At 60.5% G+C, this 55,387-nt stretch carries 52 protein-coding genes, 2 tRNA genes, 1 rRNA gene and 9 pseudogenes (1 of these 64 cut by a window edge); 33 read left to right on the forward strand and 31 right to left on the reverse strand.

The features are described from left to right. Positions 1-55: 55 nt before the first annotated feature. From rrf to ACTJKE_RS26230, 6 genes and pseudogenes are all read left to right on the forward strand, one after another. Positions 56-170: ribosomal RNA gene (gene rrf, locus ACTJKE_RS26205) — 5S ribosomal RNA — on the forward strand. Positions 171-524: 354 nt separating this feature from the next. Further along, positions 525-601 (forward strand) — tRNA-Met (locus ACTJKE_RS26210). A gap of 281 nt (positions 602-882) precedes the next feature. Then, positions 883-954: pseudogene (locus ACTJKE_RS26215) on the forward strand (transposase); the annotation flags it as partial. A 129-nt stretch (positions 955-1,083) separates the two neighbouring features. After that, positions 1,084-1,414: pseudogene (locus tag ACTJKE_RS26220) on the forward strand (IS66 family transposase); the annotation flags it as partial. A gap of 380 nt (positions 1,415-1,794) precedes the next feature. After that, entirely contained in the window at positions 1,795-2,001 is a 207-nt protein-coding gene (locus tag ACTJKE_RS26225) for a cold-shock protein (protein ID WP_440638508.1), read from the forward strand. A gap of 213 nt (positions 2,002-2,214) precedes the next feature. After that, positions 2,215-2,550 carry a hypothetical protein gene (locus tag ACTJKE_RS26230; protein WP_440638506.1) on the forward strand — a complete coding sequence of 112 codons (336 nt, stop codon included), beginning with the start codon at positions 2,215-2,217 and terminating at the stop codon, positions 2,548-2,550. Between the two features lie 6 nt (positions 2,551-2,556). Here ACTJKE_RS26230 and ACTJKE_RS26235 read toward each other — a convergent pair whose 3' ends face one another. From ACTJKE_RS26235 to ACTJKE_RS26250, 4 genes are read right to left on the reverse strand one after another with little or no spacing between them, the layout of a single operon-like run. Next, entirely contained in the window at positions 2,557-3,738 is a 1,182-nt protein-coding gene (locus tag ACTJKE_RS26235) for a site-specific integrase (protein ID WP_058321955.1), read from the reverse strand. Beyond that, on the reverse strand, positions 3,731-4,015 hold the full coding sequence (locus ACTJKE_RS26240; protein ID WP_440638504.1) for a DUF7673 family protein: 285 nt from the start codon (positions 4,013-4,015) through the stop codon (positions 3,731-3,733). Before ACTJKE_RS26240 ends, ACTJKE_RS26235 begins: the two co-directional genes overlap by 8 nt. Positions 4,016-4,048: 33 nt before the next feature. Next, entirely contained in the window at positions 4,049-4,450 is a 402-nt protein-coding gene (locus ACTJKE_RS26245; RefSeq protein ID WP_057252923.1) for a type II toxin-antitoxin system VapC family toxin, read from the reverse strand. Then, entirely contained in the window at positions 4,447-4,704 is a 258-nt protein-coding gene (locus ACTJKE_RS26250; protein WP_057252921.1) for a type II toxin-antitoxin system VapB family antitoxin, read from the reverse strand. The genes ACTJKE_RS26245 and ACTJKE_RS26250 overlap by 4 nt, the downstream gene beginning before the upstream one ends. 503 nt (positions 4,705-5,207) lie before the next feature. Between ACTJKE_RS26250 and ACTJKE_RS26255 the strand changes: the two are divergent. Continuing rightward, positions 5,208-5,574: pseudogene (locus ACTJKE_RS26255) on the forward strand (hypothetical protein); the annotation flags it as partial. Between the two features lie 143 nt (positions 5,575-5,717). On the opposite strand, the pseudogene ACTJKE_RS26260 reads toward ACTJKE_RS26255, so the two are convergent. Together ACTJKE_RS26260 and ACTJKE_RS26265 are read right to left on the reverse strand one after the other, a co-directional pair. Beyond that, positions 5,718-6,665, reverse strand: a pseudogene (locus ACTJKE_RS26260) (ATP-binding protein). A gap of 313 nt (positions 6,666-6,978) precedes the next feature. Then, complete coding sequence (locus tag ACTJKE_RS26265; protein WP_440638501.1) at positions 6,979-7,269, reverse strand: hypothetical protein; 291 nt, start codon at positions 7,267-7,269, stop codon at positions 6,979-6,981. Between the two features lie 580 nt (positions 7,270-7,849). On the opposite strand from ACTJKE_RS26265, the gene ACTJKE_RS26270 reads away from it, so the two are divergent. Together ACTJKE_RS26270 and ACTJKE_RS26275 are read left to right on the forward strand one after the other, a co-directional pair. Then, positions 7,850-10,030 carry an OmpA family protein gene (locus ACTJKE_RS26270; RefSeq protein ID WP_440692956.1) on the forward strand — a complete coding sequence of 727 codons (2,181 nt, stop codon included), beginning with the start codon at positions 7,850-7,852 and terminating at the stop codon, positions 10,028-10,030. Positions 10,031-10,193: 163 nt separating this feature from the next. Then, a complete protein-coding gene (locus ACTJKE_RS26275) occupies positions 10,194-11,957 on the forward strand; it encodes an adenylate/guanylate cyclase domain-containing protein (RefSeq protein WP_440638499.1) in 1,764 nt (587 codons plus the stop codon). Between the two features lie 159 nt (positions 11,958-12,116). Here the strand turns inward: ACTJKE_RS26275 and ACTJKE_RS26280 are convergent, their stop codons facing one another. The 4 genes and pseudogenes from ACTJKE_RS26280 to ACTJKE_RS26295 form a co-directional block, all read right to left on the reverse strand. After that, a complete protein-coding gene (locus tag ACTJKE_RS26280) occupies positions 12,117-12,422 on the reverse strand; it encodes a hypothetical protein (protein WP_058327245.1) in 306 nt (101 codons plus the stop codon). Positions 12,423-12,579: 157 nt separating this feature from the next. Beyond that, positions 12,580-12,714, reverse strand: a pseudogene (locus ACTJKE_RS26285) (LacI family DNA-binding transcriptional regulator); the annotation flags it as partial. A 38-nt stretch (positions 12,715-12,752) separates the two neighbouring features. After that, positions 12,753-13,391: a LysE family translocator gene (locus tag ACTJKE_RS26290; protein WP_058321952.1), complete on the reverse strand. Its 639-nt coding sequence runs from the start codon at positions 13,389-13,391 to the stop codon at positions 12,753-12,755. Positions 13,392-14,004: 613 nt separating this feature from the next. Beyond that, positions 14,005-14,208 (reverse strand): annotated as a pseudogene (locus ACTJKE_RS26295) (MBL fold metallo-hydrolase); the annotation flags it as partial. 225 nt (positions 14,209-14,433) lie between these two features. Between ACTJKE_RS26295 and ACTJKE_RS26300 the strand changes: the two are divergent. Then, positions 14,434-14,758: pseudogene (locus ACTJKE_RS26300) on the forward strand (TetR/AcrR family transcriptional regulator); the annotation flags it as partial. A 111-nt stretch (positions 14,759-14,869) separates the two neighbouring features. On the opposite strand, the gene ACTJKE_RS26305 reads toward ACTJKE_RS26300, so the two are convergent. Continuing rightward, positions 14,870-16,027, reverse strand: coding sequence for a DUF882 domain-containing protein (locus tag ACTJKE_RS26305; RefSeq protein WP_440638511.1), 1,158 nt, complete (start codon positions 16,025-16,027; stop codon positions 14,870-14,872). Between the two features lie 405 nt (positions 16,028-16,432). Here ACTJKE_RS26305 and ACTJKE_RS26310 point away from each other — a divergent pair, with 405 nt between their 5' ends. Further along, on the forward strand, positions 16,433-16,762 hold the full coding sequence (locus ACTJKE_RS26310; RefSeq protein WP_440638496.1) for a hypothetical protein: 330 nt from the start codon (positions 16,433-16,435) through the stop codon (positions 16,760-16,762). 92 nt (positions 16,763-16,854) lie between these two features. Here ACTJKE_RS26310 and ACTJKE_RS26315 read toward each other — a convergent pair whose 3' ends face one another. Then, a complete protein-coding gene (locus ACTJKE_RS26315; RefSeq protein WP_440638494.1) occupies positions 16,855-17,103 on the reverse strand; it encodes a DUF982 domain-containing protein in 249 nt (82 codons plus the stop codon). A gap of 205 nt (positions 17,104-17,308) precedes the next feature. On the opposite strand from ACTJKE_RS26315, the gene ACTJKE_RS26320 reads away from it, so the two are divergent. Then, the gene (locus ACTJKE_RS26320; RefSeq protein ID WP_197423440.1) at positions 17,309-17,953 is read left to right on the forward strand and encodes a glutathione S-transferase family protein; all 645 of its coding nucleotides are present in this window, start codon (positions 17,309-17,311) and stop codon (positions 17,951-17,953) included. Positions 17,954-18,008: 55 nt separating this feature from the next. Here ACTJKE_RS26320 and ACTJKE_RS26325 read toward each other — a convergent pair whose 3' ends face one another. Continuing rightward, on the reverse strand, positions 18,009-18,491 hold the full coding sequence (locus tag ACTJKE_RS26325; RefSeq protein ID WP_440638492.1) for an Lrp/AsnC family transcriptional regulator: 483 nt from the start codon (positions 18,489-18,491) through the stop codon (positions 18,009-18,011). 32 nt (positions 18,492-18,523) lie between these two features. After that, the gene (locus ACTJKE_RS26330; RefSeq protein WP_113399618.1) at positions 18,524-19,129 is read right to left on the reverse strand and encodes an amino acid synthesis family protein; all 606 of its coding nucleotides are present in this window, start codon (positions 19,127-19,129) and stop codon (positions 18,524-18,526) included. A gap of 170 nt (positions 19,130-19,299) precedes the next feature. Here ACTJKE_RS26330 and ACTJKE_RS26335 point away from each other — a divergent pair, with 170 nt between their 5' ends. The 10 genes from ACTJKE_RS26335 (at position 19,300) to ACTJKE_RS26380 (ending at position 29,613) form a co-directional block, all read left to right on the forward strand. Then, the gene (locus tag ACTJKE_RS26335; RefSeq protein ID WP_440638490.1) at positions 19,300-21,102 is read left to right on the forward strand and encodes a helix-turn-helix domain-containing protein; all 1,803 of its coding nucleotides are present in this window, start codon (positions 19,300-19,302) and stop codon (positions 21,100-21,102) included. 180 nt (positions 21,103-21,282) lie between these two features. Further along, positions 21,283-22,278: a flavin reductase gene (locus ACTJKE_RS26340; protein ID WP_058327217.1), complete on the forward strand. Its 996-nt coding sequence runs from the start codon at positions 21,283-21,285 to the stop codon at positions 22,276-22,278. 1 nt (position 22,279) lies between these two features. Then, entirely contained in the window at positions 22,280-23,794 is a 1,515-nt protein-coding gene (locus ACTJKE_RS26345) for an aldehyde dehydrogenase (RefSeq protein ID WP_058327216.1), read from the forward strand. Between the two features lie 34 nt (positions 23,795-23,828). Then, positions 23,829-24,905, forward strand: coding sequence for an LLM class flavin-dependent oxidoreductase (locus ACTJKE_RS26350; protein ID WP_058327215.1), 1,077 nt, complete (start codon positions 23,829-23,831; stop codon positions 24,903-24,905). 2 nt (positions 24,906-24,907) lie between these two features. Continuing rightward, on the forward strand, positions 24,908-25,717 hold the full coding sequence (locus ACTJKE_RS26355; protein WP_440638487.1) for an alpha/beta fold hydrolase: 810 nt from the start codon (positions 24,908-24,910) through the stop codon (positions 25,715-25,717). After that, on the forward strand, positions 25,710-26,099 hold the full coding sequence (locus ACTJKE_RS26360; protein WP_058327213.1) for a carboxymuconolactone decarboxylase family protein: 390 nt from the start codon (positions 25,710-25,712) through the stop codon (positions 26,097-26,099). The genes ACTJKE_RS26355 and ACTJKE_RS26360 overlap by 8 nt, the downstream gene beginning before the upstream one ends. Positions 26,100-26,238: 139 nt before the next feature. Beyond that, positions 26,239-27,069 (forward strand): transporter substrate-binding domain-containing protein, encoded by an 831-nt coding sequence (locus ACTJKE_RS26365; protein ID WP_440638485.1) that lies wholly within the window; start codon positions 26,239-26,241, stop codon positions 27,067-27,069. A 59-nt stretch (positions 27,070-27,128) separates the two neighbouring features. Further along, positions 27,129-28,103 (forward strand): amino acid ABC transporter permease, encoded by a 975-nt coding sequence (locus ACTJKE_RS26370; RefSeq protein ID WP_057249870.1) that lies wholly within the window; start codon positions 27,129-27,131, stop codon positions 28,101-28,103. Next, entirely contained in the window at positions 28,100-28,843 is a 744-nt protein-coding gene (locus ACTJKE_RS26375; protein WP_057249868.1) for an amino acid ABC transporter ATP-binding protein, read from the forward strand. Before ACTJKE_RS26370 ends, ACTJKE_RS26375 begins: the two co-directional genes overlap by 4 nt. A 239-nt stretch (positions 28,844-29,082) precedes the next feature. Further along, complete coding sequence (locus tag ACTJKE_RS26380; RefSeq protein ID WP_245296091.1) at positions 29,083-29,613, forward strand: isochorismatase family protein; 531 nt, start codon at positions 29,083-29,085, stop codon at positions 29,611-29,613. Positions 29,614-29,753: 140 nt separating this feature from the next. Here ACTJKE_RS26380 and ACTJKE_RS26385 read toward each other — a convergent pair whose 3' ends face one another. Together ACTJKE_RS26385 and ACTJKE_RS26390 are read right to left on the reverse strand one after the other, a co-directional pair. Beyond that, the gene (locus tag ACTJKE_RS26385; protein WP_058327211.1) at positions 29,754-30,980 is read right to left on the reverse strand and encodes a bifunctional alpha/beta hydrolase/OsmC family protein; all 1,227 of its coding nucleotides are present in this window, start codon (positions 30,978-30,980) and stop codon (positions 29,754-29,756) included. Between the two features lie 42 nt (positions 30,981-31,022). Further along, positions 31,023-31,127, reverse strand: coding sequence for an AraC family transcriptional regulator (locus tag ACTJKE_RS26390; RefSeq protein ID WP_082663505.1), 105 nt, complete (start codon positions 31,125-31,127; stop codon positions 31,023-31,025). 393 nt (positions 31,128-31,520) lie between these two features. Here ACTJKE_RS26390 and ACTJKE_RS26395 point away from each other — a divergent pair, with 393 nt between their 5' ends. Together ACTJKE_RS26395 and ACTJKE_RS26400 are read left to right on the forward strand one after the other, a co-directional pair. Further along, positions 31,521-31,691, forward strand: coding sequence for a hypothetical protein (locus ACTJKE_RS26395; RefSeq protein ID WP_192495308.1), 171 nt, complete (start codon positions 31,521-31,523; stop codon positions 31,689-31,691). Positions 31,692-31,829: 138 nt separating this feature from the next. Beyond that, positions 31,830-31,982, forward strand: a pseudogene (locus ACTJKE_RS26400) (LysR substrate-binding domain-containing protein); the annotation flags it as partial. 186 nt (positions 31,983-32,168) lie between these two features. Here ACTJKE_RS26400 and ACTJKE_RS26405 read toward each other — a convergent pair. The 4 genes from ACTJKE_RS26405 to ACTJKE_RS26420 all read right to left on the reverse strand — a co-directional run bounded on the left by ACTJKE_RS26405 (position 32,169) and on the right by ACTJKE_RS26420 (position 35,740). Then, positions 32,169-32,579, reverse strand: coding sequence for a GFA family protein (locus ACTJKE_RS26405; RefSeq protein WP_440638481.1), 411 nt, complete (start codon positions 32,577-32,579; stop codon positions 32,169-32,171). Positions 32,580-32,947: 368 nt separating this feature from the next. Then, the gene (locus ACTJKE_RS26410) at positions 32,948-35,041 is read right to left on the reverse strand and encodes an oxidoreductase (protein ID WP_113511264.1); all 2,094 of its coding nucleotides are present in this window, start codon (positions 35,039-35,041) and stop codon (positions 32,948-32,950) included. A 232-nt stretch (positions 35,042-35,273) separates the two neighbouring features. Continuing rightward, positions 35,274-35,369: transfer RNA gene (locus ACTJKE_RS26415), tRNA-Sec, on the reverse strand. Between the two features lie 68 nt (positions 35,370-35,437). Next, positions 35,438-35,740: a tyrosine-type recombinase/integrase gene (locus ACTJKE_RS26420; protein WP_440638477.1), complete on the reverse strand. Its 303-nt coding sequence runs from the start codon at positions 35,738-35,740 to the stop codon at positions 35,438-35,440. Between the two features lie 511 nt (positions 35,741-36,251). Here ACTJKE_RS26420 and ACTJKE_RS26425 point away from each other — a divergent pair. Continuing rightward, positions 36,252-36,461: a cold-shock protein gene (locus ACTJKE_RS26425; protein WP_058321929.1), complete on the forward strand. Its 210-nt coding sequence runs from the start codon at positions 36,252-36,254 to the stop codon at positions 36,459-36,461. Positions 36,462-36,905: 444 nt separating this feature from the next. On the opposite strand, the gene ACTJKE_RS26430 is transcribed toward ACTJKE_RS26425, so the two are convergent. The 4 genes from ACTJKE_RS26430 to ACTJKE_RS26445 form a co-directional block, all read right to left on the reverse strand. Next, entirely contained in the window at positions 36,906-37,142 is a 237-nt protein-coding gene (locus ACTJKE_RS26430; RefSeq protein WP_058327206.1) for a hypothetical protein, read from the reverse strand. 350 nt (positions 37,143-37,492) lie between these two features. Next, a complete protein-coding gene (locus ACTJKE_RS26435; RefSeq protein ID WP_440638474.1) occupies positions 37,493-37,777 on the reverse strand; it encodes a hypothetical protein in 285 nt (94 codons plus the stop codon). 244 nt (positions 37,778-38,021) lie between these two features. After that, on the reverse strand, positions 38,022-38,516 hold the full coding sequence (locus tag ACTJKE_RS26440) for a hypothetical protein (RefSeq protein WP_440638472.1): 495 nt from the start codon (positions 38,514-38,516) through the stop codon (positions 38,022-38,024). A gap of 294 nt (positions 38,517-38,810) precedes the next feature. Beyond that, positions 38,811-39,110, reverse strand: a complete 300-nt coding sequence (locus ACTJKE_RS26445) for a hypothetical protein (protein ID WP_113511285.1) — start codon at positions 39,108-39,110, stop codon at positions 38,811-38,813. A gap of 478 nt (positions 39,111-39,588) precedes the next feature. Here ACTJKE_RS26445 and ACTJKE_RS26450 point away from each other — a divergent pair, with 478 nt between their 5' ends. From ACTJKE_RS26450 to ACTJKE_RS26460, 3 genes are all read left to right on the forward strand, one after another. Then, positions 39,589-39,831 (forward strand): type II toxin-antitoxin system Phd/YefM family antitoxin, encoded by a 243-nt coding sequence (locus ACTJKE_RS26450; RefSeq protein WP_113511260.1) that lies wholly within the window; start codon positions 39,589-39,591, stop codon positions 39,829-39,831. Next, positions 39,831-40,223, forward strand: coding sequence for a type II toxin-antitoxin system VapC family toxin (locus ACTJKE_RS26455; protein WP_440638469.1), 393 nt, complete (start codon positions 39,831-39,833; stop codon positions 40,221-40,223). The genes ACTJKE_RS26450 and ACTJKE_RS26455 overlap by 1 nt, the downstream gene beginning before the upstream one ends. 388 nt (positions 40,224-40,611) lie before the next feature. Continuing rightward, positions 40,612-40,857, forward strand: a complete 246-nt coding sequence (locus tag ACTJKE_RS26460) for an AIR synthase-related protein (RefSeq protein ID WP_210179059.1) — start codon at positions 40,612-40,614, stop codon at positions 40,855-40,857. Positions 40,858-40,893: 36 nt separating this feature from the next. Here the strand turns inward: ACTJKE_RS26460 and ACTJKE_RS26465 are convergent, their stop codons facing one another. After that, positions 40,894-42,267: an enoyl ACP reductase FabMG family protein gene (locus ACTJKE_RS26465; RefSeq protein ID WP_440638467.1), complete on the reverse strand. Its 1,374-nt coding sequence runs from the start codon at positions 42,265-42,267 to the stop codon at positions 40,894-40,896. Positions 42,268-42,752: 485 nt separating this feature from the next. Then, positions 42,753-43,346, reverse strand: coding sequence for a GNAT family N-acetyltransferase (locus ACTJKE_RS26470; protein WP_058327242.1), 594 nt, complete (start codon positions 43,344-43,346; stop codon positions 42,753-42,755). 220 nt (positions 43,347-43,566) lie between these two features. Between ACTJKE_RS26470 and ACTJKE_RS26475 the strand changes: the two genes are divergently transcribed. The 5 genes from ACTJKE_RS26475 (at position 43,567) to ACTJKE_RS26495 (ending at position 49,796) form a co-directional block, all read left to right on the forward strand. Continuing rightward, positions 43,567-45,642 carry a carboxy terminal-processing peptidase gene (locus ACTJKE_RS26475; protein WP_113511258.1) on the forward strand — a complete coding sequence of 692 codons (2,076 nt, stop codon included), beginning with the start codon at positions 43,567-43,569 and terminating at the stop codon, positions 45,640-45,642. A gap of 364 nt (positions 45,643-46,006) precedes the next feature. Further along, on the forward strand, positions 46,007-46,993 hold the full coding sequence (gene cysP / locus ACTJKE_RS26480; RefSeq protein ID WP_440638464.1) for a thiosulfate ABC transporter substrate-binding protein CysP: 987 nt from the start codon (positions 46,007-46,009) through the stop codon (positions 46,991-46,993). An 84-nt stretch (positions 46,994-47,077) separates the two neighbouring features. Beyond that, positions 47,078-47,899: a sulfate ABC transporter permease subunit CysT gene (cysT, locus tag ACTJKE_RS26485; protein ID WP_112994878.1), complete on the forward strand. Its 822-nt coding sequence runs from the start codon at positions 47,078-47,080 to the stop codon at positions 47,897-47,899. A gap of 2 nt (positions 47,900-47,901) precedes the next feature. Continuing rightward, positions 47,902-48,780: a sulfate ABC transporter permease subunit CysW gene (cysW, locus tag ACTJKE_RS26490; RefSeq protein WP_058327199.1), complete on the forward strand. Its 879-nt coding sequence runs from the start codon at positions 47,902-47,904 to the stop codon at positions 48,778-48,780. After that, complete coding sequence (locus ACTJKE_RS26495) at positions 48,777-49,796, forward strand: sulfate/molybdate ABC transporter ATP-binding protein (RefSeq protein ID WP_058327198.1); 1,020 nt, start codon at positions 48,777-48,779, stop codon at positions 49,794-49,796. Before cysW ends, ACTJKE_RS26495 begins: the two co-directional genes overlap by 4 nt. 191 nt (positions 49,797-49,987) lie before the next feature. On the opposite strand, the gene msrA is transcribed toward ACTJKE_RS26495, so the two are convergent. The 5 genes and pseudogenes from msrA to ACTJKE_RS26520 form a co-directional block, all read right to left on the reverse strand. Continuing rightward, entirely contained in the window at positions 49,988-50,494 is a 507-nt protein-coding gene (gene msrA, locus ACTJKE_RS26500) for a peptide-methionine (S)-S-oxide reductase MsrA (RefSeq protein ID WP_058327197.1), read from the reverse strand. Positions 50,495-50,702: 208 nt separating this feature from the next. Further along, on the reverse strand, positions 50,703-50,900 hold the full coding sequence (locus tag ACTJKE_RS26505; protein WP_245296090.1) for a hypothetical protein: 198 nt from the start codon (positions 50,898-50,900) through the stop codon (positions 50,703-50,705). Between the two features lie 253 nt (positions 50,901-51,153). Then, on the reverse strand, positions 51,154-52,380 hold the full coding sequence (locus ACTJKE_RS26510) for an alanine racemase (RefSeq protein ID WP_082663499.1): 1,227 nt from the start codon (positions 52,378-52,380) through the stop codon (positions 51,154-51,156). A 40-nt stretch (positions 52,381-52,420) separates the two neighbouring features. Next, a pseudogene (locus ACTJKE_RS26515) lies at positions 52,421-54,300 on the reverse strand (ABC transporter ATP-binding protein). A gap of 266 nt (positions 54,301-54,566) precedes the next feature. Next, a protein-coding gene (locus ACTJKE_RS26520) for a LysR family transcriptional regulator (protein ID WP_058327240.1) crosses the window boundary here: on the reverse strand, positions 54,567-55,387 show its 3' portion. It continues 133 nt past the right edge of the window; 821 of the gene's 954 nt are visible here — the last part of the coding sequence; its start codon lies beyond the right edge, outside the window; the stop codon is at positions 54,567-54,569.

The raw sequence follows: 55,387 nt of genomic DNA on the forward strand, positions 1-55,387 counted from the left end.
ACCAGCTTCTCATTCGGTTTGCGCCAAGCTAGGCGCAAATCTTGCGCTTTGCCGACCTGGTGGTTCTGGCGGGGTGGCTGCACCCGTTCCCATTCCGAACACGGCCGTGAAACGCCCCAGCGCCGATGGTACTTCGTCTTAAGACGCGGGAGAGTAGGTCGCTGCCAGGTCTGCAAAACGCAAGAGAAACAACCGCCGCTCCCCTTCGAGGCATCGCCGAGAAGGATAAGGTAGCGGCGGAAACAAACCGAAACATCTTCTCGACACACACTTCGGCCCTGCCGAACACGGGCCGCCACCAAGCGGCCCTTTTGTTTTGCTAGACTGAAAATAATCAGTGCGTCCCTTACGCGAGACAAATCCTACCGATTTGCTCGGCACAGACAAACAACGAGATTTTGCTTCGCAAAACTCGGACCGGATTAAACGGGATTTTGCCTTCGGCAAAACCCGGAAAGAGCGGATAAATCCCATAGGGATTTACCGCGATGACGGATAAACCGCTTAGCGGTTTACCTAGATGGCGCGGGGTGGAGCAGCCCGGTAGCTCGTCAGGCTCATAACCTGAAGGCCGCAGGTTCAAATCCTGCCCCCGCAACCAAATCAAAAAAAGCCCGCGCGGAGAAATCCGCCGGGCTTTTTGACGTTCTAGCGCTACCCGGAGAGAACGGTAAGCGGCAAGCTGACCCCATCTGGCGTAGGTAGCGCGGGCGCCTGTATTGCGGACAGACGATTCACAGACTGTGAGCTTCTATGTCTGCGCCTAGCTCTGGAACTAGAAACCTCCATATGATCGAAGCCGTTCCGGAACGGCTTGAGGGTGCGCCGCGGCAGTTTCGGCGGCGGTGGTCCGATGAATTCAAGGAGCGGGCCGTGGTTGCAATGGAGCCCGGCGCAAGCATTTCGGCGATTGCGCATCGCATCGGAATACATCCGTCGCATTTATTTGGCTGGCGCCGCAATGCTCGTGCCGGACAACGATCCTTCTCGGCGGATCCGGCTGTTCAGGTAGAAGCCGGACCGGTTGGTGCGAGAGCGGTGATCGAGCTTGTCATCGGCGACATCGTTGTCCGGGCGGGCGCGGATAGCCGGCGGAAATTCTACGAGTTGCACGTCGCAAAGAGCTCGAAGGTTGCCACAGAGACGGTCGGCGAAGCTCTGGGAGATTGAGGAAACCATCCGGGGTCAAAGCCCTGAGGCTCGTGCGGCAGCACGTCAGGAAGTCTCTCCAGCGATCGTCAAAGACCTCTTCACCTTCTGGCAGGCGACCCTGCCGCGGGTCTCCGGCAAATCCAAACTCGCGTAGGCGCTCCGCTATGCCATGTCGCGTCGCGACATCTTCGAACGCTTCCTGACCGACGGCCGCATCGAGCTCGACTCCAACATCGTCGAGCGGGCGATCAGACCTCAGGCCGGACCTGAGTCATTGTGCACTCCCACTCTAAGTGTCTGTAAACATTGGAAGCGTCTCCGTGGCAGTGGTGCGACACGGGCGACCCTTTCGGGCTATCGCGGCCTGAACCGTCGCAGAAGTAAGGTCGCTGGCGCGGTGTCGGGCGAAATGAAAAACTGACCCCCCCTATTGCCTCACCCACGAATGTTACCGAAGTTTTGTGCGCTGAGATGGCCGTTATCTTCGCCTGCCGCGGCGGGAGAAGATAACGGCGCAAGGCTGTCAGTCGTCCGGGATGAATTCAGCCTTGTCCGGGGCGCAGTAGCGTCTAATGGTTCTCGCGTAGAGGCGAGCCATGTCCGCCGTTGGGGCGGCACGGCAAATGATCGAAGGAAGACGTTATGGCGACTGGTACCGTAAAATGGTTCAACGCGACGAAGGGGTTTGGTTTCATCCAGCCGGATGACGGCGGGGCTGATGTCTTCGTCCACATTTCTGCGGTTGAGCGGGCTGGGTTGCTAGAGCTGAAAGATGGTCAGAAGATCACATACGAACTGGTTTCGGACCGCAAGTCAGGCAAGATGTCGGCGGACAATTTGCAGGCCTAGGCCGATTTTCGCACTGCGATCTTCTTGGGAGGCGGGATTGCTCGGCAACAGCACTCCTCCTCCTATGCTGGCGGTCACTCACGCTAGGGCGGCCCACTCCTTCCACGCCAGATTTTTTCGTTGCGCCAAACTCTGAAGTCCAATGACCCATCGCGATTCTGCCTTGTTGTTGATCATCATTGTGCTCATGCAAACAGAACCTCGGGAGAGCTCATGGAGACGGACGACTGCGAACTCATCGTTGTGATGAGACGGTATTTTGCGGTGAAGGCCGAGTTGGCCGCACTGACGGCGCAGTTGGAAGCGGAACGAAAGGCGGCCGACGCGGAAATCGGCGTGTTCTATGATCCGCGCCAGAATGCCGAGCAAGCCGCCGACCTCCAGCGCTCGCATCGCTTGAAGGCAGAGATGGTGTCGCTTATGCAGCGCGCTGAAGCCTGGGGCCGGGCGGCGGTAGCCGCTGACCTGCGCGATAGATCGGAGGCGGAAGCTGAGCCTGAAGAATGGCAGTCGTTTGAGAAGCGAGCTGATACATTATTCGGCGCGTAGCCTCGCCTAGACGATGAGCCGGGCCGCTCGTCCATTCTTTCGCTCCGCGTTGTTATAATAGCGCGCCGCCTGGGTCACCGATTTGTGCAGCGACTGCTGCATTGCCTCTGGCAAGGAAACACCGCGGTTGGCAGCCTCGGTGAGATAACCTGACCGCAGTCCATGCGCCGAAAACAAGGTCGGGTCGAGTCCCGACTGTTTGCAACGGCCTTTCAGGATCAGGTTGACGGATTGCGGTGTCAGGGCTCGCCGGTCGATGTTTCCCCACTGGTCGATGCGCCGAAACACGGGGCCATCCTTGATATCGGCTTCCTCAAGCCAGCGTCGCAACGCGACCACTGGCCGGCCGATGAGGACTACCTGTTCGTCGTCGTCACGCGTCGTCGTTTTCGTCCGGCCCACGCGGAGTGACAAGCATGGGAGGAGGGCGGAGTTTTCATCGGTAGGGTTGGCCCGCACCGGCTCTTCGTCGGTTAGATCCTCGACCCGCAATGCCGCCACTTCCGAGCGGCGGCGACCGCCGGACGCGAAGGCGACCAACAGCAGTGCGCGATCGCGCAAGTTCACCAGGCTTTCGCCGGCGCAGGCCAGCAGCAATTGCGCCAGAACATCGGCTGTGACCGCCTTTTTGCTCTTGCGCTGTCGTGGTCGGGCGCTGGCGCGAACGGCGAGCCGCAGAGCGGATCTGAGCGAAGGACCGTCAAAGCAGCCGGTAAGGCCGCGCCACCTGGTGAGGATCGACCAGCTCGTCAGCCGACGCCGCACCGTGTCGGGCGCGTGCGGTCCCTCGGACCGAAGCTGCCGGCGCTCACGGAGGCCATCTTCCACTTCCGCCGGCATGCCATGGCTGGGCTCCTCGGCGCGTTTGATCGGGTCCCAAAGGTGATGAGCGACAAACTTGAGCAGCAGGCTCTCGGGTGCGGGCCAGGGGAGGGGGACGCCGGTGGCGAGTTGGCACCAGGCCTCAAGGTAACCGAGATCGGAGGCGAGTGCGCGAAGTGTATTGTCGCCAATGCCTTCGCCGGCGAGGTGCTTGAGGGTATCGACGTCGTCGTCGGTCAGAAGTGCGGCGAGTCGGTCGCGGCGATCGAAGGGCAGGATGGCCTCGAGGGCGTCGAGCTGCTCTGCACGCCGCAGCACAGCGTCGGAAATGGACGTCGCCTTCACGCTCTTGCCGGATTTAGCCATCGGTTTGCGGCCGCCAGCGTTTGATGATGCTTTCGAGCTCGCCGCGGTAGTCGGTCGGGTAGACCGCATCTTCCTCCCGCGCGAGAGAGGTGAAGATCGTCGCCATGTCCTCCGAGACCGCGCGGTCGACGGCGAACAGGTCGGCGAGATCGAAGCCCCCATTGGCGTCGGCGTTCCACCAGGCGAGCAGGAATTTCGCCACCCGCCGGCCCTGGCCGGCGTCCTCGTGGGCGATGGTCAGCAGTTTTTCGAGAGCAAATCTGACGCGGTCTTCCATGGGATCCCGTCGGGCTTGGTGGGCAATCGTCCTTCAGCCGGATGATGCCGGGTGAATTTTCAGGTCCGTCTGGCCAAAATCGTTGCCCTTGAACAACAGCGGCGCTTTGGTGATCCTCGCAACAGCATAGGAAAAGCAGTCGCCCATGTTGAGCGTGGCCGGATGGCGGCCTTTGCCGAAGCGGTCGAACGCTCGTTCCGCTTCTCGGTAATGCGCCTCGTCGAACGCAATCGCGGTGACGTTCGGCAGCTGGACAAGCTGATCGACAATGTCCGAAGCGTTGGGAAATCCTCTGCCTGCCAGCACCATGCGCGCCTCAAGCAGCGTCGGCCAGCCGATCGCAACGGCCTCCTGCCCCACCAACGCAGTGAACCGTTCGGCCTCCGGCTCTGCCAGAGCCATCGCCAGAATGACCGACGTATCGACAGCGATCATCGCGGCAAACCGTAGTCGTCGTAGTAATCGTCATGCGCGGATGTCGTGCCGGCCGAGACCGCACGCCGCCCTTCGGCCATCAAATCCGATAGGACATCGATCGGCGCCCGGATAGACTGCTGGCGCAGTTCCAGATCGTAGTGCTCGAGCGCCTGCTCGACGAGCCTGTTGATCGGCTGACCCGTGCGGCGCGCCAGCGCGTGCGCCAGATCCCTGGCCTTGGTGCTGCGGACGGACAGTTGCGGTTCGGACATTGCGTTTCCTCGATCGAAATCCCTTCGAATATAGCGATTATGGTTTTAGATGGCAAGAAAATCACTTCGAGATGGCTTGCTATCGATACTTGATCGCTATCGATAGTAATGGTCGAGAATGCGGGACGTTTGGGTGACGGAACGATGTTGGTGCTTAGTATCCGCGCGTGCGATTTAATACGCCAATTCATACGGTTAATCGTTCTTAAATTGGCGAAAGCGCGGGTAAGCGGGGCAGATTTGGTGGCGGCGCACCCATCGCGCAAAAGCTGGTTGTCGACCTTAAGCCAGGTGTTTTCCAACCACAGCGTCGCACTGTCTTCCCGAGGGGCAGCGTTCTCGGCGCGAATGGTCGTGACCTCTACTGAAAAGCTTGCTGACCACATCGACCAGACCCGTCACAAGCTCGCGCAACGCCTTCAGCGAAAGCGTCTCGGAATGCTCAGGCGGGGGGTAATCCCCCCGCCGAATAATGGACTTCAAAAGTAGAATTTTCTCGGGCTTTAGACGCGTCGATGATCAGCCCGATGAAGGCTCTTGAAGACGAGAACCGTCGGCTGAAGAAGATGTATGCGGAGATGAGCATGCAGGCGGAACTGCTCAAAGAGCTCTTGGAAAAAAGTGACGCGGCCATCTCAACGCCGGGAGCCTTACGGCAAACGCGAGCATTTGCCTGTCGGCCAAGGGATGGCCGGGAAAGCGGTGGCGTTGCGCGGGGTGAGCATTGCACTCGCCTGCCGCACCTTTGGTGTCAGCGAGACCTGCTATCGTTACAGCGCCAAGCTGAACGACGAGAACGAGCAAATCGCCTATCTCCTGATCGGGTTGACGCGGGCGAAGAAGAACCGAGGCTTCGGCCTTTGCTTTCTCTAGCGTGCCGGGCCAAACGTAGGCCTGCATCACCGCTTGGTCGATCTGCTCATGCAGATCTTTGTCTATTAGGACGCGACCTCGTCTATGGAGTTCTCGCTCTTTCGACGAAAGAGAACCTTCTTTAGCCTCTGCGACCATTCTCAGTTCCACATGCTGGACAGCGGCGCCGCGGCCAGCTTGTCGCCGAACGGCACCACATCAGTGCTGTCATAGAGGACGACGCCGAAGGCAAAACGATCGCCGAAGGCTTCAGAAAGTGCGCGGAGGCCCCCGAAATCGCTGGCCCTGACCGTGGCGCTCGCCTTGACCTCGATGCCAGCGATCATCCCGTCGTCGCGTTCCAGCACGATGTCCACCTCGCGCATGTCTCGATCCCTGGAATGATATGGTGTCAGCCGCAGGTCTGAGGCCGTCATCAGCTTCAGCACTTCAGAGAACACAAAGCTCTCCAGCAGCGCGCCGAATGTTCCGCGATCCGCCTTCACCCGGTCGAAGGTGAGTCCGCGCACGCTGGCCAGGATACCGGAATCAAGGAAATGCAGCTTGGGTGTCTTGACGATGCGCTTCAGTGTATTGGTGAACCAGGGTTGAAGCGTCGCGACCAGGAACACCTGTTCAAGCAACCCGACATAACGCTGCCCCGTCTTGTGGCTGACGTTGATGCTGCCGGCGAACTGCGAGTAGTTTACCAATTTGCCTGCATGCTCGGCCAATAGCCGCACGAACTTTGGCAGCTCGGTTGGCCCTCGATCTCTGCTCTCGCCAGCGGCAGCATTCGGATGGTCTCCATCCGGCCGGCTAGGCTGTCCGCAATCCGTGGCAGAGTCAGCACATTCGCCGATCCCGTGAGCAAAAACCTGCCCGGACGATAGTCCTCATCGACTGTCTTCTTGATTGCCAGAAGCAGGTCGGGTGCGCGCTGGATCTCGTCGACGATGGCTCGATCAAGGCCCCGAATGAAGCCAGCAGGATCGGATTGCGCGGCTTCGAGAACCGTCTGGTCGTCGAGCGTGATATAGGTTCGACCGGCTTCTCCCATCTTTCGGACGAGGGGTGGTCTTGCCGGCTCGGCGCGGTCCCACGATCAGGGCAACTGGGGTATCTGAAAGGGCTTCCTCCGCGCGCTGCTTTACAAACCTCTTCTCGGCTAATTGGAAGTCAACTGACCGCTAAAGGAGGAACGCTTGGGATTTGCCGTGACGGGTTGATAGCTGGAGGAGAGGCTTCTGGCTCCTGTCGCGGAGAACCACAATGTCCAAATACGATCGCAACGTTTGATTGGCGTCCAGTTTGTCTTTGTCGGTAGGTCCAATCGGTGATTTCAGCGACCTGCTCGAACACGTCGTCGACGCCGCCGGCCGTCGGATCAGCCGGCTGGAGCCAGCCCTCGGCCCATGCGATCTACTCTTCAACGCTGCGGCCATCGATCTCGGCGGTGGTGGTGACGTCCATTGATCGCAGCGCCACTAGGAAATCGCGCACGGCACTGAGCTCGTGCCAATCTTGCGCTAAGTCCCGGAAGCGTCGCCAGCGGCTAGCGTCGCGCTTGCGACGCCGCTGTTCTTCGGCGCTGCTCGGCAAGTTGGCGCTTTCCCTGCTTAACCTTTCCGCCTTGGCGCTCAATCGCCTTGAACAGCGCATCCAGAATGCGGTGTTTGCGGTGGTCCGTTTCGGAGAAATAGCCAGGGTCATAAAGATTGCGCCTCCATGGATCGTGCTCACTGCGGGCTTGACGCTTTTTCTGTTCGTGCTCCGCGAGGCATGAGGCGATGACTGCGTGGGGTCTCAGAAGACGTTCGGGCACCGCAAGGGCGGATTCACTCGCACGGGCTTTTTCCGCCTGTTGCTTGACCTCCGGCGGGAGCTCGATGAGAGGCGCCGGCAACGGTGTCGGTCGAATGGTGATGGAGCGTGTATTGCTCGATTTCGGCAATGGCGTCTGTTTTGGTGCTTTGCCCACGGAATGTTTCGCCCAATAACCACTTACCAACGAGCAGTAATGTCCGCAGGAATGCCGTTCAGTGAGGAAACGCTCGCGCGCTTGGCCAGCGACCTCCGAAAATTCGCCTTTCGGATCAGGTTCGGGATCGGCCTACAAACGGAACCGATCGGGTACTGCGGCGTTGGGACTAGCCTTTGGCTGACACAAAAAAGTCGGAGCCGCGGGGCATGGCCCCTTGGGGCGCGCGAACAGGCGTGCCGTTCTGCCGGCTTTGATGCGGGCGATAAGCGCAACTGGCGCGGGGACCTCCCAATAAGAGGAACAATGATCATGTCGATTCGATCCAAACTTTTCGCAACGGTAACCTTGCCCGTCTTCGCCGTATCTTTCGCGATTCAGCCGGCGCTAGCCGAGAGCCTGAGGGCGCCGTTCCAGGTAGCGCAGGACGGGACCGACCAGCAGTCTCCCGAGGACTTGCTTCTGCTCAAGAAGCGCAAGAAGCAGCATGCCGCCGAGGAAGGGCAGACAGAACAGCAGCGACCGCAGGCCGAGGAGCCGCAGCGTCAGGTCGAAGAGCCGGTTCGCAAGAAGCGCAAACAGCAGGCCGAAGAGCAGCAGCCCGGCTCCGAGGAAAACGCACCGCGGCAGGCTGAAGAACTGCAAACGCCTGTGCGGAAGAAGAGGAAGCAGCACGCCGAAGAACAGCAGCCTGGCGTCGAGGAAAGCGCTCCGCAGCAGGCCGAAGAGCAACAAACTCCGTTGCGCAAGAAGCGCAAGCAGCAAGCTGAGGAACTACAGCCTGGCGTCGAGGAAGCGGCTCCACGGCAGGCTGAGGAGCAACAAAACCCTGTGCCCAAAAGGCGCAAGCAGCAGGCCCAAGACCAGCAGCCCACCGTAGAGGAAGGAACCCCGCAGCAGGCCGATGAACAGCAGGTACCGCTGCCCAAGAAGCGCAAACAGCAGGCGGAAGGACGGCAGCCCGCCGTAGAGGAAGGGACCCCAAAGAAGGCCGAGGAACAGCAGGTACCGCTGCCCAAGGAGCGCAAGCAGCACGCTGAAGGAAAGCAGCCCGAGGAGCAAAAGGCCCTCGAAGAGCGTGCTGCACCGACAGGCGAAACCATAACAGAGCAGCCGACACCGCAGACGGGCGAGGCGGGGCAGCAGCCGGTTCCAGGAGCCGAACAACCCGCAACGGCCGAGCAGCGCCAGGGTGAGGAACCTCAGGGCAAGCCCGCTCCGATCGTTGTCGACAAGCGCACGAAGGAAGAGAAGCGCAAGATCGCCCAGGATCCGGCGGCGACCGACGAAACCGTGGTGCTTCCGGTCGACAATGGCGCGGCTGTGCTCGACAGCGACAAGGACGCCGATAATTCCGGGGGCAACCAGGGGCGCGAGGCTCGGCGCAAGCAGCGCGAGGAGCTGCGCGTCCAGGATCAGAACATAGCGCCGCCGACCGACGACGCCGCGGCCCAGGCGGAGATTCCGGCCGAGGGGCGGCAGGCCGTTTCGCAGAGGATCGAGGCCGCGATCAAGGAAGAAGGGCGACGCGTCGAAGCGGCGCCAGTCTTCGCGGTCCCGGAGACGACGAACACCGTCATCAACAATACGGTGATCAACAACACGACGGTCAACAACACCAGGAACAATGATGTGACCGAGGTGCAACTGGTCGATAGGGTCGGCGATCGCGTTGTCCTCGGCGTCGGCGACCAGATCTTCGTGCGTGGCGACGACCGTCCGCGTCTGCGCCACGATGCGCAGGAGGCCTACTACGACGAGCTTCCGCGCGGCCGCGTTCGTGAAACGATCGTCCGCCCGGGCGGGTATCGGATCGTTACCGTCTACGACCGTTACGGTGACATCTTGCAACGCTCGCGCGTCGACGGCGACGGCAACGAATATGTGCTGATGTACGCGCCGGAGTATCAGGAGGAACGGCGTCCGGCGATCGTCGACGTCGGTTACGAACTGCCGCCGATGCGCCTGACGATTCCGGTCGACGACTACATCGTCGATTACTCGGAAGAACCGGATCGGGACTACTACGAATTCCTGTCCGAGCCGCCGGTCGAACGCGTCGAGCGAGTCTACACGATCGATGAGGTCCGCAATTCGGCCCGCCTGCGTGACAAGGTCCGGCGCATCGATCTCGACACGATCCACTTCGCGACGGGGAGTGCCGAAGTCTCGATGTCGCAGGCAAAGACACTGCGAACGGTCGCCGACGCAATGCAGAAGATTCTCGACAAGGATCCCGGTGAAACCTTCTTCATCGAAGGGCACACGGACGCTGTCGGTTCTGATCGCTCGAACTTGGTCCTCTCCGATGAGCGTGCCGAATCCGTCGCAGTCCTCCTGACCGAAGTTTACGGCATCTCGGCGGAAAACCTAGTCACGCAAGGCTATGGTGAGCGCTTCCTGAAGATCCGCACGCAGGAACCCGAGGAGGAGAACCGCCGCGTGACCATCCGACGCGTGACGCCGCTGGTGCGCCCGGTCGCGCAGCGGTAACCGAAATCTGCATCGCCATGCGTCTGTTCAGATGGGTGGCGATGCATCATGCTGAGTTACTGCATCTTCTGCGTCCTTGCTGGCGACAAGCATTCGTGAATATGGGAAAATGCCGGCATATTAAGCCCGACGATATCGTGGCGCCCCAGGAGCCGTCATAGCTGTGGATCGAAAGCTCGCAGCCATCCTTTCAGCCGATGTTGCTGGCTTCAGTCGCCTTGCGGCGCTGGACGAGGAAGGTACGCTTGCCGCACTAAATGTGTGCCGCAACCGGATTACCGAAGTGGTGAAGGAGCATGGCGGCCGTATCTTCGGTACCGCCGGTGACGGTTTTGTCGCCGAGTTTCCAAGCGCTGTCCAGGCCGTCCGGTGCTCGGTCGAAATCCAGCGTCGTCTTTTCAAGGCCTCAGATGACCGCCTAACCGATCGCCGCCTGGAGTTCCGCATCGGCATCAACCTGGGTGACGTGGTCGTGGCGGGAGACGACCTGCTCGGCGACGGCGTCAATATCGCGGCGCGCGTGCAAGAGATCGCCGCACCGTCAGGCATCTGCATTTCCGCATCGGTGCGCGAGCATCTCGATGGGAAAGTGCCGTTCCCGCTGATCAGTCTCGGCGAGCGCAACTTGAAGAACATCCCGCGGCCAATTTTCGTCTTTCGGGTCGATTGGCAGGAAGAGACGTCTGTCGAAGGCGGCATCGCGTCCGCGTCATCACTTGCCGCCCGCCGTGGCAAGGATCAGCCATCGATCGTCGTCATGCCCTTCGACAACCTCAGCGGGCAAGACGATGAATACTTCGTGGACGGCGTTGTCGAGGAGATCACCGCGGCGCTCTCGTGCGTTCGGAATTTCTTTGTAATCGCGCGACAGTCCGCGTTCACCTACAAGGGACGCTTCGTCGACGTGCGCGAGGTCGGCAGGGAACTCGGCGTCAATTATGTGGTCGAGGGCACCGTTCGCCGAGGCGGCGACCGACTGCGCATTTCGGTGCAATTGGTCGATGCGGAGACAAGGACCCAGTTCTGGTCCGATCGCTACGAGGGCGCAATCGAAGATATGTTCGAATTCCAGGATCGGATCGCGGCGCAGGTGGCGGGCGCCATACACCCGGCGATCCGCGATGCCGAGATCGAACTGGCCAGGCGCAGGCCGCCGACAAGTCTCAGGGCCTATGATTTCGTCATGCGCGCCTACCCGAACCTCTGGGGTCGCCGCAAGGATACCAACAACCAAGCGATCGAACTGCTGCGGCAAGCGATCGCCGTCGATCCAAGCTATGGTCGCGCGCATGCACTTCTGGCTTGGTGCCACGCCTCGAACGCCTCCTACCTGTGGACCGAACAGCCGGAATACGAGCTGGAAAAGGCGCGCGCGGCGGTTGATGCTGTAGGCTCGATCAGCGACGATCCGACCGCCCTGACTGCCGCCGGTGCGGCATTGAGCATTTGCGGCGACCAGGAGCGCGCCACGACCTTTATCGAAAAAGCGCTTGCGCTTGATCCAAACAATGCCTGGGCATGGGCGCGCCTGGGCTGGCTTGCGATCTACAAGGACGAAGCCACTCTGGCAACGGAACGCTTCCAGCGAGGGATGACTCTGAGCCCAAGAGATCCGCTCGCATTCAACATGAGATTGGGGATGGCTTTTTCCTTGGCCATGGAAGGCGCTCTTTCACAAGCGATTGCGATAGCCCATGAGGTCGTCAACACCTATCCAGACGTCACATGGTCCTACCGTCATCTCGCCGCCTGGTCGGCGATGAACGGGGACTTGGAGACCGCCCGATGGGCTGCGGGGAAGCTATTGGCGGCCGAGCCAGGCTTTACCATCGACCGGTATCGAGCGCTTCCTTGGTTTCAAAGCATCCCGCGGTGGCAGGATCAAATGGCCGAGGGGTTGCGGAAAGCGGGAGTGCCTGAACACTGATGGCCATTCGAGGAGATGCGCAATGGCTGGAAAATGCGCAAAGCGCTCGGCCCCGTATGGGGGCTTGCCAGAGCGGTTCCCGGAACGGTCGACGAGGGCATCTGGATTGCTTGCCGGACCCGGATGGCGGGCCGGGCTGCTATATGCTCTTCGCTTGCGTCAAATTCCCGACCCGTCCAGTTCTTGGTCGTCATCGCCTTCCCAGGGTAAGGGCATCGAGGTGAGATTGAGATTGGCCGAAGGCATCGGCATCCAGCATTTCAGTTCCGGCTCGGCGTATTCGATGATGCGGCCGGGCGAGGAATCGGAGGCGCGCCAGCCTTCTCTACCGAACTGATCGCCATTCGACCAATATGCAAGGTCAACTTCCGCTATCCCCTGTTCGGACGGGCGGATCGTGACGAGGATCCGACTGCCGTTTTTCGGTGCGCTTGCCATGTGGCGCCAGCGGTCTGGCTCAGCCATCATTCGTCCTCCTCCTCGCTCCCGGTTGCAAGTTTCGCCGCGCCGTCGAAAACGGTCAACACAAACTTTGGGCAACCCACCGTCTATCGATTGGGGGTTCGATCCACGACATGCTGTACGAGCGTGGTCGCGGCGAGGTAGCGTCGCTCAGATATTAGCGGCGGCGGATCGCCGTAACCCCGTGAAATCCAATGCGTTCGGCAGCTTCCCGCACGCGTTCGGCCGTTTGGGCGCGCACCGGACCCCGCACATTCAGTATGCGGTCGACGGTGGAAACGCCGACGTCTGCGGCTTTGAAGCGTGGTCAGGAGAGTCGAGTGCGGATAGGCCCTAGCCGATTGTTCGCACGCTATCGGCCATCAGCTTGATGCCGAGTGCGCCCACCACAGCGCCAGCCACGCGGTCAATCCAGGTCTTCGAGCGCAGATAGACGACCCGCGGCGCACGTGACGAAAAACCAAGGGCGACAATCGCATACCACACGAACTCGTTGATGAAGAGCAGTGGCGGAAGCGCCAGCAGCATCCAGGTGGGTGTGGGAGACGGTAGCAGCGCAGCAAACATGGATGCATAGAAGATGGCCGTCTTCGGATTGGAAATCTGCACGAAAAGGCCCCGCAGCAGAGACTTCCACAGTGTACCTGGTTGATCTGCGGGCGCATCGGCAATCGCTATCGTCTGGGGAGCGGCACGCCAGATACCGACGCCGATCCAGACGAGGTACGCGCCACCGGCGAGCCTGAGCAGCATGCTGAGCCACTCCACTTGAAGGAGGATCGCTGTCAGGCCGGCGACTGCAATGCAAGCGAATAGAAAGCCGCCAATTCCCATGCCTACCGCTGCCATTAATCCGTCAGCGCGTGACCGGGCGATCGCGATACGCGACACCACAATAAAGCTTGGGCCAGGACTCATGGCTCCAAGAAGGAAGACGCCCAGGATGGTGACAAGAATTGCGAATTCATGCATGTCGCTTCCTCCCGAAAAATCCGGCACCGCGGTGCGCCAGCACTATGGCGACTGTTGCGTCGTTGCTCAATCGTCCGAGTGCTCAGTCCAACACGCGCAACCGACGCGTATCCTCATTTGGGGCGATTTGGCCGTTGCTCCATTCCCTCAGGCAAATTCTATTGTGGCCTGGGCTTCGTTGACCACCCAATCGATGAACACCTTGGCGAGCGGGGAATGGTCCCGGTTCTTTTGCGTGATGACGTAAAGCCCTTCGTCGCCGATTTTATGAAACCTTTGAGCGGGCGGACAAGCGCCCCTTGGGCAAGCTCTTCGCCAGCAGTGGTGTTGTCCCCCATCGCAATGCCAATTCCGCAGCGTGCCGCCGCGAGGTTCTGATTGAAATCTTCAAAACTCAGCCGGCGAACCGTGGCGGGTATCTCCTGGTCGTGGTGACGGAACCAGTCGTTCCAGTGGGTGGATCCGACGCCGTCGAGAAGGACGTGGCGGGTCAGGTCCCTGGTGCGTGTGATGTCGCCGTCCCGGTTGAGGAGGATTGGGCTGCAACGCGAGTTGCTTCCTCGGGGTCGTGTTCAAAAGCCGTTGTGCCAGTCGGGGTGTTCGAACCCGACCGCAAGTTCAGGTCAGGGTCCAACCCCAGGCCGGCGTCGACGAGTATCGTCTGGTCGCCGCTGCGAAGGAGGACCACGTTGCGCGACCAATCGAAAGCGTCTGACGGCAGGAACATATCGTTTAGCCACTCCGCCCGGACGGCCGGGTCGACGTTGTGGGCCAACATCGCGGTTGACAGCGACAGCACCCCAACGCTGACCACCAGCGCTCATCGAGCGTAATAACCGGGCTGATCGAGGTCTGCGAGAAGGCCGGGGCCGGAAGGCTGCCAGTCAAGCAATGTCCGGGTATGCGCGCTGGAAGCGGCCATGTCGGCGCCTGCCATCGTGGCGAACCAGCCGAAGTGTTCACGCGGCCGCGCCTCGACAGGGAGCTGGCGGCCGATTACAGCGGCGATTTCCTTGAACGGGACCGCCTCGTCGGCGACGGCGTGGTACACCGGTTCGAATGCGAGGAGGCGACCGTCCGCGTCGCGCTCGACGACGCCGCCCCGCTCTATCGCGACGCACCCGAAGCCCGGGAGGCAAAGGAAGCGGGCGATCCAATCTTCGAAAATTTCACGCTGGAAGTGCTTACACAGCACCGGTTCCGTCCGGCAATTGGCCGCGGATCTGATCATCACAACGATGACCACTGTCGGTAAGGAGTTTTCAGAAACGCCAAGGAGTTTGGCGGAGATAGAGGTCTACGCCGTCGCAATGGCCGACATGTTCTGCGCCTACATCAGCAGCATGGCTGACGGAGCTCGATCGTAGCGTTGGAAACGTCTCTGTGAAGTGGGCGGTGCCGCAGGCTGAGCCGACTGATCGATTAACTGGCCGCCGGTTCGATTGCGTGTCGCCGAGATACCCGTCCGCGCGCTGCAATCAGCCGTCCGACCAGAAGCGTTCCTTGTCAAAGGCCTTTTTCTGTTCGCCGAATTGGGAAGCCCCATTCGGTATGCGGTTTGCATCCTCAGCGCTTGCCACGGAGGACCCCAGGCTTGCCGGAAGGATCAGCTGCTCAAGTTCTTTAGCCGGCGCCAGCGCCCACTTGAAGAGCGCAGCGTCGCGAATTGACCACTCTGTCTTCGCGGACGGCGAGCCGGTGAGGCTGGATTCGGCTGCGCCCGGCGCCCGCATCGTGCCCGTGCCAAGTGCGAACTTGAACGACGAGGACGGAACGAATGCAGAGGTGTTTACCGGGAGCGCACGCTCGCTGGCGACCGTGCGGAGCGTCGGAAGCGGTGCTGTGATTGAAGCAAGGTCGAAGAACGGCGGTTCTTCGACAGCCTGCTTGAGGGTCTGGCGGTCGAGGGCTTCTTCCCCACGGCTCTTGCGCGTCGGAAGCATTGCGGTCAGCAGGGTATTGTCGAAGGGTGCCGCAGACTTGAATTTCGCTGGACCGGCACTGTTGGCGGCCACGATCGAGGTGGCCTTCACCCGTCGTTTGTAGTCGGCCATCGCTTGGTCATAACCTGGCAAGGCCCCGCCACTGGCAGGAAGATGAAGCGTCTGCCCCTTCGGGAATATGCGGGCCAGTTCCTGGCGCGACATCCGCGGCCACGCCCGCACCTTTCCGACGTCGAGATGCACGAAAGGCGATCCGGAGGTGGGGTAGTAGCCGACCCCTCCGACTTGCATCTGCATGGCGACCTCCCGCAACCGAGCGAGTTTCACACCTGGAATGTAGAAGTCCATCGCCTTTCCCAGCATGTGCTGGCTGTTCTTGGCGACCCCGGTACTGCGCGAGCGCCCGCGCAGCATGTTGTTGGTCGCGGGCGAGCGGTAAGCGGAGACGATGTTGATGTAGTCCTTAGCCCCGGCGCGCTGGTAGACTTCCCAGACTAGGTCGAGAAGACGCGGGTCCATGCGGGCAGGCTCGTTCCTTCGCCAGTCGCGCAGAAAGCGATTGATTTGTGCGAGCCCTTTCGGGTCGTATTTACCGTCCCGCTTGAAGGTGATCGTGGCACGCTCGCCGGTGTGGGTGAAGAAAAGTTTTAATGATCGAACTTCCGCCGAAGACGCGGTGGTGGTGAAGGCCATGGTGGACGCAGCGATGGCGGTGATCGCGCTCACACGCCCAAACCATCGCGCAATGCGCTGGACGCTTCTTCCTGCGACGCCACACGACACAGGCGCCGGATACACGGTTACTGGATACTCAGACACGGCGGGTTCCGATTCATTCGAGGTACAATCCACTGGCGGCAAAGACCGGCGGTTCGGCTCTTCGACGGAAATTATGGTCAACGAAGGATTAAGAACCCGTTGATGCTACCCCAGAGGCTTCATGTGAAGTATTCCTGTGACGAGCAGGTCCCCAAGACCTCGGCCTTCGTTGGCCAAATCGATCGGCCAAGGAGAGGCCACTTGTTTTCTCCGGTCCATACGTTAGCTCATACTGAGTGAACCGGTTGCACCGTGGTATCTGCGTAGCCTGGGTGTCCTATGAGAAGTACTTCAGACGTCATTGCCGAACTGAGCCAGGCCGAACGTGACGTTCACATGCTGACGGAGGGTGAAAAACTTCGCCTCCTCGTCCGGGCCTATGTCGCGGTCCAGGAAGGCTGGAAGATGCTCGGGCAGCCCGATCGACTGAAAGAGTCAGCCGAAACCATGGATATCATTCGGGCCGGGGGGATGCCGGTGCATCTCTACGATGATGAGATGCGGGCAATCCTCCAGGAGGCCGTCAAGGTCATCACGCAGATAGAGGCCGCCATGGAAGCGAAAAACAATCCGATGCCCGCACGTTACAAGTCTACGGAGCAAGAGTAGTAAACGCCCGGCGATACGGCCGAAGACCATAGGTCACGCTGCTCGCCGCCGTCCGTGCGTGGGACGTTCGCGAGACCAAGTTGCCATCGACTTCAGGAAAGAACGTCGTCGTCAGAGACAGGGAACGAAGATTCGATGGCCGCGCCAATGAAGGCTTTCCGCGATTGCCCAGGTTCTTCGCCGCGCTCCAGGGCAGCGGGGCAGCGGTTTCTTGGCCGGTCGTAGAACCATCCGCCCTGCGGCATTTCGCTGAGATACTGCAGGGCATCCTGTGGCCCGTTGATGGTGCGCTCGCCTTTCACACCAACCCTGACGGGGTGATCCCAAATGATCGCTTGCATTGCCGTTGTCTCCGGTTCGGCGCAGAACGCCTAGCCCGGAAATTTGTTCCTGGGTCGGGCAGAGAGTGGCACCAGCCAATTTTGATTGCTTGCGCCCTCAACCCAGTCATGGGCGATGTTTGAGCATTCCGGAAGCTGGCGCTTCTGGCACAATCTTGCGGGGCGGTGACCAAAATGGCACCGTGCACTGCGAGGAAAAATGACGATGGCCGACACACAAGCACTTTACCGCCTCTACGGCGTTCCGAGCTGGGGCTCCATTCTCGTCGAAGCGGCGCTGGTGCAAGCGCGGCTACCCTACACGTTCGAGAATGTCGCGGGGTTCGATGAGCCCGGCCCGGCCCGGGACCGTCTTGTCGCCGTCAACCCGCTCGCACAGGTGCCCGTGCTCATACTTCCCGATGGCACGGTGATGACGGAGAGCGCGGCCATTCTGCTTCATCTTGCGGAGACATACCCAGAAGCCGGACTTGCGCCACCGGTCGGGGACCCGCTTCGTCCTGCCTTTCTTCGTCGCCTGATCTGGCTCGTGACTGCCGTATATGGGACCTTCACCTACGCTGACTACCCCGAGCGTTGGGCACCGAGCGTGCCGGACGAGTTGCGCAGCCGGGTGCTAGGGCGCCGAATGGATCTGTGGCGCCAGTGGGAGGACGAGATCGCACCCGCGCCGTGGGCGCTCGGAGAGCGGTTCTCTGCCCTTGATATCTGGATCGCGGCGATGACGCGCTGGCGACCGGGGCGCGATTGGCTGGCGGCAAACTGCCCGAAGCTGCTCAGTATTGCCCGGCGTGTCGACGCGGATCCTGATCTTCGCGAGCTATGGGCGCGGAACTTCGGCGCGATATAATTAGCAAACCTGTCCCGCCGGGTGCGTATGTCTGCCGCTCCGGCGCCAGTCCCTGCTAGGCCACGTCGGCCATCAGCAAAGACACGGGAAGCACCGCTTCTTCTTTGACGGTCTTGGTGACGATGTAGGTGAGGTAGCGCGCGATGCCGAGTTCCCTATCGAGAAGTGTGTCGATCAGGCGCTGATAGGCGTCGATATTGGCGGCGACAATTTTCAGGATGTAGTCGACGCCGCCGCCGACCGACCAGCAGCAGACGATTTCCGGAATATCGCGGACGGCTCGTTCGAACCGGTCGAAGTCTGCCTGACGGTGGTTGGCGAGCGTCAGCTCGACCATCACGCTTGCAACCGGCGCGACACGCCGCAATGCTACGTGCGCATGGTAGCCGCTGATGATGCCGGCCTTTTCCAGCTTGCGCAGCCGCATCCAGCAGGGCGTGGGCGAAAGGCCCGCCTTTTCGGCGAGTGCGAGTTTGGTGATGCGTCCATCCCGCTGGATTGCATCGAGAATGCGCAGGTCGATCGCATCAAGCTTCATGGCAAACTCCCGCGCAACTCGTTTGTCTGCTCTTATTTAGCCTTGCCGAGCAATGCAGCCTTTTCTGCGTCCATTTCGGCGATGTCCTGGAACCGGTCGGCAATGCGGGCATGGGCACGGCCGCTGTCGGAGGCACCTATGGCGACGATGATTTCGTCCGGCCCCGGGGCGTCGGCGATCTGGAAGTTGGAAGTGAGAAAATGCGATCGTTTGCCGCTCTCGCTCTTGTGCATCATCGGCAGTGACAACAGCGCGCCCGGCGCATTGCGGGTGTTGGCGAATTCCAGGTAGTTGGTGCCGCCGATCGCCTCGCGAAAGGGATTGCCGAAACGCAGCGTGTGGATCATCGCCGAAGCATGTTCGATTTCACCGGCGATGCCGACGGCCGCCGCCTTGCCGCAAGCTTCGATCCGTTCCGGCTCCATTTGGCGCAGCAGTCGGTCCGTCATCTCGCGGCTGAGCTCGCTTGCAATGCGGATAATCTCCGGCCTGAGGTTTTCGACGAAGCCGCGGCCTGCCCAGGGATTCTGGATCACTGCCGCGACCACGACGATATTGACGGGACGCGGCGCCGCCTTGCCGCCCTCCACCAGCGTTTCTTCGAGGAAAGTGCAGATTTTTCGAATGCCGATCGTCATGGGATGCGCCGTTGCTGTTTGTTGGGATTGCTTCGCACCCTAGCCGGATCGTCGGGCGGCGCTTCCTACATTTCGTCGGAAGATGTGCGCTGCGGCTTCGCGGAAGCGGAGTAGACTTTGGCCTTCGCCGCGCGCATGGTTGGTTGATAGATGTCAAGAGGCGAGACGATTTGGATCAGAAGTCCCAGATACTGGCGCTCCGCGACGTCGCCAGTCAGATCAACAGCGGTGGCGATCTTCAGACGGCGCTGCAGCAGCTCATTGCGGCCGCCTGTCGCCATGCGAACTGGTCTCTGGGGTCGATCATGGGCATCGACGCGGCGCATGGTTACGCCCATGTCATCGTGCGCTACGATCCGACACTGATCGAGCGGCAGTTGCCCGACAAATGGGAGCTGGCGACCAGCCCTTCCCTGATCGCGCTGCAGCGAAACGAGCCCGTCTACATCCGTGACGCACGCGAATCCGCCGAGTTTCCAGGATATCGGAAGGAGGCTTTCGAGCGCGACTATCGTACGGTGCTCGTCATGCCGATGAACTGCAGGGATGCTGAGGGCCGACCGATGGTGCTGAGCGTCATTGCTCGCGAGGTCGCCGAGGTGTCGGAAGACGATCTCGCCTTTCTCGGCACGATCATCCACCTCGGTGCCATCGCCGTCGAACGGGAACATCGTCTCGAGGCGGAGAAGCGGTCGGCGCAGCGGCTGGAGCGCGCCCTGGAGGCACATACCTCGCTTCTGGAACATGTGTTGAGCGATGGGTCGGTCGCACCACTTTCGGCCATGGTCGGCACGATGCTGCCGAATCCGACGGTGGTCGTTGATTTCACCGCCAATCAGGTTGTCGCCGGCCGGCCGCCGAACGCACTCTACGACGAGGCCAGTTGGCACGAGGCGGCTTCCACCATTCTTAGCCGGCCGCTGATGAAGGCCGCCCGAGACGCTGTCGAGCGCGGGACGACCGATGCCGTGAACCTCTACCTCGATGACGGCACGCAACGGTTCAAGATAACGGCCCGTGTCGAAGCGCTGATGGTCGACAATCAACTGGTCGGGGCGCTCATCATCTTCCCGACGACGCGCGAGTTCAGCGATCTCGATCTCATGATGCTCGACAGCGCCAAGTTTGCGCTGAGCGTGCAGATGATGCGAAGCTTCATCCGGTTTCGCTTCGAGACCAGGACGCAGACCGAACTCTTCTTCGAGATCGTGGAGGCGCGGTGGCGCAATGCCGGCGATGTTGCCCAGCGCGCCCAGCGGCTCGGCCTGAGTTTTTCCGTGCCTCAGCAGATGATCGTCGTCGATTTTCCGGATAAGACGAAGGCATTTGGCGGCGCTTCCGTCGATGTGGAGCACACGCTGTCGCGTGTCATGCAGCAGGCATCCGTTCAGGCGAACCTGATTGCCGTCGAGGGCGGCGTCGTCTGCCTCGTTCCCCACGATACGGGTAAGCGGCAGGAGCGCACGACAAAGCTCGCCCGCCGTATCGCCGAGGAACTCGGCCGTTACTTCGACGAGGCACCGATCGTCGTCGCCAGCAACCGGTGTGCCGCGCTGTCGGATTATCCGCAGGCCTGGGAACGCTGCGCCCGAATGATCCGCATCGGCCGCTCCTTTGGTCTGACTGGCGCGGTCTCCGCACAGGATTTCGGCCCGCTGCCGATGCTGGTCGCTGCCTGCGAGGCCGGCGACGTGCGCGGTTTCGTGCAGGAGAGTGTTGGGGCGATCGCCGATCACGACCGGGACAACGGAACCCCCTACCTCGAAACGCTGTCGATCTACTTGCAGGAGGGGTGCCGCAGCCAGGCTTGTGCCGACGCGATGGGCCTGCATGTGACGACGCTGCGCTATCGGCTGGCGCGCATCCAGGAGCTGTTTGGCGTGGATGTCGAAACGCCGGAAAAGCGCTTTGCCGTCGAACTCGCGATCCGCCTGCACGGTGTCATCGACAACCGTTCCACCCTCCGCAGCTAGATTTTCCTCGTCCGTCGGGAGCCGTCTTGCGACCACGTCGCCACCCCTTTTCGTGGCCTTCAATCGCCTCCTAGGGTTCGATGCAGAAGTTCTTCGCCCACTCCTGTGAAGCGACGGAAGAACGACCGCCGTGACGGCATTAGCCTCCAATCAACCTGATGGTGAGGAGGCAAGAAGCGCATGGTTGAGACTGCAGCATCGACGGACGTGCCGATTGATCCGATTGCGCTTCGCCGCGCCTTCGGTACGTTCGTGACCGGTGTCACCGTCATCACCACCCGCGACGATGACGGCACGCCGCGTGGAATGACTGCGAACTCCTTCACCTCGGTTTCGCTCGATCCTCCGCTACTTCTGGTCTGCGTTGCGAAGTCGGCTTCGAGCTATCCTGCCTTCACCAATGCAGGGTGTTTTGCGGTCAACATCCTCCATGAAGGACAGGTCGACGTCTCCGGAACCTTTGCCTCAAAATCTCCGGACAAGTTTCAGTCGGTGACCCACGATCACATCCACACGGGCGCGCCGGTCCTGACCGACAGCCTGACCTGGTTCGACTGCACGACTTTCAGCACTGTTGATGCCGGCGATCATGCGATCCTGATCGGCCAAGTTCGGGCCTTTGGTACCAGTCCGACCGCACCGCTCGGCTTTTGCCGCGGCCGCTATGCCAGCGTTAAGGACCCGTTGCCGAATGGCTGGCTCGCGTCGCATGGCATGATCATCGGCTATCTGATCGAAGCGGGTGACGGCCTGCTTCTGCGTTCGGACGGCAAGGGCGGCTGGGTTTTGCCGTCTGCGCGGAGACGCAAGGCGGACAGCCAGCTCGTCATCGACGGTGGCGACGCGCTGCGGCTCGTCCCGGACGAGACCTTCCTCTATTCGGTCTTCGATGTCGCAGACAGCGACCCGGGCTATCTCGTCTATCGCGCCCGACTGGCGGGCGAGGGCGGCGCCGGCACCAGGCTGCCAGCGGATCTGCGCTTCTTCCCGCTCGACGATCTTCCCGACGATGCGATCGCGACGCACGAATTGCGATCCATGTTGCGGCGCTACGTACGCGAGAGGCAGGCGGGCCGCTTCGGCATCTACATGGATTCCGACGACGGCGGCCGTATCGCGATGATCGACGGCGAAGCCCGTACCTGGCTTCAGACCTCCCAAGACCAAGGACAATGATATGAAGACGACGGTCAGTTCCATTGAAGGTTCGCGCCAGCTCCTGTTCATCAACGGACAGTGCGTGGCGCCGAAGAACGGCAATTACATCGCGAGTTTCGACCCGACGACGGGGGAGTGCTGGTATCATCTTGCCGAAGCGGATGCGGACGATGTCGAGGCCGCCGTGGCCGCTGCTAATGCCGCCTTTCGCGATCCGGCCTGGCGCCGCATGACGCAGACCGATCGCGGTGCGCTGATGCGCCGGCTTGCCGAACTCGTTCGCGCCAACGCCGACACGCTCGCGGAAATCGAGACGCGCGACAATGGCAAGCTGCTGAAGGAAACCCGGGCGCAGATGCGCTCCATGCCCGACAGCTACCACTATTTCGCGGGCATGGCCGACAAATTGCAGGGCGAGACGATCCCGATCAATCGTCTCGATACGCTGAACTTCAATTTGCGCGAACCCTTGGGCGTCGTCGGCATGATCACGCCGTGGAATTCGCCGCTGATGCTTCTGACCGGCACGCTGGCGCCTTGCCTCGCAATCGGCAATACGGTCGTCATCAAGCCTTCGGAGCATGCGACCGCCTCGACGCTGGCGCTTGTGGAGCTGATCCACGAGGCGGGCTTTCCCGCCGGCGTCGTCAATGTCGTGACCGGTACCGGCCAGAGTGCCGGCGAGGCGCTGACACGTCATCCCGGAATTGCGAAATACGTCTTCACCGGCAGCACGGCCACGGGCCGGCGCATCGCCGGCAACGCCGCTGAGAACCTTGTCCCTTGCTCGATGGAGCTCGGCGGCAAGTCGCCTCATGTCGTTTTTGGCGATGTCGATATCGAACATGCGGTCAACGGCGTCGTCTCCGGTGTCTTTGCTGCCGCCGGCCAGACCTGTGTCGCAGGCTCGCGCTGTTTTGTGGAAGCGCGCATCTACGATCGCTTCATTGAGGCGCTCGTCGCGAGGACAGAACGCATCCGCGTCGGCCTCCCGACGGCCGACGACACCGACATCGGTCCGCTCGCGCTCGCTGATCAGCTTTCAAAAGTCGAATCCTACGTGGCCTCCGGCATCAAGGAAGGGGCGCGCATCGCCGCCGGCGGCCGGCGGCCGCAGCGGCAAGGGCTTTCGTCGGGGGGCTGGTACTTCGAACCGACCGTGATGGTCGACGCCGAAAACGACATGACCTTCATGCGCGACGAACTCTTCGGCCCGGTGGTCGGCGTCATGCCGTTTCGCGACGAGGAAGAGATGATCCGCCTCGCCAACGACACGCGCTATGGCCTGGCCTCCGGCATCTGGACCAAGGACATCGATCGGGCGCTGCGGTTCGCCAACCGGATCGATGCCGGGACCGTCTGGGTCAACACCTACCGCTCCGCCTCTTTCATGTCCGCCAACGGTGGCTTCAAGGAAAGCGGCTACGGCCGGCGCGGCGGCTTCGAGGTCATGCACGAGTTCTCGCGATTGAAGAACGTCATCGTCGACTACTCCGGCGCGATGCAGGACCCCTTCGTCATCCGCCTGAAATGACAGCAAAAGCACGGGCACAGGAAAGGCAGAAAACATGAAGTTCGCAGTCTCCCTCACGATGGAACGCTTCTCCCCCGATATTCCGATGGAGCAGGTGAAGAGCAACTTGCTGCAACTCGCGCGGCTTGCCGACGAAGGCGGCTTCGAAACGCTGTGGACTGCCGAGCACCACACGCTGGAATGCACGATCTCCCCCAATCCGTTCCAGACACTGGTCTGGCTTGCCCAGCACACGGATCGCATCCGGCTCGGCACCTCCACCCTGGTCGCGCCCTACTGGAACCCGATCCGGCTCGCCGGCGAGTCCGCGCTCTGCGATCACCTGACGAACGGGCGCCTGGAGTTCGGCATCGCGCGCGGCTCCTACCAGTACGAGTTCGACCGCATGGCAGGCGGCATGCCGCAGCAGGAAGGTGTGGCCTACATGAAGGAAATCGTGCCGGCCGTGAAGAAGCTCTGGTCCGGCGACTATGCCCATGAGGGGCAATACTGGAATTTTCCGATCACGGCTGCCGTGCCGAAGCCGCTGCAGCAGCCCCATCCGCCGATCTGGGTGGCGGCGCGCGATCCCGGCACCTTCGACTGGGCGATCGCGAACGGCGCCAGCATCCTGTCGACACCGCTCTCCGCTCCGGAGGCCGAGATCCACGTGCTCTCCGAGAAGTTTCGCAAGGCGGTTGCCGATCATCCCGAGGTACGGCGTCCGCGCTTCATGATGCAGCGACGCACCTGCGTCTACGACCGGCCGGATGGCTGGGAGCGCGCGGTCAAGCACAGCATCGACTACGGCCGCGCCTTCGAAAACCTCATGCAGAACATCGGGACCGTACGCGAGGGGTTCCCCGAAGCGGTGCCCTATGAGGCGGTCAAGGGCAAAGACAATTACAACCCGGAAAACATCCGCAAGAATCTGATGTTCGGTACGCCGGACGAAGCGATCGAGAAGCTGCTGGTCTATGAGGCCGCCGGCGTGGACCAGTACTGCCTGGGTCTGACCTTCAATCTGCCGTTCGAGCTGCAGAAGCGGACGCTGGAATTGTTCGTCAGGGAAATCATGCCCTTCTTCGCCGCCCGTGAGATGGAACAGAAGCGCGTTGCGGTGGGTGGCTGACGATGGCAGGGGCTCAGCGCCATACCATTGGAGAGGTGACGCTCAACTGCCGCATCGAGGGTGACGGCGAGCCGCTCGTCTGTATCCACGGCGTCGGCTCCTATCTCGAGGCATGGTCGGGCGTGGTCGAACGCCTGAAGGATCGGTTCACGATCCTGACATTCGACCTTCGCGGGCATGGCCGGTCCAGCCGGGTCAAGGGGCGGTACGAGATCGATGATTTCGTCAACGAGACGCTGGCTCTCGCCGATGCGGCGGGTTTCCCCACCTTCCACCTTGCGGGCTTTTCGCTGGGCGGGCTGATCGCCCAGCGTCTCGCCCTGACCCATCTGGGTCGTCTGCGCCGGCTGGCGCTCTTGTCGACGGTCGCCGGCCGCACGCCGGCCGAACGTGAGCGGGTTCTCGAACGCCTGGCGGCGCTCAGAGCCGGCACGCCCGCCGATCATCACAACGCCTCACTGTCGCGCTGGCTGACGGAAGACTTCCAGGCGCGCCACCCGGACGTGGTCGAAAGGCTAAGGGCGCGGGACGCCGAAAACGATCCCGACTGCTACGCGGCCGCCTATCGCGTGTTGGCGGAAACGGATTTCGGCGGTTTTCTCGACCAGATCCGCTGCCCGACGCTGATCGCCACCGGCGAGGACGACGCCGGCTCCAACCCACGTATGGCGCGCTACATGCATGAGCGCATTCCCGGTTCGCAGCTTCGCATCCTGCCGGGTCTGCGCCACTCCATCCTCATCGAGGCGCCAGACGTTGTTGCATCGCTGATGGGCGAGTTTTTGTGCCAGGGGGAGACGGTTGATGGATGAGGCTTTGCAGGCAAGGGGAGAGGCTGTCCGGCGCAGGGTGCTCGGCGACGACTATGTCGATCGCGCGGTCGGTAGCAGCGATGCCTTCTCGCGTCCGTTCCAGGATCTGTTGAACGAATATTGCTGGGGCATCGTCTGGACGGACGAGGGCCTCGATCTGAAGAGCCGCAGCCTGCTCAACCTCGGAATGCTCGCGGCGCTCAACCGAATGCATGAGTTCGGCATCCATTTTCGTGGGGCGATCCGCAACGGTCTAACCGATGACGAGCTTCGCGCGGCACTCGTGCAGATCGCGATCTACTGCGGCATTCCCGGGGGTGTCGAAGCCTTCCGTGTCGCGCGGAGCGTCCGCGACGAGATGGCTCAGAAAGGAGAGCGCTGATTTCCACGGTTTCTAGGAAAGGGCCGCGCCGCGCTACCTCGTATCGCTGGAAGACGGAAGGCCGCCTGAGAACAGAAGATCAACCCGATGGCAGGAAGAGGACCCTGTCAAAAACAGAACGACAAAAGGGAACGACAGCATGAACACATTCGCAAAACTCACCGCGGCGGCATCGCTCGCTCTGTCGCTCGCGACCGTTCCGGCTCACGCCGGTGCCGTGCTCGACCACGTGCTCGATGCAAAGACACTGAAGGTAGCGACCGACGCCAACTGGGCGCCGCAGTCCTTCATGAACGAGAAGAACGAGATGGACGGCTTCGACGTCGATGTCGCCAAGGAAATTGCCAAGCGGCTGGGTGTCGGCGTTGAGTTCGTCACGCCCGGTTGGGACATCATCACTGCCGGCAACTGGCAGGGACGCTGGGACATGCATGTCGGCTCGATGACGCCGACCAAGGAACGCGCCAAGGTCTTCGATTTCCCGGCGGTTTACTACTATACCCCGGCTGCCGTGGCCGTTCACAAGGACAGCCCTACGGTCGGTTTGATCGATCTGGACGGCAAGGTTGTCGGCGCCACGGCTACGTCGACCTTCGAAGCCTACGCCAAACAGGATCTGACACTCGATGCCGCCGGCGCGCCTGCCTTCGAATACACGTTCAAGCCGAAGGAAGTGAAATCCTACGCGAACTCGACGACCGCCTTCGACGACCTGCGGCTCGGTGACGGTGTCCGCCTCGATGCGGTCGTGTCGTCGCTGCCCAGCATCCGCGACGCGATCAAGGCCGGTTATCCGATCAAGCAGGTTGGCGACCCGGTCTTCTACGAGCCGCTCGCTGTCGCCGTCGAACACGGTGACAAGGAACTGAGCGACAAGATCGCCGAAGTGATCAAGGCGATGCAGGGCGATGGCACGCTGAGCAAGCTCTCGGAAAAGTGGTACGGCGTCGACTACACCATCGTGAAGTAAGGCAGCCCATATCTGGCGGTCCGGGAGACCGGACCGTCCTTTGTCCAAAGGGACCAAAGATGCTTTATCCGGATACTGTTGAGTCCGAAATACTTGTCCACAAGCCGTGGTTCGTGGCCAGTATTTTCGCCACCGTCCTCATTGCCTTTACGGCTTTCGGCCTGACCGGCACGACGATGGGCGAACTGATGCGCCCGGTGATCGGCGAGCCGCTCGAAAGCGGGTTCTACGGTCGTTTTGCGACCGCATTCGTCGTGGCAGTGCTCTTCTGCCTCAACATCGTCCTGATCGGTTTTGCGAGCCTCAGGGTCCAGATCGCCGTCGTCTGGCTGGAGTTGCTAGCGCTGTTCCTCGCCTTCTTCCAGACCTTCAATCTCAGCCTGCCATTTATCGAGGAGAAGTTGCCGTTCCTCATCACGCAGGGGCTAGTGACGACGGTCTACGTTTCAGCGATCTCGATTGTGATTGCATCGGCGATCGCCATCCTCGGCGCTGTGGCCAAGCTCTCGAGCAACGGCTTCGCCTATGCGATTGCCAGCTTCTACACGTCATTCTTTCGCGGCCTTCCGCTCTTGATGCAGGTTTATCTGATCTATCTCGGCCTGCCGCAGCTCGGCTTCATCATCGACGCGGTGCCGGCCGGCATTCTGGCACTTTCGCTCTGCTACGGCGCATACATGACGGAGATCTTCCGCTCCGGCATCCAGAGTATCGACCGCGGCCAGTGGGAGGCATCGCGCTCCATCGGTTTCGGCTTCGGGCTGACGATGCGCAAGGTCATTCTGCCACAGGCGCTGCCGGTCATCATCCCGCCGACCGGCAACCAGTTCATCTCGATGCTAAAGGATAGCTCGCTGGTCTCCGTCATCGGTGTCTGGGAACTGATGTTTCTCGCCCGCACACTGGGCCAGAAGACTTTCCAGCACATGGAAATGCTCATATCCGCCGCCATGCTCTACTGGACCCTGTCCATCGCTCTCGAGTTGATCCAGTCCCGCATCGAACGTCACTATGCCAGGAGCAAGGTCAGATGAGTGCCGAGACCATCATCGACGCCAGAAACGTTTCCAAATGGTACGGCGCCTTCCAGGTGCTGACGGATATCAACCTGACCGTTCGCAAAGGCGAGCGCATCGTCATTTGCGGCCCGTCCGGCTCCGGCAAGTCGACGTTGATCCGTTGTTTCAACCGCCTGGAGGCGCACCAGGAAGGTGAGATCGTCGTCAACGGCATCAACCTGCATGCCAAGATGCGCAATGTCTCGGACGTGCGGCGCAATGTCGGAATGGTGTTCCAGCATTTCAATCTGTTTCCGCACATGACCGTCCTGATGAACTGCATGGTGGGGCCGATGTGGATCAACGGCGTATCGGAAGCGGAGGCGAGGGCAAGAGCGCTTACATTCCTGGAGCGGGTACGAATTCCGGAACAGGCCAATAAGTTCCCCATCCAGCTTTCTGGAGGCCAACAGCAGCGCGTGGCGATCGCTCGATCGCTCTGTATGCAGCCGGCAGTGATGCTGTTTGACGAACCGACATCCGCGCTCGATCCGGAGATGGTGTCCGAGGTCCTGGACACCATGACCAGCCTGGCGAAGGACGGCATGACGATGGTCTGCGTCACGCACGAGATGGGGTTTGCGCGGGCGGTCGCCGACCGTGTGATCTTCATGAACTCCGGACAGATAGTTGAGGAAGCAAACCCGGACGAATTTTTCACCAATCCGAGGCACGAGCGGACGAAGCTGTTCCTCAGCCAGATACTGAAGCACTAGCACGGTATCTCGTCGTCTTCAGGCTTCAAGATTGCCTTTGGGGTCGCCTGGAGCATGGAAGACTCGATCAACGTGTTGTCGGATGCTGTAGCGCTAACCGGATCGCTCGCCGCATTGATTGACACGATAAGCCCCGTCGGCGTTGAGTGAGGCGAGGGCCGTTCGGTGATTTGCGAATTCGGCCACCTGGTTACTTCGAAGCGAGCGGGCGGGAAAGCGGGAGGACAGCAGTGTCATATATGGATGACTTGGACGTCGCCGATGCGGCTTTGTTGATCATGCACTATCAGGCCGACGTCTTTTCGATCCTGGCAAACGATGTTCCAACGGATCTCCTCGATCGCACCAATTCACTGATTGCGCGGTGGCGTGAAACTGAGAACCCGACGATCTTCGCGAATTTCGCGATCGACTATGAGACACCCTGTGAAAACAATATGTTGATCAGCAACATCATGAAGACAGGTTACTTTCGTGACCCGGCGCCCGTAACTGGGCTCGATGTAGCCGAAAGCGACTGGCGATACGCATGTCCGCGCGCCAACGTGTTTCATGGCACCACTTTGCACCAAGACCTGCAGGCAAAAGGCATCAAGACGCTGGTCATGGCTGGGATAGCGACCAGCGGCGTCCTCTTTTCCAGCGTCGGGTGGTCAAGCGATGCAGATTATAAAATCTACATCGTCCGTGACTGCTGTTTTGATCCCGACACGGTTGCGCACGACGCACTTTTCCGGACGAGCTTCGCCACACGGGCTACCATTGTTTAGATCGCCGCTGATTTCACCTCCGCCCGATCAGCCTCTAACGCAAACGATGTCCATGCTTGGCGTGGTTCTTGCCTCGTAGGCCGAGGACCCCCGTACCTTGCGCGGCGTTCGGTACCGGTCCGATGAGCGAGACCGCGGGGCTATCTCACGGCCGTCTTTATCTTGGCTATCCCTTCCAGCGTTCGATGGACGGGGCATTTGTCGGCAATTTCGACGATTTTGGCGCGAACCTCATCCGACACCTCGCTGTCGACTGATATGACCCGCTCGAACCGGTCGATCTTTCCGCCATCGGCGCTTTCGGATGCAGCGCATTCTTCGCAATCCCTCGCGTGGATCTTGGAATGCGAGACTTCCACCTTGATGCGCCCCAGCGCCAGCTTCTTGTGGTCGGCGTAAAGACGCAGCGTCATCGAGGTGCAAGCCGCGAGTCCGATCGAGAGAAAGTCATAGGGCGATGGACCGGAATCCAGCCCGCCTGCACTTTGTGGCTCATCGGCAAAAAGGCGATGGCTGCCGGCCTGGACCGAGTTCTGAAATTTGCCTTCTCCCGTTTCCATTACGCGAACCTGTTCCATCGGTCTCGCGCCGTGTGGCGGATCAGCCACGAGATAGCGGCCCAGCCATTCCGCAATGATCCGGGCGGCGAAGGCGGCGTCGGCAGGATCGGTTAGCAGATGGTCGGCCTTGTCCAGCGAGACAAAGCTTTTGGGGTGTTTTGCCGCGTGGAAGATGTCGCTCGCATTCTCGATACCGACCGTTTGATCCAGCGGGGCATGAAGAATGAGAAGGGGCTTTTTCAGCGTCGCCGCAGCATCCAGGACGCGATGCGCGCGGGCGTCTTCGACGAATTGTTTTCTGATCAGGAACTTGCGCCCGGCAAGATCTACCTCGGCGGCACCGCTATCCTCGATGTCCTTGAGGCTCGTCCCGAAGTTCTTCAGGACATGGCCGACATCGGCCGGCGCCCCGATCGTCGCCACCGCGCGGACCTCTGGAATGTCTCTGGCGACGGCGAGAACTGCGGCGCCGCCGAGGGAATGGCCGATTAACAGTGACGGTGCCTCGAAGTGTCGGCGCAGATAGTCTGCAGCCGAAAGCAGGTCGGCAACGTTGGAGGAGAAATTGGTTGAGGCGAATTCACCTTCGCTCGATCCCAAACCTGTAAAATCAAAGCGGAGGACCGCGATCCCTTCACGCGCAAGTTCGGCCGCGATGTGACGCGCCGCTGCCAGATCCTTGGAGCAGGTGAAGCAGTGGACGAAAATCGCGTAGGCCCGCACGGGACCGTTGGGAAGATCGAGACGAGCGCCGAGGGTTGCACCGGAATGTCCAGCAAATTCAAGTCGTTGAGTGTTGAAATTCATGGCGATGCTCCTTTGGGGAGAACAAGCATTTGCCTCTAATCTTCAATGGCATCGCATACGACGCCACTTCGCCGGACTTATTTCGACGGTCTGGCTGAAAGCCCTGGTAAAATGAGCCTGGTCGGAAAACCCTAGGACAAGTGCGATCTGAGCAACAGACTATTCGGTGCTCATCAGGTATTCCTTCGCCTTCGAAATGCGCCTCTGCATCAGCCACTGATGCGCCGACATGTCGGTGGATTGGCGAAACGCGCTGCTGAGGCAGGACCGCGACAGACCCGTAGGCTGACGATCTTCGCGCCATCGAAGGCCGGTCCGAAAGGGCTACGGCGTTGGAATGCTGCGGTTCTATGGCGCCCAGCCATGCTCCTGCCTCCCGCGTCTCGATAACCAGGACGAGCCTGCGTTCATGTCTTATTGACGCGAAATCAGGAGCCTAGGTCAAGAAGGCGAGCTTGAGGGCGTATCAATGACGCCGTGCCCGCTATATGCATGGGCATGCGGGCAGTGCTGAGTGGGCTTGTTCAGGATGGGATCAGGATGGACGACAACAAAATCATCAAGTTTGAACGACCGAAGCCAAAGAAGGAGGCCAAGCCGGTCAGTCCAACGCAGCGAAAGGCGTTGATTTGGCTGGCACTGGTAGCCGCGTTGATCGGGGTTTGGTCATACTACCAGTTTGTCGCGCCGCCGAGCTTGCCTGGGCACTAGGGCCGATTTGTCTTTGACTCCGGCGATGCCTGGATTAGCGTTGTTTTCCCGATCGACCTGCGCTCCACGGCGTGCTGATTCTGGCGCTTTCCCTTGAGAGGAACGGCAGCGGAGGATGCCGCAACCTGGGCGGCCAGCGTGGAAGCGACCGGTCTTTTCCAAAAATCCTCGCCGCTTTTCGATAGCAATCTGCTCGCGATAGAGGCGGCCGCCAATGGACAAGGCGTGGTGGTCGTGCCGCAGTTTTCGGTCGAGGCAGACATTGCCAACGGTACACTCGTTGCCCCGCTCGCTTCGGATGTCATGCAGCCGGGCGGATGGTATCTCGTGCATCTGGAGCAGCGCGCGCGAGAAGGCGATCAGCAAGTTCTTGCAGTGGATCCAAAGCCAAGTGTGATGGCGACGCGCGGCCGGGAGGGCGCGCAACCATGCTCGCTCTCACGCACGCCTCGACACTCTCGTCAGGTATCGTCGGCACTAGTCTTGGCCGGTCGGAAGGCCTTTGAAATGCCTGACCTTTTCGTCAATCTGCACCCACTTGTGCTTCGATTGTTCGAACACCGACAGGGCAGGTGGCGCGAAGGTCGGGTCGGCAAATGAGCCGACCGCCACCCCGATCCAGGATTGTGCGGCCTCGGCCTTCCAAAAGACGGTAGAACCGCATGTTGGGCAAAAATACATTCGCACCTTGCCTCCGCTGTCGCCCGTGCGAACGAATTCCGTAGACGCTCCGGAAATCTCGATGCAGTCGACAGAGTAGAACGCATTGGCGCTGAATGGCGCGCCAGTTCTTCGCTGACAAGCCAAACAGTGACACAGCGCGGTCAATTGCGGCAGTTCGCCAATCGTCAGTCTAAGAGCGCCACAGGTGCATTGGGCAGTGGCCATGGAAAGTCCTCCCGCTTGCGTGGTGAAAATACGTTGGAGGGGCGAAGGGCAGATCCGAGCCACAGATCCTTGCGGCAGAGAACGCGAAGAGGCTGCGGCCTGATATAATTTCAGGCGCGCCAAAATGACTAAGTAGTGCGCGACATTCCACGGTCTAGAGGAAAACTATACGAGGACGTATGGACGGTTCTTCGAGGTTATCTGCGCATGGACAGCGAACCGTTCATCACTACTCAGGGGTCCCAGAGTTCAACAGAATTGCCTTCAGGATCGTGAATGCGCGCAAGCCGGCAGGCGCGTATTTGCAACTCGAACGTCGAGCTTTAATGCGATGGTTGTGCTGAGGGCAACGCGCACCGGCGCGCCCGCTATCGGTTCCAGCCACCCAGCCTGTCGTGAAGCACTGCTATGTCTTCGCGCAGGAAAGGAGGGCAATCCCTGTCGATCTGCTCCTGGTAGGTTCGGGCATATTCGTGACCCGAATAGACGGCGGCGGCGATCAGGCCGGGCGCCAGACAGTCGCCTAGCCGGACAACAGTCTTGATCCCCGCATCGGCCCATTCCGCTTCCCGTGCTTTCAGGTCATGCCACAAGGTTTCATCGGGCAGCCGAGCCGTGATCGGGACAAGTGTGACGCAGTCGATCTGCCGCGTCTTTCCACTATAGACGCAGGAAAGCTCAAGCCGGTCCTTCGTGCGCCCGGCAAGCGCCATGGCAGGAATGATATCCACGCCGAGTTCGATGAGACGTCTTTGAACCCGTCCCTGTTCCAGCGTGTTCTTGCTCCACGGCGAAACCTGGGCTTCGGGCGTCACGAATGTCACGGCCCGGCCAGCCCTGGCCAGCATTTCAGCAAGCACGCTGCCCATATAGAAGCAATCGTCATCGAAGATTACGACCGGACCGTCGACGGACACGGCCGCGGCGCCGTCGACAAGAAGGGCGTCGGGCGAAACGAGGGCGCCTTCGGAAAGGAATTCGAGGGGCAGGCGGTGGGTGCGGCCGGCGCCGTCGCATCGCCAGTTCGCGCCGGTGGCAATTGCGACATGAGGCATGCCGTACTGAAGAACGTCGTCGGCGCTCAGCGGGCTGTGCAGGTAGAGTTGGGCATTCACCTGCGTGCCCAATTGCCCGATGCGCCAGTCGCGTACGCGGCCCCAGGTCGCAAGCCCTGGCAGGCGGCATTCGCGCGCGACCCGTCCGCCCCATTCTCCGCCCGCCTCGGCGAGTACGACGTCGACGCCGCGTTGGGCAAGAGCACGCGCCGCCTCGAGACCCGCCGGGCCGCCACCGATGATGAGCGCCGGCTCGGGCGCCAGCGACGTTGCAATAATCTCGGGGTGCCAGCCTTTGCGCCACTCTTCGCCGATTGTCGGATTCTGCGTACAGCGCATCGGCACGTTGGTATTGTCGCCGGAAGTGCAAATGTTGCAGCCGATACATTCGCGGATGTCGTCGATGCGTCCTTCCTCGATTTTCTTCGGCAGATAGGGATCGGCGATCGACGGGCGTGCCGCGCCGATGAAGTCGAGAATACCCTGGCGGATCACCCGCACCATGCTGTCCGGTGAGGTATAGCGCCCAACGCCGACCACCGGCTTGGTCGTGACGGATTTGACGAAGCGGATATAGGGCTCCTGGTAGCCTTCTTCGGAGAAGCGGGCCGTCTGACTGTCGTTGGACCAGTCGGAAAGGTTGACGTCCCATAGGTCGGGAAGATCGGCGAGCGCCGAGATGATGTCCTTGCCTTCTCCTTCGCTGGTAATACCGGATGGGCCCATCAGTTCGTCGACTGCGAGGCGTACGGCGAGTGCACAGGTATCGCCGATCGCCTCGCGGGTATCCTCCAGAATCTCCCGGAAAAGCCGCAGCCGGTTTTCGAAGGAGCCGCCATATTCGTCGCTGCGATCATTGTGGCGGCGCGACAGGAAGTGCTGCAGCACGCTCATGTCGTGGCCGGCATAGACATAGATGATGTCGAAACCGGCTCTCTTGGCACGCAACGCGGCATTGCGATACCAGCGGCGCATGTCAGCGATGTCGGCCTTGTCCATCGCTCGCGCCTGGACGGGGTCGAGGCTGTCGCTGATGGCATGCGACGGGGCAAGCGGGATCATGCGGCTGAAGCGGTTGGCGACATGCAGGCCATTATGCACGAGCTGGATGGCCGCCAGGCTGCCATGGTGATGGATGCGCTCGGTGACGGCCGAGAGCGCCGGCAGGTCGCCCTCGTCCCAAAGACGCGCTTCGTTGGCCGGCGTCAGGTCCGAGGTTGGATGGATTTCCGCTTCCTGGGTCGAGACGACCGCCCACCCACCTTCGGCTTTCATGCCGCGCAGGTGGGCCTCTGCGTTGGGATAACGGTATCCCATGCCGGAACAGTGCGGGACCTGGTAGAAGCGGTTACGCGCCGTGACCGGGCCGATCTTGACGGGTTCGAAGAGAATATCGAAGCGGGACATCGCTACTACCAGGATTAGAGATTTGATTGAGGCGGCCGAGGCCGCCGAAGCCCAGAATAACCGGGTGTGGCCGCGTCGCAAGATCATTGCTATACAATTGTATAGTTTCTTCCATGGTAAATTGTTTTGATGTCATTGCGCTCCGTCATGATCCCGCGCAGGCGACAGTCGGCCCGACCCCGATTAATCCTCAAATTGGGCGAGATTTTCGCGTTCAACGCGCTGATCGCCTTGGCGGAGGGGAGTGGGGGTCGAACCCACCCGGGACAGGCTCGCTGCCCCAACCGGATTTGAAGTCCGGCCGTCCCACCGGAGACGATTTCCTTCCGGGGCTTGATTTCATTACTCTTTCGCCAGAGGCGAGTGAGTTCATAGCCGGTGTTCGCTACCGATTTGCTACCCTTTGCTTTCGCTAGAGTCCCCTACCGCACGCCGGATCATCTCGTCAATCTGCGCGGCGGCATTTGCCTGCATACCCGGCATCACATGCGAATAAAGATCGAGCGTAATACCGATTATCGAGTGTCCGGGTCTCTCGCTAGCAATCTTGGGACGGACGCCTGCCGCAAGCAACTGGGTCGCATGTGTGTGGCGCAGATCGTGGAATCTTTCGTGCGGGAGGTTCAGTCCTTCGAGGAAGCTCAGCCAGCCATCGGTCAGCTTTCGCGGCTTGAGCGGCTGCCCCTCAAAGTCGCTCACGATGAAGGTGTCGTCGTCGCTTCTAACCCCTAACGCCAGCAGCCCCTCTGCCTGCTTTGCTTGATGAGTGCGGTAACCACCGACGGTGAGAGGTCAACACCCGCCCACGGCCCGACTTGGGCTCCTTTAATGAACACCTTCAGCTCTTTGCTCCGCACTCTCTACAATTGATGCTCTGGCCCCCGCGAAATCGATGGCTTCCAGCGGAGAGCCGCTATCTCTCCTCGTCTTACGCCACACCTCTACCACGCCGGGTCGCACTATGCTCGGCTATGGGAGCAGGCGGGGACAGCCTCGGCTTCCTCTCCAGACCAGAAGCTAGATCGATCCTACCGCGGATGCCGACTTGTTGACGACACATTGTGCCTGTAGGAGTTGCGCATCGATCTTGCTTGTTGAGCTTTGTTTCCTCGCTTTGGCGTTCAAGCCGACCTTTCTCTCAAAATCGATCTAACGCTTGGCTGACGCCATGTCGGCCAGGAAATTCAATTGCGATTGAAAGGAAATTGTTATGAACATTGGAACCGTAAAGTTCTTCAACAGCACCAAAGGCTTTGGCTTTATCGCCCCTGACAACGGCGGAACGGACGTCTTCGTTCACGCATCCGCAGTTGAACGGGCTGGGATGAGGTCACTTGTCGAAGGTCAGAAGGTCAGTTTCGAAATCGTGCAGGATGGTAGATCCGGCAAGAGCGCAGCGGACAACCTTTCTGCTGCTTAACAAATATCGCTTCTGGCCATTGACCACGGATGTACTGGCACTGGCTATTGAGGCGATATGTAGAAGGTCGGGTTTGCCCGGCCTTTTTTATTGACAAAGTGCCCACCCAAGGGCCGCCGTCTGCGCAGGGTGGTCGCCGTTCGATTGCATCAACGGGGTACGCTGTCGATGCGGTCGGATTTGGCCGCGCTAGGTGGTGTTTCATAACCAGTGAAGATAGTCGGCGCGGGTCTGAAACCATAAAAACGCCCATGGACGCGATGAGTAGCGCGAAAATCGCATTCGTCGCCATTGTCAGTTCGCCATTTCTGGCAATAAGACGCGCAAGCGCCCTTTAAGGCCTCGCGGTCCGTGCGGCTAGGGAGGGGGCCGGTTGTGTCCGGTATACCACACTTTCTCGCCGTGTGGTCGCAATTAGGTAAGGCCGAAGCTAAGCGCCGAGGTCTACGTAATTACCAATTGCACGATATGAGCAAAGGGGGTCATTGCCCACTTGCCGCTGTTATCCTTCGCGGTTTTGTAGATGATGAAGTCGCGCCCAATGGTAAAGGGTCCGTGCATCGTAATCTCATTGCCGGTGGAGAGAATGGCCCGAAGTTCGTTTGTGTGGCGTTGCTCAATCTGGCCCCTGATCAAATCGGATAGGACCTGATCCAGGATAATCGGTTGTGGGCCTTTCATTGGAATTCCCCGAATTGTTGCCGGCAGGGATTTTGATGGCGCCACAAATTACGACTGTAGGCAAGGCCTGTCGTCTCACCGAGTCATGGAGCGGCCGGTATGAGTTCAGTCATTCCTGAACGGAATAAGCCCAAAAATTTATTGGGTTGAGGTGTTGTGCTTTGGCACAAAAGTTGTTCACAGATCGTTCTAGTGCGTATTAGAGGCTGCTTTGCCTGGTTTCTCAACCGACAGGCGACGACTTCAGGATCTGACAGGTGTCAAATTCGCACTAATCCTAACGGGTTAGAAATCCTCTTTCGTACACGGCGCGTTCTCACGTCGTTCGGCGTATATTAGATCTTAAACTTTCAGTAGAAATTCAGGGTTTTGTAGGAGCTCTGTCGCGCATACGTGAGCGACAGAATCAACCAGATCAGCACAGCGGCTGTGATGAGCACAATCGTGATGGCTATGGCGATAATCTCCAACCTCAGCGGATCACGGTCCCCGTATTTTTCTGTTGTCCGACGAACCTCTGCGGTTGCGGAATCCTTCGCCTCGCCTATCACGTAAATCTTGTGCCCAATGGCCGTGATCTCGCACCCAGCCGCGATCAACTCATTCACGAAATCCGGGACTTCATTCGACGTCATCGACGGTCATCGCATGCCGGTTGACTACCGGATCAGGACCTTTGCGGGGGAGTATCAGACCTAAGCCGAAGTGCTTGCCTCAAAGAAATGACCCCGTCGCTTCCGACGGGGTCTCAGAGCGCGCGTACTATACCAACCGTGCTACATTAAGGGGCCGCATTCTTAAAACTGTCGATGGAACCCCAGCCTTTGATCCCTGGGGTCATCGGCAATGCAAACAACGGCCACCGATCCGGAATGTTCCCTATGCATCCGACTGATAGAAAGAGCTGCGGGACGTTTGCTCCCGCCACATCGCGTTGTCGAACAGCGCAGCCTCGTCGCTCACCCCATTGCGGAATTGATTGGCAATATGCCGGGCCAGGCTTTCGGCGCGTTTTCCAGAGCGCGGGATCCGACACCAGATGCACGCCCGATCGAATGTCCGTTGGAGCATATCAAGCTCGTCGGGGCTGAGTGGCTGGCCGGCAATCTCCTGGATCGAAACCTCCCGGGTGCCGCGCGTAAGCGAGTCCGCGTTCTCTTCCACCGCCGCCGATTTATAGTAGCCGATCATGTGTTTCAGAGCGCCGCTCTCCCGAGTGCCGCCTTGGTAACAGCTGATAATACGCCTTCCGATTGCCTCTGCGGCCTCGCAATTCCGCGACAGGCCGAGCCCGCGCAGGACGTCCACGAAGATCTGTTCGATCTGGTTGATCTCGTGAGGGAGAAGTACCTTTGAGTGGGTCGTGGGAGACATCACGCGACCTCCTGTAACCTGGGGCGAAAGCGTGAAGTCTTCCAGTCGTCGGGGCCCTAAATACTGCCCAGCGATAGAGACAGTATGCGCCGATCCGGCCGCAAAACAACCAAAGAAGTTGCCGCCGTGACGCTGCGACAATGCCGTGCCTCCGGCCTGACGTCTACAACCCTTTCGAACGATTGAAGAGGTTCGCGGTCCCCGGCGGGGCCTCGGCAATCTCCACGTATCACGCCTCAATCGAACGTCCGTCCCGGTTTCCCCGGGGCGGTGTTAAGCATGCGAGCGTTGCGGCTAGTAGTTAAAATAGACGGTCACGCCTTGTCGCCGTTCGTAGCGGTAATAATCTCGATAGCCGTAATACCGGGAATAGCGGGGGTAGCACCGGCCGTAGTAATCGCAGGGACGGTGGGCGTACGGCCGTTTCCAGTGGCGATCCGCGTGCTCATGACGATGTTTCCGGTGCCTTACCTGCTCGACATCGCCAGCCCGCACATGTTCGGATTTTGGCACGAAGATCGGCGCGGCGTTTAGCGGTAGCACGAAAGATGCCGCTAGGACCACGGCTCCGAGGGTGGGGAATAGCTTTTTCATTTGACGCATCCTCTCTAGTTCTCAGCTTGGCCTGAACCACAGATGAACCGTCGCGGCTCGACCGTTGCGGAACCTAGCCCTGAGGTGGACCCCAGAGCGCTGGGTCGCTTGGGGCTGGGGTCGCGCTCTGGGATCTCTGGCGCCAACGGCGGGGGCTTCCGATACCGTTAGTGCTTGGGCAGCAATGGCGGGCGAAATCAGATTCGGCAATGCGGATAGGACCTTTGCCCGAGCGCACCCGACCTAAGTCCGAGGTTTTTCCAACTTCAACCCGAAAGGTCCAATACGGCGCAGCTTAGCTGGGAAGCTTGCAACGGGCCCCAGAGCGCGGCAGTGCTGGGGCGGGGCGCGCTCTGGGATCCCTCTAGTTGCCTGCGTTTTCGGATCAGCTTGGCGTCAAAGTGAATTCTTCGGCGTGACCAGCTTGCTATCAGGCAGGATTCGAACTAAGTTTGTAAGACTAAGTTCGAGATTGGCCATGCACACTGTAAATATTCACGAGGCGAAAACTCATTTGTCCCGGCTCATTGAGAAAGCGGCGAAAGGCGAGTCCTTTATCATCGCCAAAGCGGGTAAGCCGTTGGTGAAGGTCGTTGCGGTCGAGGCACCTGCCGCCGACGAAACTCGTCGCGTCGGATTCATGGCGGGGCAGTTTTCCGTACCGGAAGACTTTGATCGGATGGGTGGCGAAGATATCGAGAAACTGTTTGGCGGCGAATGATGAAACTCCTGCTCGATACGCATCTTCTGCTTTTGGCTGCGGGAGAGCCTGGAAAACTGCCGCCCGCTGCTCTGGCTGAAATCGAGAATATCGACAATGTTTTGCTATTTAGCGCGGCGAGTCTTTGGGAGGTGGCCATTAAGCGCGGGCTTGGCCGCGCCGATTTTATCGTGGACCCTCGCCTACTTCGCCGCGGTCTCATCGATAACGGCTACCAAGAGCTCCCAATCACCAGCGAACACGCAGTAGCGGTGGATGGACTGCCAGCGATCCATAAGGACCCCTTTGATCGGATTTTGGTCGCTCAATCGATCGTGGAGGGTGTCACCCTGTTGACTGTCGATGAACTGGTCGGGCAGTATCCGGCCCCCATTCGCTGTATGCAAAAGTAGCTCGAAATCGCCTGCTCGCTCCATACGGAGCGAGCCGATGTTGACGAATTCCGGCGTTCCTCGGCTGCACCGAGGCGTAGGCCCTTCTAGGGGTAATTACCTTTGCAATTGGACAGATATCGACACGCGGCACGTTTGCGCCCGCGGCATTAAAGCGCCCAAACGTTCTGCTTGTTTGGTAACGGTCTTCCCCCAGACTTAAGGTTGAATTGCGCGCGGTTGTGGAGGTTTGAAAGCGCTGATACGCTCCCGCCGTCGCAACTTCGCTCAAGGGATTGCTACCGATTTGTTACCCTACTCGGTAGCACCATGAAGAACGGCGAGATACGCACGAGTACAAAATCGAGCGCTACGCCTCGCAATTTGGCATTTCTTGGGACGCCCACAATTGCTGGCGATAGAACTTGAAGTCCGGCCGTCCCACCGAAAACGATTCCTCTCCTCAGCGCTCGAACAGGTCGCGGCGATGGGGATTTATGCGCTGTTATCCGACCCGCAGACAAGCGGCGGTCTGCTCGTCGCCTGTTCGCGATCGTCCGCGCCTGAAGTGCTTGACGTCTTCAGCAAGCATGGGTTCGACGCGGCCGTAATCGGAGAGGCCGCGACGGGGAATGTGGCGTTGGTGGTCGCGTAGTACGCGTTGTCGACCGCGCCTGCGGGCGGGCCGCTTTCAGGCCACTTCGAGCTGAGAGTCTTGCGCCCCTTCCGCGACCGAGGGCGATTCCCATTGCATGTGGGAAGCGTTGAGCCGGCGCGCGACGATGTCGTGGTTGAGCCATTGGACGGGACCGGACGGTTCCGACGACGCGCCGAAGATAAGCTGGCCCGTCGCCTCGACCACAAGAGCACTCAGGTGGTCGCTGATCATGACCTTGCCGTCGCGATGCATCTGTGTGATCTCGTTGGACGTGCCGATCGTCAGATCGGACTGTGCTTGACTGTTCGCCATGGGCCACGCCGAGAAGTCGTAAAATGGACGCATGACTTCATTGGCCTGCATGTCGGTAATTTTCTGGAACACATCCTTCATCGTGAAGCCGTCTGCCAGAAGCTGCTGGCAGGCCTGCCACTGGTGCTCCGCCCAATGGCCGCCGTTCTCTTTCTTCAACGCAAGCAGTAGCGGTATCAGTGGGAGCTCGATGCCAGTGAAGACGTCGGACGAATTGGTCCGGATTTCGGGGCAGTTATAGACGGTCGCCTTGACACCCGCGGTCCAGGCATCCCGCGCGATGCCTTCGAGCCGCATCTTGGCGTAGCCTTGCGTGTAGTTAGTGTAGGTCTGCCAACGGTAGCTGCCGTCGATCAGGACGGCCGTTCCATGGTAGCCATAGGCCGTATAGCGGACTTGACCGCCCGATGCCTCGATGCGCTCGCGGATCGCCGTGCTGAAGTCGATGAGATGTCGGAAGGTGATTGCGGAGACTTCGTCGAAATTCTGCAGGATGAGCTTGCCCATATCGCTGTCGAGCAGGGCTTGCGACGACATGTGGCGGGCACCACGGCCCTTGTAGATTCGGTTGGCAATGACCAGGAAGACCTTCGCCTTCGGGATGCCTCCGGCCATTGTATGGGCGAAAAAGACGTTGCGGCCGCCGGCGATCATTCCGTCGAGAACGGCCATAACCTGCTTGAGCGCATTCGTGAACCGCGCGGTGGCGATGTCCCGGCACTGCTTAATGTAGTCCCAGTCGAGCTTGTCGTCTTGCCAGCTCTCTAGCGTCATGTCCGCGAGAAGATCGGTCGGGGTTGGGCCACCGGCCGGAGCGTCGAGATCGAAGCCCGCCATCAGAGGGATGTTGATGATCTTACCGCCCAGCCGCTCTTCGGCGGCGCAGAGTTCCTCGGCGTCCAGAGGCCGCAGCGCGTTGTTCTCATCGCGCCTTCCGACCGTGATCCCCACGATTTCCATACCAGCCCGCCGGGCTTCGTCGAGCAAGCCAGTCGCGTATCCGCGACCGAACAACTCGCCGAAGAGGACGAAAACATCTCCTTTGCGAAAGACGCTGTTTTCGGCAAGACGGTTCAATGCGATCGGGTTTTTCATACTGTCAGCTCTTTGGTCCGTTGGTCGTCGAGGGGTGACTCAGACGAACTTTGAGCGTCACATGACCACACTTGCCCGGAATAGGAAGTCATTTTAAGTGACGGTTCATTTCAAAACGTGAAGTCGCGCAAGGAAAGCGAGCGCCTTAGCGCAGCAATTCTGGCGTTTTGGGTGGGTGCTTTCCTGTCTCATGACCTCAACGCCGAATGTTCCAAGCCCGAAGGCAGGAGCGGCCGCTGCTCGATAACCCCCGAACGCATCCCGGGAGTGTCCACCGTTTTGGGGGTGATTCGTCGTCGGTTGTCGTGCGCCACGGACCTCCCCATGGCAGACAGACATACAGACATTCGAACCGATTGCACGTTAGACGAAGAAGATTGGCTGAGCCGACAGCAGCACAGGCATTCGGCGGTGAGGACGCGTGGCGGCCACGATCATGATCGGGCGAGTGCGCACGATTGAGGGCTCGAGAGATTGCGGGCTCATCAGCCATCCGATGCACGAAGCGGTTTCATCAGAAGCACCCAGTTTTCCGTATCGCCCTTCCAGCCTTCCCTGACACAGGCGAGCGTCGCCACTTGCGCGTAGCCGCTGCGCTCGTACAGTCGTCTGGCACCGACATTGTTGTCGGCAACGATGACGCTCATCCGACGGAGCGCCTGATCCCGCGCTATCTCTTCTGCCAGACCGAGCAGGCGTGAGCCAAGCCCTTGCCCGCGGTACTCGGGATAGCAGGCCAGTACATTGACATACCAGCTGTCGAGTGCCTTGTTTTCCAGTTCTTGCAGCGGCCGGAACAGGGCAGGGAAATCATCGGCAATTGGCTCGGGCTCCGATCCAATCGGGTAACCAGTCAGGCTTGCTACGGCGCCATCTCCGAAGTCCACGACTACAACCTGGCCTTCGCGCACCCTTTGCATTTGTCGGGCGCGACCCACGTCCCATGGATCCTGCCCGTCCTTTGCAAGCCCCTCCCAGATGTACAGGGGCAAACCCTCGCCCGCAAAGTTGACGAGATCGGCCAACGCCTTCGCATCTGCCTCGCTTGCAACTCGTAGCGGTGGTTCGAGCCGGATCATCTGGATCCTCCGGAAAGCTTTTGAGCGGACGCTCATCATATGAGGTTTTTCTGATGACGCGGAGGGCATTCTGACGGCGGCGGGGTCGACCTCGCCGTCGATTGAACGGTCTTTCGGTCGCAAGAACTGCCGAGCATGAGCCACCCGGTTGCCAAAAAACCATAATTGCTTCACCTAGATTGGCATAGACACTCGGCATTAAGAATTGGATCAACGCTGAATGCGCATATCATACGTCTTCCTTGGTGCATTTCTTGCATTCGTACAGTCCGCCTATGCTGAGGTCGCCCCACCGCCTGTTCTGGAGCCGCTGAAGCAACAGGCACAAGCTGCGCAGTTGAGTGCAAAATTTCTCACGCGTTTCAGCTACAAGCCGGTTCAACTCGACGACGCCTTGTCGGCCAGGATCATGGATCGGTTCATCGAATCACTCGATCCGGATCGCGTGCTTTTCCTGCAGGCGGACATCGACAGTTTCATGTCTGATCGCAGTGAGATCGACGATGCCATCAAACAGAAGGATTTGAAGATCCCGTTCGAGATCTTCAACGTATACGGGAAGCGCGTTGTCGACCGCATGAACTACGCGCGCGACTTGCTTAAACAGGACTTCGATTTCAGCACGCAGGAAAACTATCCCGTACTGCGCGACAAGGCGCCCTGGCCACAATCGGAAGCCGAGAGCAACGACCTTTGGCGCAAGCGCGTAAAAAGCGACTGGTTGCGTTTGAAGCTGGGCGGCAAGACCGACGCAGCCATTCGCGAAACGCTCACCAAGCGATATACAAACGCTCTCGATCGCGCCTACAAGTACAAAAGCGATGACGTTTTCCAGTCGTTCATGAACGCCTACACGACGTCGGTCGACCCGCACACGGATTACTTCGGCGCGAGCGCTTCGGCCGATTTCAACATCGCCATGAAGCTTTCGCTGGTTGGTATCGGTGCGGTGCTGCAGGAGCGCGACGACTACACGACGATTCGTGAACTCGTGCCCGGCGGGCCGGCGCAGCTGTCCGGCAAGCTTGCGGTCGGAGACCGCATTACCGGTGTTGGTCAGGGCAAGGGCGGTGCGATAAAAGAAGTGGTTGGCACCCGCCTGGATGAAGTCGTGCAATTGATACGCGGGAAGAAGGGCTCCGTCGTGCGCTTGGACATCCTGCCAGCAGATGCCGGGGCGGATGCCACGCATCGCGTCGTCACCCTGGTGCGCGATAAGATCAGCCTTGAAAAGCAGGCTGCGCAGAAGACCGTACTCACTGTGAAAGTGGGCGACGCCGAGCGTAAGATCGGCGTGATTACACTGCCGGCATTCTACGAGGATTTTGAAGCCCGGCGCAAAGGCGACAAGGACTACCGTAGCGCGAGCCGCGACGTGCGAAAACTTCTCGACGAACTCAAGCGGGAAAAAGTCGACAGCGTTCTTATCGACGTGCGCAACAATGGCGGCGGCTCACTGGACGAGGCGATCGATTTGACCGGCCTGTTCATCGGCAATGGTCCGGTCGTCCAGCAGCGCGGCAGCGACGGCAAGGTTGACGTAAGAAGCGCTGATTTTCCAGCGCCGGTGTGGACAGGCGCCGTGGGCGTTTTGGTCAATCGCGGCTCGGCGTCGGCTTCGGAGATTTTTGCCGCGGCAATCCAGGATTACGGTCGAGGCGTGATCATTGGCGAACCCAGTTTCGGCAAGGGCACAGTTCAAGCCGTCGTCAATCTTGACGAGATGGTTCGCAACAGCAAGCCCGAATTCGGTGAGCTGAAAGTGACGATCGCCCAGTTTTTTCGGATCGATGGCGGCACGACGCAGCTGCGCGGCGTGACCCCTGATATCAGCCTGCCGGGACTTTCCGACCCGACCAGCTTTGGCGAGACCAGCTATGACAATGCCTTGCCGTGGGCGCAGATCAAGCCCGCGAAGTATGCGCCCGCCGACACTGTGATGAGGTTGCTGCCGAAACTGCAGAGCCGCCATGATGTGCGGGTTGAGAGCGATCCGGACTTCCAGCGCCTGCTGAAAGACATTGCGGAAGTGAAAGCGCAGCGCGAGAAAGGGGAGATCTCCCTCAATGAAGCCGAACGCCGCAAAGAACAGACCGACCGGGAAAAACGACGGAAGTCCCGCGCGCTAGCAGGTGATGGCGACGACACTGGCGGAGATGATGGCCTCAATGCAAACGAGCGGAGCCTGAGTGCCGACATTGCGATTGAGAATGCCCGCAAGAATGCAAAGGACGTCCTGCTGAACGAGGCCGCCGCCATTCTTGCCGACGAGGCCGTTTGCAGGAAGGCGTGCTGACGGCGACCGCAGGGCGATAGGGAAGCACGGACGGGGACTAATCAGACCCCGTCCCGCGTCCAAGTGCGCGCTGCGTCCGACCATGTCTTCGTTCTCTGCAACTGCAAATTGGGGTTTGGTTCAGATACGTTCTCGAGCGCAAAGCTGACGGGCCCGCCGCTGGCGTTATCGCCGACGGGGCAGGTGCTTTGCGCTGTGATTGCGTCCGGGCAGACCAATTGAAGACCTGCGGGCAAAAAACTCCGCGAACTGTGGCGGAAACTAGACGGAATTTCTAAGGCGCTGCGCAACCAAAGTGCTCGGTCCCTCGCGCTATTGCACGCCCACCGGTAGGTTCTCGGGGAAGTCAACACCGGAGAATTGCATGAAACGCCTCCTCATTCTTGGCGCCGCCCTTGCCGCGCATTTCGTGACTCCCGCGAAGGCTGAGGAGCCCACAAAACTCCTCAACGCTTCCTACGACGTCTCGCGCGAGCTCTTCGTTGTTGAGAACGAGGCGTTCATCAAGCAGCATCCGGGCGTGACGATCGACCAGGCGCACGCGGGCACCTCCAAGCAGGCGCGCTCGATCCTCGAAGGCCTTGAGGCCGACGTCGTAACCTTCAACCAGACCACCGATATCGAGTTCCTGGCCAAGAACGGTTTCGTCGCCAAGGATTGGGCGAAGGCTTTCCCGAACAATGCCTCACCGTTCTATTCCTTCCCCTCGTTCCTGGTGCGGACCGGCAATCCCAAGAACATCAAGGATTGGGCCGATCTCGCGCGTGACGATGTTCACGCGGTCTTCCCCAATCCGAAAACGTCCGGCAACGCCCGCTACACCTATCTCGCCGCTTACGCCTGGGCCAAGGAGGCCTATGAGGGCGACGAGGCAAAGATCGCGGCCTATATCACCAAAATCTTCGACAATGTTCCCGTATTCGATACGGGCGGTCGTGCCTCCACGACAACTTTTGTCGAACGCGAAACCGGTGATGTTCTGATCACCTTCGAGGCCGAGACCCGCAGCATCGTCAGGCAGTATGGTGCCGACAAGGTCGAGAGCGTCATTCCGTCCGTCAGCCTGCTTGCGGAGTTTCCGGTTGCCGTCGTCGACAAGGTCGCCGAAAAACACGGCACGGAAGCCCTTGCCAAAACCTATCTCGATTTTCTCTACACCGAGGAAGGCCAGCGCATCGCCGCTGAGTTCGGCCACCGCGTGCGCAACGAGAAGGTCGCTGGCGAATTCAAGGATAAGTTCCCGGCAATCCGCCTCGTCAACGTCGACGACGTCTTTGGCGGCTGGAGCAAGATCCAGAGCGAGCACTTCGCATCTGGCGGGGTTTTGGACACGCTCTACGGCAGCCGCTAAGCGTCAAGCGGCTCTCGCCTTCAGCCAGCCCGGCAGACGATCCGTTTGCCGGGTTTCACCATGACATGACAAGGAAATGACCGCTTGAGACGCAATGTCTTGCCCGGATTACGCCTGTCGCTGGGTGTGACGCTGCTCTATGTGAGCTTGATCGTCGTCCTGCCGCTGGCAGCACTCGTGTTCAAGGCGGCGAGCCTTGGCCCTGCTGACTACTGGCAGATTGTCTCGTCGTCGCGGGCTCTCGCGAGCTATCGCGTCACCGTGCTCGCTGCACTTGCTGCGACCTTCTTCAATCTCTTTTTCGGCCTGGCGCTTGCCTGGGTCCTGGTGCGCTATCGTTTTCCGGGGAAACGCATCGTCGACGCCATGGTCGATCTGCCGTTTGCACTGCCCACGGCGGTCGCCGGTATTTCGCTGACGGCTCTCTTCACGACGAACGGCGTGTTCGGCTCCATCCTCGGCGATTTCGGCATCAAGGTCGCCTATACCCCACTCGGCATCATGATTGCCATGTGCTTCACTTCGCTGCCTTTCATCGTGCGCACGGTGCAGCCGGTCCTGGAGGATCTCGACCCGTCGCTGGAAGAGGCCGCTCAATCGCTCGGGGGCTCGGATTGGGCGATCTTCCGCAAGGTCATCCTGCCGCTCCTCACGCCGGCTCTTCTCGCAGGTGTGTCGCTCTCCTTCGCCCGGAGCCTTGGCGAATTCGGCGCGATCATCTTCATTGCCGGCAACCAGCCGATGTCGACCGAAATTACCGCTCTGCTGATCTTCATTCGGCTGGAAGAGTACGATTATCAGGCCGCCGCCGCGATCGCGTCCGTCCTATTGCTTGCGGCTTTCCTCATGCTCGGCTTCACCAATTGGCTGCAAGCGCGAGCGCTGCGTTACACGGCAAGGGGCTGACCATGGGAACGATGAGAACCGGACGTACCCCGCCGCGGGTCGGCGACGGACCATTCTTCCGTCGCATATTGATCGGCATTGTCCTCATCCTCGGTGCCTTCCTCATTCTCGCCCCGCTGCTGATCATCGGCGTCGAAGCCTTTGCCAAGGGATGGCAGGTTTATCGCGACACGATCCTTCATCCCGACACCCGGCATGCGATCATGTTGACAGTGCTTACCGCCCTCGTCGCGGTGCCAGTCAACACCGCCTTCGGCATTGCCGCGGCATGGGCCGTCACCAAATTCGACTTCCGCGGCAAAGCCTTCCTGCTGGTTGTCATCGAGATCCCGTTCTCGGTCTCGCCGATTGTTGCAGGCGTCGCCTACCTCTTCGTCTACGGCCTGCAGGGCCTTTTCGGGCCGACGCTCGATGCCTATGGCATCAAGATCCTGTTCGCCATCCCCGGCATCATTCTCGCCTCGATGTTCGTCACGGCGCCGTTCGTGGCGCGTGAACTCATCCCGCTCATGCAGTCCCAGGGCAGGGACCTCGAAGAGGCGGCGACCTCGCTCGGGGCATCCGGCTGGCGTACCTTCTTCTCGGTCACGCTGCCGAACATCAAATGGGCGCTGCTCTATGGTGTCGTCCTTTGCAATGCGCGCGTAATGGGCGAGTTCGGCGCGGTTTCGGTCGTGTCGGGCAATATCCGTGGTCAAACCAACACGCTGCCGCTCCATATCGAGTTGCTTTACCACGACTACCAGGCCGCAGGCGCCTTCGCGTCGGCGTCCATTCTGGCGCTCATCGCCGTCTTCACCATTATCGCCAAAGTGGCGCTGGAGCGCCGTGGGGCGGGCCGCGTCCGTCCGGCAGTCAATCCTGCGGAGAAAACAGCATGAAGATCCGCCTTGACCACGTCGTCAAGACTTTCCAAACCTTCCGCGCCGTCAAGGACGTCTCCCTGGAGGTTCAAAGCGGCGAGCTTGTTGCGTTGCTCGGTCCGTCCGGTTCCGGCAAGACGACGATCCTGCGGATGGTCGCGGGCCTCGAATTCGCCGATGGCGGCCACATCTATTTCGGCGATCAGGATGCGACCGACATACCGGTGCGCGACCGCGGCGTCGGCTTCGTGTTCCAGCACTATGCACTTTTCCCGCACATGACCGTGGCTGAGAACATTGCCTTCGGCATGGACGTGTCGAAGGTCAAGCGCGAGAAGGCAGTGATCCAGGCGCGGGTGACGGAACTCTTGCGGCTGGTGCGCCTCGAAGGGCTGGGCGACCGGTTTCCGGCGCAAATCTCCGGAGGGCAGCGCCAGCGCGTTGCGCTTGCCCGCGCCCTGGCGGTCGATCCGAAAGTGCTCCTGCTCGATGAACCTTTCGGTGCCCTGGATGCGAACGTCCGTCGAGAGCTACGCCGCTGGCTGCGCGAGATCCATACGACGCTCGGCATCACGACGCTGTTCGTCACCCACGATCAGGAAGAGGCACTCGACCTAGCCGATCGCGTCGTGATCCTGAAGGATGGCCACATCGTTCAACAGGGAACACCCGAAGCCGTCTGCCGCGACCCCAAGTCGGCATTTGTCATGAAGTTCCTGGGCGATGCCAACATGCTCTCTGCCGAAGTGCGCGACGGCAGGGCCTATGCCGACGGCGCGGTGATCGAGGCGGCGGGGTTGGCAGATGGCAAGGCTGAACTCTACGCCCGTCCGGGTGATCTCGACTGGGTGCCGCAGGGGGGCGGCATCGCAGCCACGATCAGCCGGGTCATGGACAGGCCTAGCGGTCGCCGCGTGATTGCGACCACCCGCAGCGGCGTGCATCTGGAACTCGACCTGGAGGCGGAGCGGACCGTGAAATCCGGCGAAAATGGTTTTGTGACGCTGCGCCGTGCGAAGGTCTTTCCCGTCTAGGCGGTTGAAGCCGACCATCGCCGCTGTCCTATCGACTGCCCTCGTTGTCGGCAATTTCCCGAATAGGGATCAAGGTTCTCCGCCTTGAGCGAAACGCTACCTGTAAGCTCAACGCGCGAGACTGTTCCCGGCCAAGAGCCCATCCTACGCGGTTGGGCCCAAGTTCTTTCCAGCATCCCCACGTAGAGCGATCATTCCGCCGCCGACCGCTGGGGCAGAACCCAGTTCGCGCGCGGGAAATGGCAGGTGTAGCCGTTGGGATAGCGCTCCAAGTAGTCCTGGTGTTCCGGCTCGGCCTCCCAGAAATCTCCCACGGGCTCCACTTCGGTCACGACCTTGCCTGGCCACAGGCCTGATGCTTCCACGTCCGCGATGGTATCTTCGGCAATTCGCTTCTGCTCGTCATCGACGTAATAGATTGCCGACCGATAGGACATGCCAATGTCATTGCCCTGGCGGTTCTTCGTGGTCGGGTCATGGATCTGGAAGAAGACCTCCAGAATTCGCCTGTAGCTGATCCTCTCCGGATCGAAGAGGATTTCGATGCCCTCGGCATGGGTGCCGTGATTGCGGTAGGTTGCATTGGGCACGTCGCCACCGGTGTAACCCACGCGCGTATCGGTGACGCCGGGAAGCCTGCGGATCAGGTCTTGCATCCCCCAGAAACAGCCACCGGCCAGAACAGCTCTCTTGGTCATCCAGAATTCCTCCGGTTGATAAATACGCCTTGGTCTCATCTCCACTCAAGGGGAATGAACCGCCGGCGACGGAACTGTAATATAGGAACTCGTTTTGATCAGATCAGGTGGCCTTCGGGGCGAATTCCGAGCTGAGGCGCTGGAAGTTGGGTCGCTTAAAAGCGTTAAGCGTCGGGCACGATGCCTCCGGGGCTGTCGCGGCCGGATGCTACAACGCTCCCGGCTTGAGCGGCTCTGCGAGTCGCGTCAGCAGCGTTACTACTTCGGCCTGCAGGTCCAGGCAGATTTGCTGATGTTCGGATACCTGCTTCTCGCGGCGCGGAAGTTCCCGCAACAGATTGTCGAGGGTCATCGACTCGCGCGCATAGGCCTCGTAAAGGTCGTAGAGCTGTTGGTTCTTTGTCATGCGCAGGAGTTCGCGATGCCGTGGAAGCACCAGCGCAAGGCGAGCCCGGCCGAGTTGCACCAAACCCATATCGTCTTTTACCCTCTGCTCTAACCTGTGATCTGTACGATCCAGGTTCTCTCGTGCGGTCCAGCGTCCGAAAGCACCGGTGGAACGAGAAACGCTGCAAGACGAGGACGGTTCCCGGCGATGTGCAGCCGGGGCCGGAGTGCGAGGGAGAGAGAGTTGAGATTGGTAAAGCCGGTGACGCTCGTCAGGTCTGGCCGCTGCGGGCATCCACGGGGAGGCTGAGCGCGGTACCATCGACGCGACGTAGGATGAAACTGTCAAAGTTGGCGATCGAGGCGCAGGAGTGGTTGGGGAACACACGCACGCGACTGCCGAGCGGCAGGGGACGTCCCGAGAAGGGAACGAAACCATGCTCTTCGGACAGTCGTTCGAGTGTCCACATACCGGTTTCGCCGTCGCCTTCGGCGCTGACGACAGTGCCGAAGCCTGCACCACCCATGCCATGCGCGCCGCGATCGGAGCTCATGGACTTCGAGCCGGCGTCAATGACGAAGTGAGTGTCGTTGGAGGCAACGACGCGGGCGACCACGCAAAGCGCGAGGTCGTCGGCAGAGCAGATACCAAGCCGGAGCGCGGTGCCGTCCAGAAAGACGTAATTGCCGGGCCGGATACAGTCGACCTCCTGGGGCAGCGGCGCGCCCTGGCAAGTCGGCGTCGCGCCGACGGAAATGCAGTCGACCGCGATTCCGCGCTCGCGAAGCCGGTCGGCGAGACTGGCGAGGTCTGTCGCCTCATCGCGGGCGATTTTGGCTAAGGCGTGCGGTTGGGAAGCCGCGTAGGCATGTCCGGCGTGCGAAAGCAGGCCGGCAAAACGCAGGCCGTCGGTGGCGGCGATTCTTGCGCACAAATCGAGCGCTGCAGGACCATTGGGTTTGAGGCCGACGCGACCGAGGCCAACGTCGACCTTGAGGAACACGCCGATCTCGACGCCGTGTCGGTTGGCGGCTTCCGACAGCGCATCGACACCCGTTTCGCTCGCCGCAATCGTACGCAGCTCGACGCCCCGTGCCTTTACCACAGGCAGCAGGCGATCGAGTGACGCGGCGCGGACGATGGGATAGGCGAGGATGATCGACGGGATCCCGGCTTCGGCGAAGATCAGTGCCTCGCTGGGCTTGGATGCGGTGATGCCGCGCGCGCCTGCCTCGAGCTGCTGTCGTGCGATGTAGAGGCTCTTGTGCGTCTTCACATGCGGAAACATCGTGACGCCGGCCGCGTCGGCGCGCTGCTGCATGCCCTTGATGTTGCGCGTAAGCCGTCTCTCGTCGACTTCGATATAGGGCGTCGGTTGCTCGGCAGCCGTTGGACGCAGGAAGCCCTCGGCCTTCACCTCGTTTGCGCCGTTGTCGATGTCTGCCGACGCCATGCCGGCCGCGCTCGCAGCCGATTGCGTCACTTCGGAAGTGCTCATGTTGGGTTACTCTGATCTGGACGGGAAATTGCGGCCGTTGTCAGCCGGTTACGACCTGCCGCACGTAATGGCTCGATGAGATCTGCCGCATCGGCAGTTCGTGCGGCACGAAGTCCGGCCCACGCACCGCACTCGGGATTTCGTCGGACATCGGCTGGCGTCCTTCCGGGCGGCGTGTCGGGTCAGCGATCGGAACGGTCGATAGCAGCTTGCGGGTATAGGGGTGCTGCGGGTTGCCGAATACCGAGCGGCGATCGCCGATCTCGACGATCTCGCCGAGATACATGACGGCGACGCGGTGGGCGATGCGTTCGACCACGGCCATATCGTGGCTGATGAAGAGGAGCGCGATCTGCATTTCGCGCTGCAGGTCCATCAAGAGATTGATGACCTGCGCCTGGATCGTCACGTCGAGCGAGGCAACCGCCTCGTCGGCGACGATGAGACGCGGGTTGAGCGCGAGCGCGCGGGCGATACAGATGCGCTGGCGCTGGCCGCCGGAAAACGCATGCGGATAGCGCTCGAGGTGCTCGGGCGAAAGCTCGACCTTAGCCAGAAGCTCGGCGGCACGGGCGCGCATGACCTCCGTCGAGCCCAGCTTGTGAACCCGCATCGGATCCATCAGCGACTGCTCGATCGTCATGCGCGGGTTGAGCGAGGAGAAAGGATCCTGGAAGACCATCTGGGCTTCGCGGCGAAATCTCGCGAGGACGGGGCGCGGCGCGCCGATCAGCTCGGTTCCATCGAAGCGGATAGAGCCCGACCGTGGTCGATCGAGCTGCATGATCGAGCGGGCAACCGTCGACTTGCCGCAACCGGATTCACCGACCAGCGCCAGGGTTTCGCCCGGAAAGATATCGAAGGTGACGTTCTCCACCGCATGCACCCGGCCGGAGACGTGGCCGAACAGCCCCGCCGTCAGGTCGAAGCGCGTGACCAGGTTGCGCACCGAGACGAGAGGGCGCCGGGCGTCCGTCATTTGCGCAGACGCGTTCATTCTGTCGCCTCCGCGAGTTGCTGCTCCGGTTCAAACACCAGCAGCGGGAATTTTTCCGGCGCATCCTTGTCGGCCATGCTGCCGAGGCGTGGCACGGCGGAAATCAGGGCGCGTGTATAAGCATGCTTCGGTTTGGCGAAAATGTCGTAAACTGAGCCGGTTTCGACGATTTCGCCCTTGAGCATGACGCAGACGCGGTCGGCGACTTCGGCGACGACGCCCATGTCGTGGGTGATGAACAGCACTGACATACCGATTTCGCGCTGCAGGGCACGAACGAGATCGAGGATCTGCGCCTGAATGGTCACGTCGAGCGCGGTCGTCGGCTCGTCGAGGATCATCAGCGATGGGCGGCAGGCAAGGGCAATCGCGATCATGACGCGCTGGCGCATGCCGCCGGAAAGCTGGTGCGGATATTGGTCGAGCCGGCGGTCCGCATCGGGCACGCGGACGAGCTTGAGGGTGTTGAGCGCGACCTGGCGCGCTTCTTCCGGCGTCTTGCCCTGGTGATAGATCACCGCCTCGGCGATCTGGTCGCCGACGGTAAAGACCGGGTTTAGGCTCGACATCGGATCCTGGAACACGATCGAGATGTCCGCGCCGCGAAGAGCTTCGACGCGCTTTTCAGAGAGCTTGGCGAGGTCGGCGACCGGGCCGTCCTTCAATCGCATCAGCACTCGCCCGCCGGTGATGGTCGCACCGTCATACTCGGTCAGCCGCATGATCGTCATCGCCGTGACCGATTTTCCGGACCCGGATTCGCCGACCAGCGCGACGGTCTCGCCGCGCGCTATGCGAAAGGAGACGCCGCGTACCGCGCGCAGCTCGGCGCGAGTGTGGGCGGCGAAACAGACTTCAAGGTCTTCCACAGAAAGGATGACATCCTCGGGCAGTTCAGGTGTTGCGGATTTGGACAGGGACATCAGCACATGGACCCGATTGCGAGGGGACGTTGCGTCCTCAGGTCTCGCAACGAGGTTGCATCCTGTCAATATGGTTGAATGGCAGGGTCGTCCCGGTGAGGCGGACCGCCACGGCCTGTGCGCTGCACCACGACCTTCCGCCTAGGCCACAAAACCGAGTGAAATCAATGTGTCACGAATGTGGCAGGCGAAACTATGCGTTTCGTGCATTGAGCCGCCTATCTTCGCATAGGCGGCGATCCGCTGCATTCGGGCACCACGACGCTCTAGGCGGCGTCGATATCGACATCGAAACCACTTTTGTACTGCGGCAGCGCCGCGCACTGCTTGAGATGCTGCCACAACCCATCGCTGTCAGGACTGCCGGGACCGGCGCGTCTGAAGATCCGGATTTCCATTTCGAGTGACATCTGTGGGCCGCCGATCTGGGCAAGGCGGCCCTGCCGCATCGCTTCCGCCACGCAGATCTGCGGCAGCCAGGCGACACCGCGGCCGGCGACGGCCATGTGCTTCAGACCGTCGGCGAGGCCAGACTGGTAGACAGTGCTGAGATTGAGCGGGCGACGCCAGCGCGACTGGATCAAGGTCGCCAGCTTGCCGATGTAGCCGTCGCTCCAGGAATAGGCGAGGTAGGGGATTTCCGTGGTTTCGGACACGTCGATGTCGAACAGCGGGCGGCCATTTTCGTCGGTTCCCGAAACCAGGATGAGCCGGTCCTTGCCGATCTGCAGGGATTCGAACGGGCCGCCTTCCAATACCGGCGGGCCATCGGGATGCACATAGGTGATGGCAAAATCGCACTGGCCCGAGCAAAGGTGATCGATGCTTTCAAGGAAGTCGGCAGCATGCATGCTGGTGCGAAGGGGCAAACGCGAGATCAGCGGCGAGCCGATCCATTTCGGGAAGAAGTACATCGCCAGCGTATGCAGCGAAGTAAACGTCAGCATGGCCGAGCTCTCGCCGGCGACATTGCGGCAATCGGTGCGTAGCCGGTAGGCCTCGCGCACGAGGCGTTGGCAGCCCGGCAGGAACATCGTGCCGGCCCGCGTCAATTGCACGGGATAGGTGCTGCGGTTGATCAGGTCCG

This window comes from Ensifer sp. 22521, from assembly GCF_052044795.1.
Lineage (GTDB): Bacteria > Pseudomonadota > Alphaproteobacteria > Rhizobiales > Rhizobiaceae > Ensifer.

Bases quoted from the DNA above. Each gene is read 5' to 3' on its own strand.
- ACTJKE_RS26225 (WP_440638508.1), top strand. From the start codon at position 1,795: ATGGCGACTGGTACCGTAAAATGGTTCAACGCGACGAAGGGGTTTGGT.
- ACTJKE_RS26230 (WP_440638506.1), top strand. From the start codon at position 2,215: ATGGAGACGGACGACTGCGAACTCATCGTTGTGATGAGACGGTATTTT.
- ACTJKE_RS26235 (WP_058321955.1), bottom strand. From the start codon at position 3,738: ATGGCTAAATCCGGCAAGAGCGTGAAGGCGACGTCCATTTCCGACGCT.
- ACTJKE_RS26240 (WP_440638504.1), bottom strand. From the start codon at position 4,015: ATGGAAGACCGCGTCAGATTTGCTCTCGAAAAACTGCTGACCATCGCC.
- ACTJKE_RS26245 (WP_057252923.1), bottom strand. From the start codon at position 4,450: ATGATCGCTGTCGATACGTCGGTCATTCTGGCGATGGCTCTGGCAGAG.
- ACTJKE_RS26250 (WP_057252921.1), bottom strand. From the start codon at position 4,704: ATGTCCGAACCGCAACTGTCCGTCCGCAGCACCAAGGCCAGGGATCTG.
- ACTJKE_RS26265 (WP_440638501.1), bottom strand. From the start codon at position 7,269: ATGACCCTGGCTATTTCTCCGAAACGGACCACCGCAAACACCGCATTC.
- ACTJKE_RS26270 (WP_440692956.1), top strand. From the start codon at position 7,850: ATGTCGATTCGATCCAAACTTTTCGCAACGGTAACCTTGCCCGTCTTC.
- ACTJKE_RS26280 (WP_058327245.1), bottom strand. From the start codon at position 12,422: ATGGCTGAGCCAGACCGCTGGCGCCACATGGCAAGCGCACCGAAAAAC.
- ACTJKE_RS26290 (WP_058321952.1), bottom strand. From the start codon at position 13,391: ATGCATGAATTCGCAATTCTTGTCACCATCCTGGGCGTCTTCCTTCTT.
- ACTJKE_RS26305 (WP_440638511.1), bottom strand. From the start codon at position 16,027: ATGGCCTTCACCACCACCGCGTCTTCGGCGGAAGTTCGATCATTAAAA.
- ACTJKE_RS26310 (WP_440638496.1), top strand. From the start codon at position 16,433: ATGAGAAGTACTTCAGACGTCATTGCCGAACTGAGCCAGGCCGAACGT.
- ACTJKE_RS26315 (WP_440638494.1), bottom strand. From the start codon at position 17,103: ATGCAAGCGATCATTTGGGATCACCCCGTCAGGGTTGGTGTGAAAGGC.
- ACTJKE_RS26320 (WP_197423440.1), top strand. From the start codon at position 17,309: ATGGCCGACACACAAGCACTTTACCGCCTCTACGGCGTTCCGAGCTGG.
- ACTJKE_RS26325 (WP_440638492.1), bottom strand. From the start codon at position 18,491: ATGAAGCTTGATGCGATCGACCTGCGCATTCTCGATGCAATCCAGCGG.
- ACTJKE_RS26330 (WP_113399618.1), bottom strand. From the start codon at position 19,129: ATGACGATCGGCATTCGAAAAATCTGCACTTTCCTCGAAGAAACGCTG.
- ACTJKE_RS26340 (WP_058327217.1), top strand. From the start codon at position 21,283: ATGGTTGAGACTGCAGCATCGACGGACGTGCCGATTGATCCGATTGCG.
- ACTJKE_RS26345 (WP_058327216.1), top strand. From the start codon at position 22,280: ATGAAGACGACGGTCAGTTCCATTGAAGGTTCGCGCCAGCTCCTGTTC.
- ACTJKE_RS26350 (WP_058327215.1), top strand. From the start codon at position 23,829: ATGAAGTTCGCAGTCTCCCTCACGATGGAACGCTTCTCCCCCGATATT.
- ACTJKE_RS26355 (WP_440638487.1), top strand. From the start codon at position 24,908: ATGGCAGGGGCTCAGCGCCATACCATTGGAGAGGTGACGCTCAACTGC.
- ACTJKE_RS26360 (WP_058327213.1), top strand. From the start codon at position 25,710: ATGGATGAGGCTTTGCAGGCAAGGGGAGAGGCTGTCCGGCGCAGGGTG.
- ACTJKE_RS26365 (WP_440638485.1), top strand. From the start codon at position 26,239: ATGAACACATTCGCAAAACTCACCGCGGCGGCATCGCTCGCTCTGTCG.
- ACTJKE_RS26370 (WP_057249870.1), top strand. From the start codon at position 27,129: ATGCTTTATCCGGATACTGTTGAGTCCGAAATACTTGTCCACAAGCCG.
- ACTJKE_RS26375 (WP_057249868.1), top strand. From the start codon at position 28,100: ATGAGTGCCGAGACCATCATCGACGCCAGAAACGTTTCCAAATGGTAC.
- ACTJKE_RS26380 (WP_245296091.1), top strand. From the start codon at position 29,083: ATGGATGACTTGGACGTCGCCGATGCGGCTTTGTTGATCATGCACTAT.
- ACTJKE_RS26385 (WP_058327211.1), bottom strand. From the start codon at position 30,980: ATGAATTTCAACACTCAACGACTTGAATTTGCTGGACATTCCGGTGCA.
- ACTJKE_RS26395 (WP_192495308.1), top strand. From the start codon at position 31,521: ATGGACGACAACAAAATCATCAAGTTTGAACGACCGAAGCCAAAGAAG.
- ACTJKE_RS26405 (WP_440638481.1), bottom strand. From the start codon at position 32,579: ATGGCCACTGCCCAATGCACCTGTGGCGCTCTTAGACTGACGATTGGC.
- ACTJKE_RS26410 (WP_113511264.1), bottom strand. From the start codon at position 35,041: ATGTCCCGCTTCGATATTCTCTTCGAACCCGTCAAGATCGGCCCGGTC.
- ACTJKE_RS26425 (WP_058321929.1), top strand. From the start codon at position 36,252: ATGAACATTGGAACCGTAAAGTTCTTCAACAGCACCAAAGGCTTTGGC.
- ACTJKE_RS26430 (WP_058327206.1), bottom strand. From the start codon at position 37,142: ATGAAAGGCCCACAACCGATTATCCTGGATCAGGTCCTATCCGATTTG.
- ACTJKE_RS26435 (WP_440638474.1), bottom strand. From the start codon at position 37,777: ATGACGTCGAATGAAGTCCCGGATTTCGTGAATGAGTTGATCGCGGCT.
- ACTJKE_RS26440 (WP_440638472.1), bottom strand. From the start codon at position 38,516: ATGTCTCCCACGACCCACTCAAAGGTACTTCTCCCTCACGAGATCAAC.
- ACTJKE_RS26445 (WP_113511285.1), bottom strand. From the start codon at position 39,110: ATGAAAAAGCTATTCCCCACCCTCGGAGCCGTGGTCCTAGCGGCATCT.
- ACTJKE_RS26450 (WP_113511260.1), top strand. From the start codon at position 39,589: ATGCACACTGTAAATATTCACGAGGCGAAAACTCATTTGTCCCGGCTC.
- ACTJKE_RS26455 (WP_440638469.1), top strand. From the start codon at position 39,831: ATGAAACTCCTGCTCGATACGCATCTTCTGCTTTTGGCTGCGGGAGAG.
- ACTJKE_RS26465 (WP_440638467.1), bottom strand. From the start codon at position 42,267: ATGAAAAACCCGATCGCATTGAACCGTCTTGCCGAAAACAGCGTCTTT.
- ACTJKE_RS26470 (WP_058327242.1), bottom strand. From the start codon at position 43,346: ATGATCCGGCTCGAACCACCGCTACGAGTTGCAAGCGAGGCAGATGCG.
- ACTJKE_RS26475 (WP_113511258.1), top strand. From the start codon at position 43,567: ATGCGCATATCATACGTCTTCCTTGGTGCATTTCTTGCATTCGTACAG.
- cysP (WP_440638464.1), top strand. From the start codon at position 46,007: ATGAAACGCCTCCTCATTCTTGGCGCCGCCCTTGCCGCGCATTTCGTG.
- cysW (WP_058327199.1), top strand. From the start codon at position 47,902: ATGGGAACGATGAGAACCGGACGTACCCCGCCGCGGGTCGGCGACGGA.
- ACTJKE_RS26495 (WP_058327198.1), top strand. From the start codon at position 48,777: ATGAAGATCCGCCTTGACCACGTCGTCAAGACTTTCCAAACCTTCCGC.
- msrA (WP_058327197.1), bottom strand. From the start codon at position 50,494: ATGACCAAGAGAGCTGTTCTGGCCGGTGGCTGTTTCTGGGGGATGCAA.
- ACTJKE_RS26505 (WP_245296090.1), bottom strand. From the start codon at position 50,900: ATGACAAAGAACCAACAGCTCTACGACCTTTACGAGGCCTATGCGCGC.
- ACTJKE_RS26510 (WP_082663499.1), bottom strand. From the start codon at position 52,380: ATGAGCACTTCCGAAGTGACGCAATCGGCTGCGAGCGCGGCCGGCATG.